Here is a 57,671-nt window from a genome sequence, read left to right on the forward strand (position 1 = left end):
CTTGGGCAAACATCATACTTCCTGCAGACAAAACAAAAAGTAATGATACCATTTTCGTATTTTTCATTACTATAAAAAGATTATTTATATTAATAGTCGTTAATATTAGAGATATGTTACAGCAGGAAAAGTTAAATTTAAAATGAAAGTTTTTTAAAAAAATGTTTAGCATGTTTCCAACCCGTTCGGAATTTCCGTCATTTATATTCATATAACTCCTGACTATGGAAAGAAAATTATGATGAGAATGTCAACGTAACGGCCGAAATACACAGCGGCAGGTTTACGAGAAAATGGCAGGCAGACTTTATACGGTCTGCAGACGTTATCTGAAAAAAGACGAAGATATCGAAGAAGTTTATAAATCCATCAAATAGCAATAAAAACGGGCCTTCGCAGAGAATGTCTGTTTTATTTTAAAATTAATTTTCAATAATTATTGAAAATTCAAAAAATATAATTAGATTTGTAAAAGAAAATTAAAAGAAAAGACGATGAAACTTTCAGAAGCCAAAGAAAAATACATTCAGACCTGGGGAACATTTGCTACCAACTGGGGAATCAACCGTACGATGGCACAGGTACATGCTTTGCTTCTGGCAAGTGGTAAGCCGCTTTCTACGGATGAGGTTATGGAGCAACTGGAAATTTCAAGAGGAAATGCCAATATGAATCTTCGGGCCCTGATCGATTGGGGGATTGTAAGAAAAGAATTTATTAAAGGCGATCGTAAAGAATATTTCGTAGCGGAAAAAGATGTCTGGTACCTTTTTAAGCAAATCACCAAAGAGCGTAGAAAAAGAGAAATAGAACCGGTTATTTCGTTTCTTGAAGAACTGAAAAATATTGAAGATAAAGATTCGGAGGAAGCAGAAGAATTTATCAGACTGATTAATGATTTCAGCTCTGTGACAGGAAAGATTAATAATATCATGGATCTGGCCATTAAAAGTGATGATCACTGGCTGGTAGGAAAGATTACTAACTTGTTGAAATAGTAAAGAAAGGATGGAAGTCCTTTTTTATTTCTGTCTTATTTTCAAAAATTACTGAAAGTTTTAAATAGATAATAATTATGAAAAATTTTATCATTCACCTATTCTTAATCATGTATTTCGGAAACAGAAGAAATGATAAGAAGCAATGGTTATAGAAGAATTTACAATAAAACCCTTAAAGATAATCCGTTATGAAAACGTTAAAAAATCACACCCTTATTTACGACGATGAATGCCCTATGTGTGCCATGTATTCCGGAGGTTTTATTAAAAGCGGAATGCTAGACGGACAGGGAAGAGAAGCTTTTACGGAAATATCTGTCAGAAATAAAAGTCTAATTGATTTCAATCGGGCAAAAAATGAAATTGCGCTGGTGGACCACAACAAAAATGAAGTTGTTTATGGATTGGACAGTCTTCTTCTGATCATTGGAAATTCGTTTCCATTATTAGAGAAAGGGGCAAGGGTAAAACCTTTCTATTGGTTTTTCAAAAAGTTATATTCTTTTGTTTCCTATAATCGAAAGCAGATTATTCCTTCGAAAAAAGACTATACTGAACAATCTTGTGTTCCTGATTTTAACAGAAAATACAGACTTGTCTATATTGCATTTGTGGCAATTTTCTCAGCCTATGTTTTAAGTGTTTTTTCCGGAAAACCAGGAGTAGGCCTGGATCGGAATTTTTTAAGAGAACTGGCAGTCTGTCTAGGACAGATTTTCTGGCAAGTTATTTTTCTGAGTACTTATTTAAAGCATAAAGCCTGGGATTATGTCGGCAATATGATGACTGTTTCTTTAATGGGAACATTACTGCTGATTCCGGCTTTGTTTACAGATTTTACTCCAGCTTTCTATATTATTTACTTTGGATTTGTAGTATTGATCATGTTTCTGGAACATATGCGAAGATGTAGAATATTAAAACTGGGTTATCTTCCTACAATTTCATGGATTCTGTTTAGAATAACAGCTTTGACAATCATTACTTTGACTATTCAATAAAAAAAACTTTGAAAATGGCACTTATTTATTTAGAAATATTGATCGATGCCCGGGCTCAGGATGTTTTTGATCTTGCCAGAGATATTGACCTGCATCAGAAATCCACTGCAAGATCTCACGAAACAGTTATCGGAGGACGAATGTCAGGATTGATTGAAGAAAATGAAACCGTTACCTGGAGGGCTAAACATCTGGGAATCTATCAGACCCTGACTACAAAAATTATCAGTATGGAAAAACCTCTCCAATTCACAGATATCATGTTGAAAGGTGCTTTCAAATCAATGCGACACCAACATATTTTTAAAGAAACAGAAGGAAAAACGAAGATGACGGATGTGTTTGAATTTGAATCTCCGCTGGGAATCATCGGGAAGCTTTTCAATGCGGTTTTCCTTACCCGTTATCTCAGAATCTTTCTTACGGAAAGAAATCAGCTTATAAAAATGACCGCAGAAGCATTGAAGAACAATGATGTAATCTGATAAAATGTTACGGTATCAATTCACTCAAAAAAAATAATATGAACTTTTTAAAAGCAGAATGGCGAAAGTTGGCCATCATCAATTATGAAATAAGCCCGGAAGTACTGACTAAATATTTACCTGAAGGGACAGAATTGGATTTTTACAAAGGAAAATGCTATGTGAGCTTAGTTGGCTTTATGTTTTTAAATACAAAATTATTAGGTCTTCCCATTCCTTTTCACCGGAATTTTGAAGAAGTAAACCTGAGATTCTATGTCAGGAAAAAAGAAAACAAAACCTGGAAAAGAGGAGTAGTCTTTATTAAGGAAATTGTTCCCAGGTCAGCTTTAAGTCTTGTAGCAAATGCCGTGTATAAAGAAAACTATCATACCATGCCGATGAAAAGCAAAATTCGTGAAACAGACACGGATGTAATGATTAAGTATTCCTGGAAAGACAAAAGCTGGCATTCCATCCAGATGACAGCAGAGAATACAATGCTGCCTATGGAAGCTGATTCTGAGTTTGAATTCATTACGGAACATTACTGGGGATTTACCAAAAAAGAGAAAAGAACTTCAGTATATGAAGTGTGTCATTCCCAATGGAAATATTACAGAGTGAAAGATCATAAACTGGATATTGATTTTAAATTAGTTTACGGGATTGATTTTGAATGTCTTCGTTATCAAAATCCTGTTTCTGTAATGCTTGCAGAGGGTTCTGAAATTGAAGTGAAAATGAAAAAATAAAGAATGTAACATTATAAGACCAACACTCAATTTTAAACTTAGAATTATGAAAATAATCATAGCCGGAGGAACCGGATTTCTTGGTGAAAATCTAGAAAAGTATTTTACGGAAAAAGAAAACCAGGTTTATATTCTCACCAGGAATCCAATGCGTAAAAATGAAATCTACTGGGATGCCCGAACCACAGGAGGCTGGAAGGATATCCTTGAAAGAGCGGATGTTTTAATTAATCTTACCGGAAAATCGGTGGACTGCAGATATCATGAAAAGAACAAACAGGAGATTTATGCTTCAAGAATAGACAGTACTAAAGTATTACAGGAAGCCGTTAATCACTGTTCTGATAAGCCTAAACTATGGCTGAATGCCAGTTCTGCAACCATTTATGTACATTCAGAACAACATCTGAATACAGAGGAGGACGGAATGATAGGGGATGATTTTTCTATGAATATCTGCAAGAGCTGGGAAAAAGAATTTTTTAAATCTGATGACCAGAAAATACGGAAAGTAGCACTTCGGACTTCTATTGTTTTAGGAACGGACGGAGGTGCTTTTCCAAAGTTAAAGACAATCACCCAATTGGGGTTGGGAGGTCAGCAGGGAAGGGGAACCCAGATGGTAAGCTGGATTCATATCGACGATTTTTGCAAAGCGGTTGAATGGATTATTATGCATGAAAATATTAAAGGAGCCATTAATGTAACTGCTCCCAATCCTTTGCCCAATGCAGAGTTGATGAAAAAGATAAGAAAACAGCTCAAAATCCCTTTTGGACTCAATGCTCCGGTATGGCAATTAGAAATAGCTGCTCTGTTTTTAAATACAGAAACCGAACTATTGCTTAAAAGCCGAAACGTATATCCGGAAAAACTGCTTAAAAGCGGATTCTTTTTTTGGTATCCGGACTTTGACAAAGCTGTATATGACCTGACTTAAAAGGAAAAAGAGCAGAAAGAATCTGCTCTTGTATCAAGTATAAGTTGTCCTGTTTTTAATATTTTCTGGCCAGTAAAAGGTTCAATAAAAATGTACCGGTCCAGTTACTGTTGTTGGTACCGTTCGTTCCTATAAAATCTACTCGGGCCACTGATACCGTAAGCCTTGTTCTTCCTGCAGTACCATTATTGGCAAGACTTACAAATGAAGCAGTAAAGACATCCGGGAAACTTGAGTTATTTCCTGCGGTAAGAATAGGATACATATTGGTGACATTGAAAGGAGCTCCCTGATATTCATACACAATCATCATCCTGCTGGTGTTTGAATAGGCTGCAGTATGAGCATTGGTTACTGAAGTTTTACTGATGATCCACCATACATCAGTTCCGGTTCCGGTATCATAAGAAGTATTGGCATGATTGGTCCAGTCTGCGACTCCCGGTGATCCGTTTCCATGAGGAGGAATGGAAACCTGAGCTCCGTAAATTTCCACATTACTAGGTTTTGGAAGTACGGTAAATGAAAGATCCCATGTTCCTCCACTCGTATTGCTATTGTTTACCACCTCGGCATATGCTCCTAGTGGGATGGTAAAGCTGGCAACAGGAGTATTGTCAATTCTTAATGTATTTCCACTGGATGCCTGAAGCGTAATATTGGAAGTGGATATATTTTTAATTTTATAGATCCTTCCCGTATAACTGGTAGTTCCGGTACCAATTACAGGAAGTGTAAAAGTAGCGTCCCCTGTTCCGTTATAAGTGAGGTAATGGTCTGTCGCCAGAATATTATACGTGTTAGCCGTTACCTGTTTATAACCTGCTCCGAGGGATCCGTTGATGGCTAAAGTACTGTTTGGTGTCATTGTGTTAATACCTACTTGTGCATTTAGGCTAAGGCACCCAAACAGAAGAACTGAGAAGTATTTTTTCATATTAATTGTTTTTAATGTTTCACAAAAATATGAAAAAAAATACTTCTAAATTAGCTGATGTTGCATATTTTATATGTTATTTATTTAATTCTCTTTTAAGTGAGTAATTGATTGTTTTAGAATGTTTTACACTAATCTGCACGGAACTTCCAGATCTTCGGTCAGGTAATAACTGCAGCATAAACGGTGATAACCATCAGCAATAATTAATTCATTTTCACCTCTTACGAGTAATATAGGAGAGAGTTTTTTATTTTTCTCTACTTTTCTGAGGTTCTCTTTCACATGGATATTCGTATCGGGAAGTAATGCTAGTTTGCTGGCTCTTAGAATATCTTTGGATTTTTTTGTAATCGTAGGTGCTTTTTTTAATTTTCCTACAATTTTTTGGGCCGCATCCGGTTCAAAAAGGAGCTCCAGATAATCTTGTGCTGCCGGAAAATCATGGTCTTCGGGTTCTTTTAGCCAGAGATTGTCTCTGGTCAGGGTATTTTTTTTCATAACGGATTGAATGTTTGGTTACTTCTTAATGGCTGAAAATTTTTCAAACCAAATAGAGTATTAAAGATAATGAAAAATAGAGTATGGCCGGTATTTTTAATATTGGTATGATATATGTACAGATACTCATAAACATGAATGATTTTAATTGGTAATTATTAATTTATTAAAAATATACATCATGAAAAAGTTATTTATTTCAACAATATTGTTGCTGGGTTTATCAATGAATGTTTCTGCCCAAAGACGTCCGCCTGCTCCTCCTCATCCTTCCAAAAATGAGCTGGTTAATATTAAAATGCAGGAGTTGACTAAGAAATATAATACAGAGAAAAAACTGATCTTAAATCATCCGCTTGCTACTAAACAGATGAAAAGAGATCAGATGAAGGCTTTAAATCAAAGGTTTGAAACTGAAAAACGATTACTTAGAGAAGCGAGATAGTAAGTTTTTTTTGTCATTAATAAAACATTAAGGGCTTATTTTTATCTTTTTTATTTTGAGAGTTTTTCAGGGTAAAATAAAATTTTTTGAAAGAGAATGCGTTTTGTATTCTCTTTTTTGTTTAAAATTAAATAAAATTAGCTTTATTGATGCATTTTCAGATCACTTCGTAGAAATATAAAACATCCAATATTTTTCCTTAAATTCGCATAAAAATTTTTAAAGTAATGAATTACGATATTATTGTCATTGGAAGTGGTCCTGGTGGATATGTTACTGCGATCAGAGCAGCACAGTTGGGTTTCAAAACCGCAATTATCGAAAAAGAAAACTTAGGAGGAATCTGCCTTAACTGGGGATGTATTCCAACTAAAGCTTTATTAAAATCTGCTCAGGTTTTTCATTATATTAACCATGCTGAAGATTATGGATTGAATAAAGTGGAAGCTAGTTTTGAGTTTCCGAACGTTATTCAGAGAAGCCGTGGTGTAGCCAGCAAAATGAGCAAAGGAATCGAATTCTTAATGAAAAAGAACAAGATTGACGTAATTCTTGGTACAGCTACCGTTAAAAAAGGTAAAAAAGTTTCTGTAACAGATAAAGAAGGTAAAGTAACTGAGTATTCAGGAAATCACATTATCATCGCTACAGGAGCACGTTCAAGAGAATTACCAAACTTACCACAGGATGGTAAAAAAGTAATCGGATACAGACAGGCATTATCTCTTCCTGAGCAGCCAAAATCTATGATCGTTGTAGGTTCCGGAGCTATCGGGGTAGAATTTGCTGATTTCTATAACACCATGGGAACTAAAGTAACTGTTGTTGAATTTATGCCTAACATCGTTCCTGTAGAAGATGAGGAAATTTCTAAACACTTAGAAAAATCTCTGAAAAAATCAGGAATTGAAATTATGACTAATGCTTCTGTAGAAAGCGTTGATACAAGTGGAGAAGGTGTAAAAGCTAATGTAAAAACAGCGAACGGAAACATTACCCTTGAAGCTGATATCTTATTATCTGCTGTAGGTATTGCTGCCAACATCGAAAACATCGGTTTAGAAGAAGTGGGAATTCAGACAGATAAAGGAAGAGTTTTAGTAAACGAGTGGTACGAAACTTCAGTACCTGGTTACTATGCGATCGGAGACCTTATCCCGACTCAGGCTTTAGCTCACGTGGCTTCTGCTGAAGGAATCACATGTGTTGAGAAAATCAAAGGATTACACGTTGAGAAAATTGATTACGGTAATATCCCGGGATGTACATACTGTCACCCTGAAGTAGCTTCCGTAGGTCTTACAGAAAAGCAGGCCAAAGAAAAAGGATATGAAATCAAAGTAGGTAAATTCCCTCTTTCCGCAAGTGGTAAAGCGACTGCAAACGGAAATACGGATGGTTTCATCAAAGTTATTTTTGATGCGAAATACGGTGAGTGGTTAGGATGCCACATGATCGGTGAAGGTGTAACGGATATGGTGGCTGAAGCTGTTGTAGCAAGAAAACTTGAAACTACAGGTCACGAAATCATCAAGTCTATCCACCCGCACCCTACAGTTTCTGAGGCTATCATGGAAGCAGCAGCTGCAGCTTACGGAGAAGTGATCCACATCTAATCAAAATACTGCATTTTATATAACAAAGCTCAGAGAAATCTGAGCTTTTTTAAATTCATTACCATGAAAGAAATAATCTTCCTGTTTTCTTTATTCTGTTTTACATTCATATTTTCCCAGAAGCCTTTCGAATATAAGGAAAACCATTTTCCTGTTAAATTTGTTTTGAAAAATTCTAAGGACACCATTACAACCAGAGTTCAGAATATCGGTTTTTTTACAAATAAAAAGTTCTCTCCGGTTACTTATATTAAAGAAATAAATGTTTTGGACCCGTCAGGAAATAAAACGACCATCAGCGAATTTGATATTGATTATATGGAAATTACAGATCCGCAGAATGTGGTAAGGAAATACACTTCTTCCACATCACTTCTTCTTGCCAAAAAAGATTTTGGTCTTATAGAAATATTATATAAAGGCAAACTAAGCTGGTACAGAGATTATTTTTTTGAAGGGATGGGTTACAAAATCAATAAAGTAGACTTCCTGATTGACCGCAAAGACGGAAAACTTACCAATGAATCCGGATTTTTTAAACCCAGCATTAAATATAACCTTAAAGAAAAACTGAAGGACTATCCGGACCTTTTGGCGCTTGTCGATAAAGCTAGAAAAGATGAGGATTTTATAAAGATTCTTGAATTGTATAATGATAAATAATACGGAAGGGCGACTTAGAAAACAAGCCTGATTTTCATTGAATATAAAAAGCACTGCAAAAAGATATTGCAGTGCTTTTTTAGAAATACTATCATTACAAAGAGGTCCAGCTTCTGATTATTTGTAAAACCTGGCAATAATCTCTTCTTCACTCTCTAAAAACTGAATTTTATCAATGATATCACTTTTGGTAATATTTTTTACGATCAAAAATCTATTTATTTTAAACGCTATTTCATAAGGATAATAATCAAAATATTTATCCTGTGATCGTTTATTTGTAGTTTCAATTAAATAATCCATTGTTGAATAGGTCCAGTAATATGACTTTTGACTTGCTTTTGAAACGGCTTCAAGCATAATAATCTCCAGGTCTTCTTTCTCAATCTGAAAATTGACATAAAACCAGAAATTTTCATTTTCTAATAATAAAAACTTATTTTTTATTTCAAAAAAGAAGAGTCCATTTTCATTAATTTCTGTAGGACTATATAAAATAATATTTTCATCCTCATATTCATAATAATGACCTTCTTCCTTATATTCCATTAGATCACATATAAACTGGTTCTTATATTGATAACCGCGTATTATTGAGTTTCCTTTTAAAAAACTTGTAAATTCATAAGGTTGAAATCCAAAAATTTCTTTATTTATACCTATTTCCATGTTGTAAAATTACTTTTTAATAATTATAAGGATGCAAGCTTCCTATACTTGTTTCCGTTTCATCCAGCCAGATTCTCACCTTGGTACTGGTTCCCGATTGGTTTATTGGTCTTCCAAAATCCAATATGATTTCTTTTGCACCTCTTGAAGAAGTTCCAAATACCCCTTCACCTTTACCAATACGCATCGTAGCTTCTGTTAATATATCTTCATATGATAATCCTTTTTGGAACATTTGTGATAAAGGCCTACCTCCAACATTAAATTCACCAGCAAAAAAATGTTCAGAAAGATGACTTGTGAAGCCCGATGATTTGTTTTTTAATGTAAATGCAATGGCCTTAGTCCATTCGCAATCATTATGCACTAATATTCCCTTTTCAGAAACATAGTAATTGTGATTGCCTTCCACTTCAAAATTATAGACTTCTACTTTCTTATCCAAAAGTTCAACGGATTCTACTGAAGAGATATGGCCATCCAGTGTGGTTAACAACATTCCTTTGGTAAGATGTTTGGCTTCTATCCAGCTTCCGTTTACATAGAAAGGGTGTTCCGGTGTACAGGTAATGGCTGTTCCGTTGACTATTATTTTGATGAGCGAAACGGAAGTGTTCCGGAATAAATCCAGGACTTTTCTAAGTTCTTTCTGACCGGTTTCTTCATTATAACTCCATACCAGATCACCTCTTTTAATGTTTTCTATCTTTTCAGTTCCATTCTCTACGGCAATAAGGGTTCCTTCCGTAAAGCAGATTTTCATTAATCCTTTGGTAAGTCTTCCTACCGGTGCACAAATAATGGATCTGGCCGTATTGAGGTATTTCGCAGGAATCAATTCCGGAAGAATGACAAAAGGCGCTTCCTGCATAGCAATCAAAGTGGTGTATGCTAATTGAGAAGACGGGTTGGCATACGGATTATCAGGAACAGGACCAACACTTGGGCCCCATGGATCTGCCTGTGGTGCCAGATAGGTGGTAATTACGTTTGACTGTTCATTTTTTCCCTCAATATCTCCAATTCTGACATATCTGCCCCATTCTTTATTGCTTTCCATTCCCTGTTTAGAGAATGTGGCTGTGTTTCCTCTTCCGTTTCCGTAATTGGTTTTTACTGACCAGTCTCCATCATCATGTTTATAAACCTGCACGGTATTATTTCCGTAGCGCATCGTATTGGCATAACGTTCTGCATTTCTTCGGGCTCTGGACCATACAAGTCTGTGCCAAAGGTTATCAGGATTGGTTGACCCCGGATCACCGGCCCTTTCTCCGATCATACCGGTAGGATCCGAATAGTTGACTGGATCATTCCAGGTGTAGGTATAAGGAGACATGGTAAGTTCCACCAGTGGATCTACCGATAACCAGAAACTTCGCTGAGGATCATAATATCTTGCTCCGTAGTAATATAATCCGGTCTCGGAGTCAAGTTCTTTTCCGTTATATCGATATGGATTTCCATAGTCGTGATTGGTAAGCTCCAGTAAAGATTCTCCGAATGGCATATATTCATACCAGTTGGTAATTTTGGCTCCGCTGTTTGTCAATACTGAAGAGCTGCCTAAATGATCAGGATGAATCCAGTACATTTCAGAATCTAAAATCTCCGGTGGCGTCTGTCCGTTCATACAGCCATAAGGATTGGTTTGAAGAATGGTATCCCACAATGCACAGAAGCTTCCGCCGGCTGTTAATACTTCATTATACATATTGAGATATGTTTTAAAGCATTTGGATTGATTCTGTGAGAGATTCCCAATTACCTGTTCTACAGCATAGCTGCAGTCTGCCTCATTGGTTAATGTATTGGACGGTGGGGTATATGCTCCCTGAGTATCTGCATTAGGAACCCATACCAGAGGCGGATATGTTGCTTGGGAATTGATGATTTCGATTTCTTTTTCCAATATTTTACGCAGCTCAACATATTGATCGTTTTCGTCAATTTTAAATCTATGAGTAGGAATATTGCTTACCCTTGTGGCAATCCTCTGGCCTCCGATATAATAATGTTTACTCATGTTCTTTTCTCCCAATACCATATATCCACTTGGATAATAAGTATAAGTTCCCATCTGAGTCGTTGTTTCCGGATCATTTCCGTTCACGTACATTTTTTTGGAAACGCCGTCACTTTTTAAGATACGTTCGCCTCCTGCATCGTATACATAATGACTAAGTACACCTCTCTGGCCAACAGCTTTTAAATTGTTTCTCTCCGACCAGAACAACTGTCTTCCTAAAGTTTTTCTAGGCCCTACGATATTATACAATTTCTCAAGATTTCCGTTGACATCATATTCAAATTCTTCAGCATTTTCAATAGGGAAAAAAAATCCGTTGCCACAATCCAGCGGTCCGGAAAACGGATTGTTGTGTTTATATTCAATTCTGGAAACTGCATTAGGATGGTCCGGAACATCATAAAAATATTTCGACTCTTTACCTGTGTTAATTGGATTTTGGCATGCAACGCTATTGTCATAAGATTTTAATCTGTCATTCTTAACCTGCATATTACCAATGCTGTTGTACCCCATATCCAATGCATAGTAATGGGAATAATTTTTGTCTTTGATATTGATCGTAGAAGATTGTAATCTGTTGAAGCCATCATAAGTATATTGTTTCTGGCTTGAAGCTGTTATAGGATCTAAGGGAAGATTTCCGGACATGGCCGTTGTACCTTCTACATTCAAGATATTCCCATTGCCGTCAAATGTGTATTTATTATTACGTATTTGCAGGCCTGTATTGGCATAGAATTGTGATAATTCAGCCAGTTTTCCCCAGGTATCATAATTATAGGTGCTTTTTGTTTCGTTTCCTGCTGTAAAAGAAATCATCTGATCTCTGTTATCGTAACCAATATTTTTTACGATAGGAACCAAAGGCTGGTTGACAGGACTTTTACTATAAATATTCTCTAATAATCCTGTTGTGCCGTAATTATAAAATACCTCTTCAGAATCAGGATAAGTTATTTTATTAATTCTGTTGTATACATCATAAACAAAAGATGTTTTAAATAATTTAGGAGCATTGTTCGGAGCTACAACCACTCTGGTATTTTCTCTAATCTGCCCTAAAGCATTATATTTGAATTTTTGCAACCCGACTTTATCAAGCTGGCTTATTACGCGTCCTCTGGAATAATCTGAAGCAGTAGAGGCTCCATATTCATACCTTACAAAATCAATAGAACCAAAATCAATTTGCATAAGCCTGTTATAATCATAGGTATACATTACTTTTTGTCCTGTCGACCGAAGCAAATTATTATCCGAGGCCGTCAATTTTCCCGTCAGGTCATAGGAGTAATCTATTTCTCCGGCATCAGGCTGTATAACCCTCGTTTCTCTTCCCCACTCATCATATTCATAGATCGTGGTATTGTTATCCTGGTCATTGGCCTCTGTAAGCTGGCTAAGAGAATTATATTTATTGCTGGTCCATATATTCTGATTTCCGTCTGTTTGTTTGGTAGAAGTGGTACGGCCTCTTTCGTCGGTATATACTACCGAAGTATTTCCCAACGGACTAATTGTCGTTGTTGAAAACTGCTGTGTAGCATGTCTGTCAGGGCCAACTCCATATATATATTTAGTGGTGAGGTTTTCCAGTCCGTTTTTAGTTTTGACGTTGTACCGTGTTACTTCCACAGGACGGTCCATATCATCATAGTCAGTAGCAAAGTATATTTTTGCCTGCTGATCTTCCGTACTTGTATAATTATCATACGTCCTTAAAGTAGGTACAATCATATTGGCACCCGATACGGCGGAAATATAATCTCTGAGAATTGTTTTGACAGGTCTTCCCAAATTATCTTTAAGCATAAATACATTACTGGCATAATAATGCTTGGTTCCTACAACTTTGTATAGTTTTTTTGTTGCCAGTTCCTGTCCCCAGGCATTGGTAAATAAACTGCTGAAATAATTTACAGTAGGGGTCACGTCATTTACTATAGGGGCTTTCCTCTCTGTAATAGCTACAGGAACAAAATCATTAGGATAATAATAGAATCTGATGGTCCAGTCAGTATCAACCGGAGATTTATATCGAGTGACTCTTCCGAATGTATCATAAGTATATTGAGTTGAAACTCCGTTTACATCTGTAATTAGGGTAGGAGCTCCGAATAAATAATTAGTATCGTATTGAACAGAACTTGATAAGTTGTATGAGTCTGTTGTTTTGATCATATACGTATGATATACAGGATCGTATACATATGATTTTGAAAATCTCTGACCGTTGTCTGATGAAGGTTCTGTTACTTTTGTTAAGTTTCCATAGGCATCATATTCCATATCCGTCTCTGCGGTCTGACCATTGAGTGTTCTTGAGATTTGGGTTATATTACGGTTATTATCTACTTTGGAGATTGATTTTCTTATAATCCCTCCTCCGGTAACGGTATGGGTTTTCGGCGTACCGGTGATATTTTTGGTTCCCGGATCATGATAAAGTATTTCTACACTTACGTCATCCGAAGTATTACCAAGATCAGTTGCCTTATCGATGTATAAAACAGGATTTCCGTATTTATCATATTGTTCAACCGTAGATATCAGTGTTTTACTGTGATTCGCGTTACTGCCATATTCAGTTATTGTATTTTCAGTTTTATACAATAACGGGATAATTCTGCCGATATCCTTATATTGAGGTTCTGCCTGGTTTTCAGATAACAGATATCCTGTTGCAATTTCTTTATCAAAATACCGGTACGTATACTTTGTTTCAGTACGCTTTCTGCCAGTGGCATCTAAAACATACATTGATCTTACAATCCCTTTTTTATAAAAATACTGTCTGACTTTTGTATTATCATAGTTTACAAAAAAATCATCGGAATCAAAATTCGTTTCATATTCTGTGACCTGAGTTTGGTAATGTGTGAATCCGGCACTTTCTCCACCGCCATATGACAAGGTTTTTATGATACCAAACCCTAAAAACTCTCTTTCTCTTCTGTCCTGAATTCCTCTTTCATATTCAAATGTCAACTGAGTTTTTGGTATTATTCTCGGTCTTCCCTGAACGATTGTATTTAATAAGGCACGGTCATGAACAACAACGCTGGTAAGAGCCATTTTTGAAAAAGGCATCTGGTAAGTTCCTCCGATAAGGCTTCCGTAGTTATTTTTTACATTATAAATATTATAATCGAGCTCAATAATCCCTTGATTGGAATTGGTGATACTTTTTAACAGATTGGCTTTACCCAGATTATTATGGTATACTTTTAAATCAGATTCATTTTCAGAAATTAAAAGGTCAGGGAGTCCGTCACCATCAAAATCTCTTAAGTCTACGGTCTGTTTGCTTACCGACTTATCTTTATTATATCCTAATCCGATACAGATTTTAACGCCGAAGCAAATACAGATGGTCCCGTAAAGATTGAATCCGGAAGAGTTTTGCTTATTTTCCAGCTCAAAATTTGTACTCATAGGGATGCTTACAAAAGTAGTCCCCGTATTGATCAGCATTTCATAGCTATTGCCCGATTTTATAATTTTATCCTCAAGTCCGTCTCCGTTAATATCCAGAAATGCAGTATTGATAAGAGATTTGGACTGAGCTAAACCGACTCCGAAAGACAGACTTCCGTTCGGCCAGCTAAAGCCGCCGCCGCCGGAAACGGAAGAAGAGCTGTTGTTGCCCAGATCAGAAACACTCCAGTTATGAGATTCGGTTACAAAATTTTTACCATTGTTGATGTACAATGTTCCATCCGATACAAAATCCATTAGCCCGTCACCGTTGATATCAAACCAGATGGCTTTGCTTTTTGATTGTGCTGATCCTAATTGTAAACTTAACCCGATACCTACGGCATTGGCAGAAGTTGTGGTGTGGGTGTTTTTCTCACCTCCTGTTTTAAAGCCGCCATTAGAAGTATTACTGAATTTAGTAGGAACCGGAACTCCTAAACCAAAACCGAAATTGGTGGTGGTATTGAACATTTCTCTTTCAAATGTGGTGCCCGGGCTTCCCAACTGGCCTAACAGATTGGTTTTCTGTATGGAATAACCAGATACTACATCAGGATAGCGGTCTCCGTTAAAGTCCACAAAATGATCTTTGGTATAATCTTTAGAGAAACCTGCGTTTCCACCAACGATAAAGGCATTTCCGTATACATTGACTCCCGTACCTTTATAATATTTAATGATTGCTCTCGGATTCGGTACGGCATAACCGGGGTATTGAGATTCTGTATCCGGTTGAGAAAATGTTCCTAACAATGCAGGTTGCAAATGATATTGGCTGAGCTCAGCAGACTCCAAAGGAGAGGTATAAGTTTCCGCATCGGCCTTCAAATCAAGAGGAGTGAAGTACCTTGTATTGACCATCTGCGTCACATAGTTGATGAGGCAGTCCTGATAAGCCTGTGTTGAAGGATCCCCGGAACATGGAAGCGTAGGGTTCTGCATGTTGACATTAAAGCTGCTTAAGCTGGAGTTAAACTCGCTTTCTCTTATGGTTTCTCCCGGATATTTGGATCCGTTGTACGAGAAGCCTCCCCAGCCCTGATAGACCAGGCCGGTATTAATATTGTAATGGGTATTATTGGCTCTGTAAGCGAAATGATCTGCCTTATGTCCTGTATTGGCCGGAATAAAAATGGTAGATCCGTTAGGCTGGCCGGAATAAATCCCGTTGGGTTCAAAGTTTGAGTTATAAATATCCGGGTTAATTTTTGCCAGGTATTTAGCAACATCATAATCTAAGGAGCTGATCTCAAAATAATGATCCATGAAATAGAGCTCCTGATCTCCTATCCCAAAGGTCTGATTTAGTTTCGTAGCGATTTCACAATAATTTAATGATGGCATAGGCATCTTATTGTTCACGACATCCACGATACTCTTAAAAGTATGGATTCTATCCTGATCATCTTTCAGTTTTAAAGAAAAGACAACTTTTGCATTATGTAACTGCGGCAGGTTTAAATAAATGACATCATTGATGCTGGAGCCATACTTGGGGTAAAGTAAAAATCTGCAACTGGAGGCATTAAGGGGCTTGTATACCGTAAAGTCTCTGGGAAAATTTTGGGTAAGCCTTTCTCCATACGGATTGTACTGTACAAATGCATTGAGTTGGATGACATCTGTATCCGTTGTTACTTCAAGTTGTGGTTTCCATTTTATTTTTTCCCACGATACGTTGGTATCTGAAGAAACATCAAAGTTGAAGAATGTCACCGTAGAATCAGACACTACCTGATTGACCATAAGATTACTCAGGTTAAATCCGGAAATAGAGTTGCTGTTGGTTGTTAAAGTATTAAGAGATTCCCCTTTTATGAGTTTATAATGATAGATCAGATGGGCAGGGGAAGGTTGAATGCTTCCCGTAGTATCAGATCTCGGAATAACTACTTTATAGATTTTAAAATCAACATCATCCGTAAACTTCTCATTACCCATATTCCCCCATGAGATATTGACTCTGGCTTTTTCTCCCACCATATTTCCTTTTTTACTTGATGCCAAATAAGAATATGAGGAATTAAATCCATAATAGTAATTTCCGTTTGCATCCTTAGGAATATTCGTAGAAGTATTTACAAAGTAAGAGATTTCCGTATTGGATACTATTCGGTCTTTGATCGGATTTTTTTTGGCACTGGCTACCACAAAAATTCGCTGTCCTTTTTTAATATCAACGGTTTCACTGATAGAATTAGGTTGTCCGGGGTTGGTAAGCGTTATCGGAGAACCAATCATAGTAGAATGGGGTGGAACATATGATGGATCATCTTCAAAATCTTTAGTCATTCCCCCTAATTCCATCCAGACATCCACCCCGTCATCAGAGTATTGTTCCAATTGGGCATTAGTAGTAACTCTTATTTTACCATCCATAGGAGCTTCCCACATTCTGACAATATTTCCCTGAAGCTGAGGTCCTGTCTGACCAGGCTCCAGAATTTGTACTGCCGGAAACCCGCTGAGTATAATATTAGGCGTTGTGGCTGTTACGTTAGGTCCGTTTTCCTGCTGTGGTTCAAATTCAGGAACACTGTTTCTGATTCGGCTGAAATAAACATCTCCATAACTTACTAAATCAGCAAGACCATCTCCGTTAACATCAGAAAAGTATACCGGAGTATTGCTATTGGTCCAGTTATAATTAACGCCTGCCGCATATTGTTTATAAACAAATTCAAGCCCCACAGATCCCACATAAGAGCTGGTTTTGGATATGGGAGTTCCGGTAGGCCAGTTGACAGAGTTATACACTCCTCCAAAATTGGACATATGGTTTTTTCTGTACCAGATATTCCCGTTGGATCCCAGGAATACCTTATCCGGTAAACCATCTCCATCTATATCCATTAGCTGGCTCTTACCATATGTTTTATTTTCACTGTAAGAACCATTGATTCCAAAGGTATTTTTTTTGTTGAAGCCTATGAAAAAGCATCCTGCTCCGCTTCCGAATGTAAGAGATCCCCTGAATTTATTGATATTATCACTAAAATCTCCGCTGATAGCAGATGGGCTCCCTCCGTTGAAGGGACCTACGCTACCGATGTCATTTCCCGTATTGTAGGATTTATAATTATCAAAAATTCTTGCAGTGTTATAGCTAAACTGATGTTTGTTAAACTGACTCCCGTTTCCATCTTTTTGAATAAGTGCTGTTAGAAGTCTTTTCCCGAATTGTCCTACCTGTGTATTGGTAAGTTCATATTCCCTGATCTTTGTATGGGCTCTGTAAACAGTAATTCTTTTCAGAATCTTTGCATCCGTCAGTTTTACACCATATTTATAACTAAAAGTTCTGTCTTCTCTGACACCAGGCTCATTCTCGAAGGAAATCGTCGTATCATTACTGTAGGTAATATTAGATAAATATTTACCTTTCCCTCCTCCTTCAAAAGAATCTGAATATTGATAAATGATTGTATTGTTATACCGATCTGTTACCTTTGTTAAATACCATTTAATTCTGTTTCCCGAAGAATTACCGGAAGCATCATCAGTGAGAACCTGAGTATATTCTTTTCTAATCCCGTTTCTATCCAGTATTTCCCAGGTATAGTCTGAAGGTGAATTTCCCTTTCTTGTAATATACAGCCCTTCGGTAACTCCGGTTCTGTAGTGAAACCTTTTATCTCCAGCGACTCTGTCTTCCTGGAACTGTACTTTATTCGGTAAATAGCTGTCTTTAAAAACCAGTTGTTCACCGCCGATCGTATAAATCTCACTTTCTTTTTTAATATCGAAAGCAGGAACTCCCCAACGGGTATCCACGGTAATTGTTTCTAATGGAATATCCCATCCGGTTCCCGCCCATCCTGATTTATTGTCGCTATCGTAACTAAGAGCTATATTAGGCTGAAGACCACTGGTCCCTTTAGGGATTTCAATCGGATAATTCACGACTGCTGATCCCTGCTGATTCGCAGTGGGAGGAGATATTAAATTCATTTTAGACGTCGGATTGGCAATCGGAACGTCATTGGTCGTTGTGGGGGTGAAAGAAGTGGTCTCCGGACTTTCAGGTTGTTTAACAACGCCGTTGATATAGTCGGTTTCATATCCGGCGAGTGCTTTGAAGACAATATATTTTTTCTTTACATTCACACTATCCACACCAACGGAGATCCATTTTTTCTGAGTATAGTCAAAAGCAAATGTGGTAATGTCTTTTTCATGATATCCGTTGGGAAGGTCTGCTTCATCATAAGGAAGGCGGATAAAATTTTCCTGTGAAGTTTTATTTTTATACCGGAATCCATAATAGCCGGAACTTACATTGCTTATTGACCGGTCCGTCGGCGGAAGATCTATATTTCTGAGTCCCCATAAAATTCCTGATTCATTTTTATAAATAAGGTTCTTACCGGACTCTTTATAGGAGTCAATTTCAAGGATATTCTGATTATTGTTTTTAGAAATAGTTTCTTCAAGAGTCGTATTATCTTTTTTTATAAATTTAATACGTACGGAAGGTTCTTTATTTCCGTCTAATGATAAATATTCAAATTCATTTCCGTGAAGTTCTACTTTATGGTTTCCGATTTCAAGAGCATTAATAGATGAATTGGGATGAATGAATCCGCGTACATATATTCCTTTATCATGAGCAATACCAGATGTAATCTGATAAGGTTTTTGATCTGGGGCTGTATTCTCGGTAATCCGTACATTCTTTATCATGTAATAATCTCCCTTATTTAGGGCGTTGAAAAGAACATGATTGTTTCCTTCTTTTAAGAGTTCAGGATCAATATTTTCGCTGATTTTCGTCCATCCTGATTTCTTAATCTTGATATATCCGCCCATTGCAAAGCTTCCATTGATACTTCTTGTGACAGAATTGACATCTGAATATCCATCTACATCATAGGTCAGGGTATAAGAGCTGTTCTTATGAATACCGGAAAGCTGAACATTAAAAATATTATCTGCCGGATTGGCATCTGAATATTGAGAATCTTTACTTCCTATTTCCCCTATATATCCTGAATTTACAAGAGCATTGTCATTATAGAATATATTTTGAGGTTGGGCAGGCAATGGATTTTTAATGCCTGTTTTATTCATTGTCAATAGAGAAGTGCTGCCCAAAGTTGGTTTTGCAGATGTTACATAGGCTTCTTTATTTTCATAATGACTGGGTTTAAGAAAGTCACAGTTGATTTTATAGGGATTAAAATAATGACTTGTAGTTCCGGCTTTCTTATTATTTTTATCATTCTTATGAGCAACTGTATAGAAAGTCCAGCTGCACAATGAAAGAATGATAGGTATGAAAACCGGCAACAAATCAATATTTTTAGTATTGAAGAATCTCTTTCTCATGGTTATTATGGTAGTTAGTTTTTAATAAATGATATAATTGATACCCTTACCTTCCTCAGGTGTAAATATTTTTATACTGTAATATCCTACATTAGGTTGTATTGACATAGGAATAGTAAATTCTGAAGCAGCATTATATTCCCCCTGCTTAATAAGTATACCAAGACTGTTGAAGATTTTAATGGTCAATGGTTTTGCCGTCTTTAACTGTACTTTTATTGTCATATTTCCATCGCGTGAAGGATTAGGAGAGACCTGAATATTCTTAAATAAAGAATTGTTCTGAAGGGTTGCATAGTCTGCTGTATTAAGCACTGCTAAACTTTTAGTAATCTCACATCCGGATTTGTTTTTTATGGTAAGCTGATAATTTCCTGTTCCGGTAAGGAAATATGGGGCTGTACTTGTGGTCTGACCATTAGGCCCTTTTAAAGTATACTGTAAAGCATTGGTATTTAGATCAAGCTCTATAGGAGCTCCCTGCCAGAGATAATTGGAATCTATATTCTGATTAATAATCCCTTGTAAATCAAACGTTCTTATAATATCACCATACCCCTGTTTTTTAATGGTCAGTTTATAATTATCCGCTTTTAAATTATTAAAAACAAGCTGAGTGCCGGAGTTTAATGTACCATTGATTGCGGATTGGTCTGTTGTCAGGCTTTGAAGCGAATACTCAAAGGGAGAAAGGCCTGCAGGTACGGAAATTTTCACCAGATTTTTCCCTAAATCTTCACAGGTGCTTACCAGCTGAATATTAGCATTGCTCTGAGAATCATCCAGACTAAATGTAAAATAATCAATACCATCACGATCAATATTCCATAGGATGTCTTTGAAAACATAAAGACTGTCATTTATCTTTTTTCCGGTTACATCCATGGATATATCATTTTGATAATTATTTTCATTTTGAAATATCCTTAACTTCATTACGCTGCCGGATGGCGGAACAGGTAAGGTCGCATACATATTTGTTTTTAAAACCTGGCCGTTTGTACTTTTGCTTTGAACTTTCCATATTCTTAGCATATCCCTTTTCGCATGCTGAGAAAGAAGATCAGCTTCTTTAAATTTCAAATCCTGATTGTTGTCTCCCCACAACAAAAAATTTTCATTTTCAATCACTCCCGAATTGGAGCTGTTCGTAGGTCTCAGACTATCCATGGCTATTGTGATAGTTCCTTTATTGGAATTTTTGGATTGTTTTTGATACAGCTCATAGGCATCATCTCTTCCGATTCCCGTAATTCTGAAATTATAATTTTTATTTTTTTTGGAGTCCCATAAAATATGATCACCTGAAGAAATATAGTTTTTCTCAGAAATATTGTTAATGGTTATTCCGTATTTTATGGATAAATAAGTTTCTACTTTTTGAATATCAATATCAGATAAACTATTATTAAAGACCAGTACTTCAGGAATAAGCAGTTTTTTATTACTGCTTTTATTGAAAAATACAATCGGATTAATTTTTCTGTTGACATCTTTCTTGGTGAAAGTGAGTATTTTGGCATTAAGCTCCCGATCTGTTATTTTTAATGTATCGCTGAAATCAATAATTCCTGAACTGCTTATAATGGAACTCCCGATTTTAGCATATACTTTTCTTTCTTTACCTCCGAATTCATTACCTACCATAAAAAAAGTAGGTTGATTTAAGCTCACATTAAGTTTTTTGAAAAAATGATCAGGATATTCATCTACCACGAGATGGAAATTCATAAGACGGTCTTTTAGAGTGTCTTTTGGTGATACAGACTGCTTTATACTGTTTTTTCTAAACGCCAGTCCCGGAACTCCTCCTAAAAGAGTGGTTTGTGAGGATAAGACGGCATGTAAGAAAACAAATAATAAGATAAATGTTTTTCTCATGAAAATTATATTTATTGGGTGTTAATAAAGGATGCGTTCTCCACGACTTTTTATAAGCGCAGAGGAAACAAATAGATAAAAGCTGAAAGCTATACCCTTCGATGCAGGGTATGAATGGAAATAATGAGTGTTAACATGGTTATAGTTTTAGTTTTTGCAAAGCTAATGAAATGATTATTTCCTGCAATGGTTTTGTTTTATTTTTTTTATTAAATATTGTTTAAGTTAATATTTAATATCTGTTTTATTTGATTTAAATGCTGATGTTTGCTGTATTTTTTATGAATATGTTAATTTTGGATGTATGGTTTTTTTTTGAATTTTTATTCAAAAAAAAACGGTATTCATAAACCGGAAATAGGTTGTATTTATTAAAATAATTTTAAAATCAACAGATTTATAAAAATTAATCTCATTATCTCATCCTGATTTCATACATTTATTCTATGAATTTTGAGAGAGTAGGACTTGTATTATCAGGCGGCGGTACCAAAGGGATCGCCCATGCAGGGGTATTAAAATTCTTGAATGAAAAAAATATAAATATCGATATACTGTCCTGCTGTAGCGCAGGATCTATTGTCGGTTGTCTTCATGCCATAGGAAAGAGTCCGGAAGAGATTCTGGAATTTTTTAATTCGGTGTATTTCTTCAACTGGAAACATTTTACTTTCAATCAGCCGGGATTGGTTTCCTCTGTTATTTTCAGAAATTATCTCAAACCTATTTTTCAGGATATGAAATTAAGGGATCTGGATATTGAAATAAAGATTGTAGCAACAGAGCTGGTCTCAGGTACTCAGAAGATTTTTGACGAAAATTTTGAGATCGTGGATGCCATTATTGCTTCATGTTCCATTCCGGGGATCACTACTCCTTATATTATTGATAATGAGATGTATTGTGATGGCGGTGTGCTGAACAATTTTCCCGCAGATATTATCAGAGATGAATGTGATAAGCTGATCGGTGTTTTTGTATCCCCACCGAATGATGCCAATATTAAGGATTTAAATTCCATTAAAGCAATTGTTTCCCGCTCTTACGATCTGCTCTCCTACAGAATTGAAAAAGTAAAATTCGATTATTGTGACTGGTTTATTTCCTCACAGAAATTATCTACTTACGGAACCTTTGAACGCAGAAAAGACCGGCTGGAACAGATTTTTAATATCGGATATAAAGCCGCAAAAGATAGTTATGAAACCAGCAGCTTCCCTACTGAATTAAGACATTCGGGATCTTAAAAAACCGGAAAAGAAAAAGTATTTTTCCCTCCTCCGGTATATTTCTTAATTCTTAACGACCTGTCCGTCTTCACGCAGAACCTCGTTACCACTTGGGTCATTAACAGTCAGTGTATAAGGGGCTTTTTGGGCAGAATCTGTCAGGTAATTTCTCCAAACCTGATAGCTGTATCCTTTGTTACTGAAAGAGAAATAATAATTACCTCCGGATCCGTCAGGAATCAGCTCGCCATCACTGATAATCATTCCCGGCTTAGTGGTGATTTTTGCATTGGCATTCCAGGACTGATAAAGATATTTGCCGTTGGGCTGCTTGTCGATTCTTATTTTAAACTTTTTAGTTTTAATAATGACCGTTTTAGGTATTTTTTGAAAAGCAGAGCGGGAGACTGTCGTATTGTTTTTTGAATCATGCGGAATGTCTTTTGCCGAAATAAAAGAAATCTGCGTCAGGCAGAAAATTCCTAATAAAATACTTTTGATCATATCATTAAGGGTATTGGTTAACGATCAAAGTTGATCAAATATAACGCCATTATCAATCAGAATTGAAAGATATTTAGGGAATTATAATCGGGTATAAGCGTATTCTTCCGGACTATATGCCAGATAGGTAATCGTTGAAGATTCTTAATGATCTCAAAGCATTATTTTGAAACCGCAGTATAACTTGCAAAAGCTTCCTCCAGACTGTCGAATCTGCCTTTAAACTCTTCGATAGGGCAATCCTGAAGAATATTTCCTTTATGAATAAGGATTACTCTTGAACAAAGCGCTTCCACTTCCTGCATAATATGAGTGGAAAGCAAAACCGTTTTTTGCTGGCCAATCTCTTTCACTACATTTCTGATTTCAATGATCTGATTAGGATCCAGCCCGTTCGTCGGCTCATCCAGAATCAGAAGATCAGGCTGATGCATAATAGCCTGTGCAAGCCCTACACGTTGCTTATATCCTTTGGAAAGCTGGGCTATTTTCTTTGATTTTTCAGGGGTTATTCCTACCAGTTCGATTACTTCATCAACCCTTGACTCAGAGATCTTGTGAATGTTGGCTACAAACTGAAGATATTCTCTGACATACATTTCCAGATAAAGCGGATTGTTTTCAGGAAGAAATCCGATTTTTTTCTTGCTTTCAATTTCGTGTTCAGCAATATTCTGACCGTTAAAAATAATCTCTCCCTGATCAATTTTCAAAGCCCCTACGATAGATTTCATCAACGTGGATTTTCCGGCACCATTCGGACCAAGAAGACCAATGATTTCATTTTTATCGATAGAAATATTAATATTGTCAAGAGCTGTCTGCTCTCCAAATTTTTTGGTCAAACTGATTATCTGAAGCGGCATAATAATGAATGTCTTTTTGCAAAAATAAAATAAAAAAACTCATCCGATAGAATGAGTTTTGCAATATTTTTAAAATATATTTATTTTTTTGATTTTTTTCCTCCATTACCGGATGACGGAGATGCAGCAGAAGCTGTATTTGAACCTGATTTTGAATTGGAATGAGCTCCGGGAGCAGGCCTGTCATATAGCGCATATTTTCCATTGGTACGCCCGAAAACTTTCTCAACCTGTTTTTGAGTTAAAAACTGAGATTTTCCAATGTATTTACGGTTTTTGTTGATAATCTGAATAAACTGAACCGTCTGTTGGCCATAGTTTTTTTCATAATGAAGTTCAATGATATCATTAGGAAGTTCCAGGATTATATTCTCCTCAGGAATAGCCGTTACAAAGCCATCCATAATAAGCTTATATAGACCTAATACATCTCCATTCAGGTTTTGAAACGAAAAAGATCTGATCGTGTTCAGATTGCTGGTGTTCAGATCCTGATAATTGATTGTAAATTTATCTTCCTTTTTATATAGACCTACGGAATTATCTTTACCAATTTCCACTAAACTTTCATTTTTCAGCACTTTAATCTGTGAGAAAACTGAAATACTGAACATACATGTAATAAGTAGAATTATTTTTCTCATGGAATAAATTTTAATGTTTTATAAATTGGTGCACATAAACTTACTAATAAAAACGCGAAAAAGCAATTTTTATTAGTGAAACAAAAGTAAGACTTTTTTTTGATATTCATAAAGAAGAGTCCGGTAGAGTTATGGAATAGAAACAATGGGTAATGAATTGTAAATCATTTGCTTATTTATTTTTAATGAAAGAAGTTTTCTTCTAAATCTCAAAAAAAATAAAAAAAAATAAAAGTGTAATAGGTTGAGAAACAGATTGGAAATTATTAAGGAAGACCACTTCAGGGAAAAATATTAAAAAAAATATTAAGATTCCCGGTTCGTCAACATGAATCAACACAAAATATTTTTATTTCTGCCGTAAGTTGCTGAAATACAGATTATATAAGTTTGTTTTTTGAAACAGAAGAAAGGTAAGTGTCTAGCTCCTGTTTGTAGCTCCTGCCTATAGGAATCTGGTGATTTCCGAGAAGAATTTCATCATGATTAAAAGCCGTTATGAAGTTCGTATTGATCATAAAAGATCTGTGGATTCTGACGAAACCTTTTGATGATAGAATCATCTGAAGATCTGTCATTTTAGTCTTTGTTAGCAAAGTTTCTTTTGTGGACAAAACAATTTTGATATCGTTGCCCTGACTTTCAAAATAAATGATCTGTGAAAGAAATACTTTACGATGCATCCCTTCCGTTTTGATGACTATAAAATCGTGTTTGGAATCCGGAACAGTTCTCAGTATACGTTCTACAGACTTAAAAAAGCGTTCGAAAGTGACAGGTTTCAGAATATAATCCACGGCTTCCAGTTCAAATCCTTCAATGGCAAAATCACGATAAGCCGTAGTGAAAATGGTCTTAGGTTTTTGAGTAAGGGATTTTAAAAAATCAATTCCATTCAGATGAGGCATCTGAATATCTAAAAACATAAGATCTATATTTTGCTGTTGAAGGAGACTATAGGCGCTGAGGGCGTTTTCAGCTTTTCCGACCAGGTTTAAATGATCAATTTTGGAAATATGATTTTCCAGTAATGTTGCCGCTAACGGCTCGTCGTCTACAATAATACAGTTAATCATATTGTGAAGGAGTAATGATTTCTACTGTAAAAATATTCTTTTCCCGGGAAATGGTGAATATACCCTTATCATGGTAATAATGCTGCAGTTGTTTTCTGATATTGGCCAGTCCGATTCCTGTTTCATGATCTGTCTGACCGGTAGTGTAGGTATTTTCAATTTTAAAAACGGATTGCTGATCATTGGTCTCGGCCTCTATTTTGATTTCCGTCTGTTCTATACTCTTTCCGGCCCCATGTTTAAAAGCATTTTCCACTAATGTAAGATAGATAAGCGGGGGAATTGTATTAGAAGAATTTAATAGGATTTTCCTGCTGATTTTTAATCTTTCCGGACGGTAGCGAAGGCTTTCCAAAGCAATATAATCTTCAATAATATCCATTTCATCAGAAACGGAAACCCATTTTTTCTGTCCTTTATACAGAATAAAGTCCAGTATATCGGAAAGCTGTCTTATGGACTGGGATGTTTTTTCAGAACTGGTAAGGGAGAGCGAATACATATTGTTCAGAGTATTAAACAGAAAATGAGGGTTAAGCTGGGATTTCAGAGATTTTAATTCCAGTTCTGTTTTCTCCTTCTGAAGTTCCGTGGCCCATTCTTTTTCATCTCTGTACCGGATAAAAAAACAGATGGCAATAAAAATAAATGCTCCGCTGATAATTGGAAATGTATAATGAACCAGGAGATATCCGATGTCTGTAAGAATGTTGAAAATAGAGTCTTTGGTTTCATTGATGAAAAGAGGTTCGGCAATATAAACGATGAAGAATCTGTTCAGTACAGAAATACAATAGAGACTGATGATCAGATATACCGAGAATTCAAAATATCTTTTCCGGTCAAAGAAATTCCGGATCAGGAAGAAGTAGATACAATTGGCACCCATGATCTGAAAAATCCAGTGACAGAAGTTGTAAATAATCACCTCTTTAAATGCTCCTCCGTCATATTCTCCATAGTTTCTTGCAGTGCCAAACAGAAATAAAGCTGTCCAAAAGAAGAGCTGAAAGTATATATTCTGTCTGAATTGCCGGTTAACACCATTTTTCATAAGCCTCAAAAATATGAAATCTTACCTCATGATGAACAAAAGTGCAGATAAAGAGTGTTAATGAAGGGTGAACGGCCTTATTTTGTATTCAGACTACCTTTTTCGCAGTTGAAATCAGATTGACCGTCGTCTGCACCTCAGGCTTCAGAGTATTCCGGAATTGGATAATATTTGCCACAAAAAAAGTAATGACAGAACATTCAGAAAGATTTTATGGGTTGGATCATTTAAGAGCTTTAGCAATAGTATTGGTTATCATGTACCATTACCGGGCATTCAAACATCCCGTCTGGATTGAAACGGTGGGAAAGTTCGGATGGACAGGGGTTGATCTCTTTTTTGTGCTCAGCGGATTTTTGATATCGGGACCATTGTTGAAAGAAATAGAAAATAAAGGAAGTATGGATCCGAAAATCTTTTACATTAAACGGTTTTTCAGAATTATTCCATCTTATACTTTTACGCTTGTTGTATATTTTACGTTACCTTTTTTCAGGGAACGCGAGGCATTGCCTCCTTTATGGAAGCTGATCACTTTTACCCAGAATTTTGGTTTGGATGTCATTAATCGGGGAACCTTTTCACATGCATGGTCGTTGTGTATTGAAGAACAGTTCTACCTTTTTCTTCCCCTGTTACTTTTGGGGATCACACGGCTAAAAAAACTCAAGTATCTGCCTTATCTGCTTATTTCGGTTGTTATTTTTTCAATGATACTCAGACTTGTTATGTGGAACAAATTGGTAGTGACGGCAGATAATAACCCGACAGACTTCTGGCGTGAATGGTATATGAACATATACTATCCTACATATACCCGACTGGATGGCTTGGGAATAGGCGTTCTCATCGGCTATTTGATGCAGTATTCTTCAGAATGCAAAAAGATGGTTCATCACCATGGAAATAAATTAGGGCTTACGGGAATTTTAATGTTAGCGGTTTCATGTTGGATGTGTAATGAGCAGGCTTCTGAAACGGCTTCTGTATTTGGTTTCACAATGGTAGCTGTAAGCTATGGACTGATTGTTCTGGCCGCTGTTTCCGGGGCTTCCCGTCTTGCCCGTTCAAAGTTCTATGTGACTACGGAACTCGCTGCATTATCTTACTCTATTTATTTATCTCATAAAGGAATCATTCATATGGCTCAGAATGGTCTTGAGCATTTCGGATATCAGACGTCAGATACGGTAAGTCTTTTTATTTGTCTGGCAGCTTGTGTTTTAGGTGGGATATTCTACAGGGTTTTAATAGAAAAGCCTTTTGCAGGAATTAAATACCGAGTTTTGAATGCAAGATATAAATAAGGAGTAATTTATCTTTTCGGGAAATTATTTCAATAAAAAAGCACCATTTGAAACAAATGGTGCCCTTCTTAAAATATATTAAAATAGTAAAACCTGTGCAGAGGTTGTATTTAATGATTCTGTTTAATCTGCGGGTTATTGTTGATTTCCTTGTTGGGAATCTGAAATCTGAATTGATCAGGAGTCAGATTGAACCTTCCAAACGTATGATTGGTTCCCGGATATATCCTTTCCAGAGGAATATTCAGTCTTTTCATATCAAACCATGCATAGCCTTCACCCCAGAGTTCAATTCTTTTTTGCAGAATAATTTCGTTGAGGAGGTCATTTCCTGTTTTTGAAGAAAGCGAATAGGCTTTATCTCTTTTGGAAGCAATTTCATATAATACCTGTTTCGCTTCAGTTTCTCTTCCTTGTCTGGCAAGAGCTTCAGCTTCAATATAATAAAGAGAAGAAGCTCTGATGTAAATATAATCACCTTCAAAAAGGCTAGGGTCCTTGAATTTCCAGCTTACATACGGCGGATAATTTTTGGTTTTTCCGTTAAAGGTATATGGGGCATTCTGACTGCCGTTAAATACCTTTTTACGATAGTCGGTTTCCGGAATGGCTTCGTAAAGACGCTTGTCTATCAGCTTACGGATTTGGGCAGCACCGGCATATCCTTCATTGGTATTATCAAACATGGAGAAAAAAGAGGCGTAGTAGTTTCCGATACTCATCGTTGAAATGGTGTTATGGAAACCCCATATAACTTCAGGGTTGTTGATGTTGGAAAATCCGGTAGTCGTATATTCGTTCTCTGTCATCAGCGCAACACCTTCCTTACTTTCTCGGGCATACTGACCGGCTTTTGCATAATTTTCTGTCTGTAAAAATATATCTGCGGCAATGGCTTTGGCTGCTCTTTGGTCAATCTGGGCTCTCGATGGTCTGGCGTAGCTGTCTAAAAGAACGATAGATTCTTCGATATCTTTCGTGATCTGAGTGTATACTTCCGATACCGTAGATCTTGGAAGTCCCTGATTAGGATTACCACTGGTAAGAACCAGAGGAAGGCCAGGGTCCGACGCATGATCTTTATAATCATGGGCATAAAAACGGATCAGATTAAAATAAGAATAGGCTCTTAAAGCAAGCAGTTGTCCTTTGATTGCTCTGTTTTTGGAACCGGTATCTTTCTGTAAATCATCAAGTAATTTATTAATGACAAATATCCGGGCATAAAAAGTTGTCCATACAATTTCGGAAGCGGCATTGCTGGCATTTGTCGCTTCATAATTATAGAACATTCCCAAATGCTGGTTGGTCGACTGGATCACATCGTTAGACATCAGATCGGCCCCTGCCTTTATAGCCATAATTCCGAAATCGGAATGCAAAGTGGTACCTCCGGCTCCGTTGCTGCGAAGGTCGAGATAGATTCCGCCCAGAATCTTTTCCGGGCTTGACGGGTCGTTATTCAGCTGTTCTCCGGAAATATCTCCGTCCGGTAACGTATTCAGATCACTGGAGCAGCTATTGGAAACGAAGGTAAAGACTGCTGCTGCGATAAAATATTTTATTGTTTTCATATTTTTTAAAAAGATAGTTTAAACCCTACAGAAACACTGGAAAGCAAAGAATATTTGTAAGCATCAGAAACTCCAGTTAATGAGGCCCTTGGGTCGTATCCTTTTCTTTGGGACCATAGGTAAAGATTATTTCCTGTCAGATAAATTTTTAAACCTGACAGACCTGCCTGTTGTGCAAAACCGTCAGGGAGCTGATAAGACAGGGTCACATCCTGTAAACTGATATAATCAGACTTTATCAGATAAAGCGTTGAATTTCCATTCTGATTGGTAGCGGTCAGGTCTACTCTTGGCAATGTAGCGTTTGGATTTTCGGGAGTCCATGTTTTACTTAAATCAGTAGAATAATTTGATCCGTAGGTATCCGAATGGAATAAACTTCTGTAGATATCATCATATCCATATCCGCCGAACTGATACGCAAAATTGACAGACAGATTGAATCTCTTATAGGTGACATCTGTTCCGAAACCACCATAGACCTTTGGAATAGCCGATTTACCGGTATTATAGTCTGTAGCTTCCTTGTAATTATTGGTAATCGTTCTTTCTTCTTTCTGAGTTGCCGGATTGAATGCTGTGCGGTACCACAGTGCATCACCGTTATTCTTATCTACCCCTGCAAACTCTTTAAGGTAATAAGTATATCTGTCTCCGCCTTCTGTCAGAATAAACAGCCCGGTGACAAGTCCGGTAGTTCTTTGTTCAGCAGGTAGTTTGGTAATTTTATTCTTATAATGAGTCGCATTGGCATATAAACTCCATTGAAACTGATCTGAACGAAGAATGTCAATATTGATATTCGCCTGCACTCCCCGGTTGATCATATCTCCTATATTACCGTATTTTACATAAGAACCTGCATTAGAAGGAGGAAGAGGCAGGGTATAGATCATATCTGATACCTTTCTTTCAAAATAATCCGCATTCAGGGTAATTCTGTTTTGTAAGAGAGAGAGTTCAAAACCGGCATTCAGGTTTTTGGAAGTTTCCCATTTCAGATCTTTATTTCCTTGTTTTTTAAGAGATAAAACCGGTTTGTCATCCCCAAAATTATTGATCCCGTAAATATCCTGATACGCATAATAATCTCTTGTGGAATTATTCAAAAGGATGTTATCATTTCCCTGTTGACCATAAGATCCCTTTAATTTTAAGGAATTAATCACGGTATTATCTTTAAGAAAATTTTCCTTAGCTATATTCCATGCCAGTCCCAGTCCATAAAAATTCCCCCATCGGCTTTCCGGAGAAAAAACGGAAGAGCCATCTCTTCTGACATTTGCATTAAAGAAATATTTCCCATCATAATTATAAAGTAATCTTGAGAAATATCCTTCCACAGCGTATTCATAACCGTTTCCGGACAGGTCGGTGATTTTTACGGCATTATCAAATGACAAAGAATTAGGAAGTAGAAGCTGCTGTTTTGTTCCGGAGAACTGGTCATTTTTTATTTTATTAAATTCATGACCAATAAGGATGTTGAAGTTGTGCTTATCTATTTTTTTTTGATACGTTAATAATTGCTGATGGTTCAGTGTATATTTAAATAAAGAACTTTTGGTAAGAATACCTCCTACAGAAGACGAGGTACCCCCTTCCGTATTTCCGAACTGAAGATTGGTGATATTTTCAAGATAAGCTCCGAAATTATAAGTAAAATCCAGGCCTTTGAAAATTTCATAATGTAATCCAAGGTTGATGTTGGTAAGATTACTGGTGGTTTGGGATTTATTCTTTTGAAGATTTCCTACCGGATTTTCAAAAACGGCATAAGATCTTGTTGCTCCGTTTGGTCCCTGTCCGTCTCCGTAATCGTATAATGCCTTTCCGTACTGATCATATAATACCTGATAATTGTTGTCCCTCAGGAATACAGGATAAAAAGGAGATATATTTCTGGCAAACTGGAAAGGGTTTGAGAACCCTGAACTTTCTCCAAAGTCCTGTTTGCTGTATGTGTAAGATAAAGCACCGGTTAATTTTAGTTTAGACGTAATGGAATAATCCAGATTGGATCTGATTCCCAGTCTTTCAAATCCGGAACCGATAAGATAGCCTTTGTCATCCAGATAGTTAAGAGAAGTGTAAGACTTTACCTGGTCACCACTGGCATTAATACCTACCGTAGCCTCTCTTCGTAATGCAGGTTTAAAAAGCAGTTTTCTCCAATTATCCTGATACAACAGTTTAGCGTCAGGATTAAAAGAACCATCCGGTAAAATAAGCTTGTTAAAAGGAATATTGTAAGCATCATATCCCAGTTTGTTAAGTGCTGCAAGGCCTACATCATGTGGAGTAGGGCCGGAAGGAACAGCTCCCGGTTGTTTTAACCTTGCAATTTCCCCGATTCTTCCTCTGTTGTAAAATGCCGTATAATAATCCTGCGGAGAAGTATACACCGAATAATCCTCAATAGATCTGAAATTTACTCCGGTTCTTACATCTGCTTCTACATGCAGGCCTTTTGTTTTCCCTCTTTTGGTATTCACAATGATCACTCCGTTGGCTCCTCTCGAACCATAGAGTGCATTGGATGAAGCATCTTCAAGAAAAGAAATACTTTCAATATCGGATGCTGCAATACTGTTCAGGTTTCCGCTGTAAGGAATGCCATCCAGTACGATCAGCGGATCACTGGATGCATTGATGGAACCAATACCTCTCATTCTTATCGTAGGCTGTGAACCCGGCTGACCGGAAGAAATAACCTGTACTCCCGCTACTTTTCCTCCAATTCCCTGAAGGATATTTCCGTTTTGAAGATTAGACAGATCTTTGGCTTTTAAAGACTGTACCGATCCGGTGATTTCCTCTTTCTTCTGCTTTCCGAAAGCCACTACCACAACTTCTTTTATGGCGTTCTCCTGAGAAAGACTGTCTTTAGTTTGGGCAAAGCCATATTCCGCGAATAGGAGTAAAGCCAATACACCAATTTTGCATTGTTTCTTTTTCATTATATTAATCTAGGTTTAAAGTTGAACTGTGTATTACTGCAATCTCTCAGTAAAAAATGTAGCTTTCTGCCTCCTTTTGCAGGGAGGATATAAAAACGAAAGATTAAAATTTACAGGAGAGGTACCCGGATGAAAGAAGCTTTTTTTGGGGGCTTTAATTCCTACAGTAATGAATGTATCTCTTAGAAAGTTATGACATCATCATTGTGCACATCATATCAAAGCACATGTTCTGAGAAATACAATTGTGCTGTGAAAAACCGGATCCTGCTGAACATTGATGTTGTGCAGCTGCTATTGCCGGAATGGTGCATTGGTAAGAATCAAAGAAGTTCTTATTCATGAGAATAAAGTTTATGTTTTTTTTAACTGGGTCAAAATTATCTAATAATTCATAAACCTTGGTACAAGCAATGCATGAGATAAATCATATTAACCTACTAAATTAGTAGACTAATTAAAAATCACAAGGTGGTTTTATTGTTTTGTATTGAAAATGAATGCTTTGAGTCCGTTTTTAAAATGTTAAAAAATGATAAAAAATTTGTATTTTAAGCTGTGAATTAAACTTAACAATATTAGTCTATTGTTTTTATAGACTTTTTGATTATTTTATACCAAAAGATATATCAGGAGCCTGATCCCGCTATTCACTCATACTCCTCACTCCAAAACTTTCCGTTGCCCAATTCCTCCTTCTTTCCAGACTATGTTGCGGGGTAACCGTTGCTATCGGGGCTAGTGTAAGACAGTGGATCTGCTTGGAAATATTGTTTTGATGTATTCAGATCATGCATCAAAAAAAGGAGCTTACCTTTCGATAAGCCCCCTTCAGATAGAAAATGAATGATAATGTTTAATTTTTAGAAATGTCGGGTGGTGTCAGAGGTTGCTGATCCCATCCGCCACCTAATGCTCTGTATACGGCGACACTTGCTTTTAGCTGATTGACTTTCTTTTCAACCAGTTCAAACCTGGATTCCAGTGCATCGCGTTGCGTCAGCAACACTTCCATATAATCAGCACGGGCATATTTGAATAAATCATTGGAAATATCAATGGATCTCGTTAAAGCATCCACTTCCTTAGATTTAATGTTGACACTGCTTTCAAGATTATGAATTTTGGACAACTGATTGGCCACTTCTATATAAGCTCCCAAAACAGTCTGTTCATAGTGATACACCGCCTGAATCTGTTTGGCATTGGCATTGGCATAAGAAGCCTTGATTGCTCTTCTGTTGATCAGGGGAGCAGTCAGTTCTCCCGCAAGATTGAAAAGGAGAGACTGAGGCTTGATGATGTAAAGCGGATTAAAGGCCTGTAATCCTATTCCCGCTGAAAGATCAAGAGAAGGGTAGAACCTTGCTTTGGCTACTTTGATATCCAGTTTTGAGGCAGCCAGTTCATATTCAGCCTGTTTAATATCAGGCCTGTTTTCCAGCAATTCCGAAGGAATTCCGCCATAGACGGCCTGAGGTACAACAGAGTCAAAGGAATCCTGGTTTCTCTCCACAGGTTGCGGAAACCTTCCCACAAGATAATTGATCCTGTTTTCAGCTTCCACGATTTTTTGCTGGATGTCGTACTGCATACCCTGAGTTTTCAAAACCTGCGCTTCAAATCGCTGTACTGCCAGTTCATTAGAACGTGCATTCTTTTTTAAATCCTTGATGATCTCCAGTGCATCACTCTGGATTTTGATATTTTGATTCAAAATAACCAGTTCATTATCCAGCGCCAATAGCTCATAATAAGAATCTGCAATTTCTGAAATCAGATGGGTTACCATGAAGTTTTTCCCTTCAATGCTGGCAAGGTACCGTTGGGCCTGAGCTCTTGTGGCATTATGAAGTTTTCCCCAGATATCAGTTTCCCATTTAGCTTCAGCACCTACTCCGAAGTCAAATAAAGGTTCAGGCATTTCTCTGCCGGGCTCTATTTCCGTATTGGCTTCCATGGCTCCGATATTAGTATAACGGCTTACCTTATCTACTCCGGCTCCGGCTTTTAAACCAACCGAAGGAAGATATTCGCCTTTGCGGGCCCTGATTTCATTTTTAGAAATTTCAATTTCCTGGAGAACAATATTCAGCTCCTGATTATTCTGAAGCGCCTGATTGATCAGTCCCTGGAGTTTCGGATCACTGAAATATTCATCCCATTTTAGTTTTCCCGTATTAATAGTATCATTAGTTGCCGAACTGTATTTCTCAGGAACAGCTTTATTTTCAGCACGCTGTTCTATTTCTATAGGTTTACAGGCAGTAAAACTTAATAAGAAGACTGCCACACCTGCATATTGATATATTCTAGTTTTATTCATAATGGATCATGTCTTCGCTTAATGGAGATTCATCTTCGTCTTTAATCATTTTTTTACCGTCAGACCACTTGGCAAATATGTAATACAGCCCCGGAATAACAATAACACCAAATAAGGTTCCTATAAGCATTCCTCCTAATGAGGATGCTCCGATCGTATGATTTCCGATCGCTCCTGCACCCCTTGCAAATACCAAGGGTACCAATCCTGCTATAAATGCAAATGAAGTCATCAGGATAGGTCTGAAACGGGCTTTGGAGCCTTCCACAGCCGCTTCCAGAATAGAATCTCCTGCCTGACGCCTTTTTACGGCAAATTCTACAATAAGTACCGCATTTTTACCCAATAATCCTATAATCATGATCAGTCCCACCTGAGCATAGATATCATTTTCAAGTCCCATTGCTTTTAACAGTAAGAAAGATCCGAATACCCCTACCGGTAACGAGCAAAGTACCGCAAACGGAATAAGGAAACTTTCATATTGTGCAGCCAGTACCAGATATACGAATACAAGAACAACAAGGAAAACATAAATAGCCTCATTACCACGCTGTGCTTCATCATAAGACAAGCCTTCCCAAGCTACTTTATAGCCGTGAGGAAGAGTTTTGGCAGCCGTTTCATTAATCGCCTGAATAGCATCTGCCGTAGTATACCCTGCCGCAGGAAGTCCGCGGATTGCTGCGGAATTGTACATATTGTAACGGGTGATCTCATTAGGGCCCTGTGTCTTTTTCATCGTCATGAATGCAGAATAAGGAACCATTTCGTCACGGTCGTTTTTTACATACAGATTCATAATATCCGTAGGAAGCCTTCTGAACTCCGGAGAGGACTGTACATACACTTTGAAAAACTGTCCGAAACGAATAAAACCCTGTTCATAGGTACTCCCGATCAGAATATTGAGGTTTTCCATAGCTTTTCCAATGGATACCCCTTTCTGCATTGCGGCATTATTATCAAATACTAGTTCATATTGAGGATAATTAGCTGCAAAGAACGTGAAGACCCCTGTAAGCTCTTTACGTTTTTTCAGCTGGGCGATAAAGTCTTTGTTCACCTTATCAAAATCCTGATAATTCGTGGTTCTGTTAAGGTCAAGCAATCTCATAGAGAACCCTCCGGAAGATCCAAATCCAGGAACAGCAGGCGGTTCAAAAAATTCAATAGTTGCTCCCAGATCTTTTGATTTATTCTCCAGCTCTTCCATCACGTCCTTTACAGAATGATCACGGTCATTCCAGCTTTTAAGGTTGATCAGGCAGGTTCCTGCATTAGAGCCACGTCCTTCTGTCATAATTTCATACCCTGCCAGAGAAGATACAGATTCTACACCATCTACCCCCATTGCTATTTTCTGCAAAGCTCTGGAAACTTTATTGGTCTGTTCCAGGGTAGAACCCGGAGGAGTCTGAATAATAGCATAGATAGTTCCCTGATCCTCATTAGGAATGAAACCGCCGGGAAGTACTTTATTGATCACAAAAATCCCGGCACAAAAAGCAGCCAGAATTCCCCAGGTTATTACTTTTCTGTTGACAATCTTTCTAAGGAATGATGCATATTTACCGGTGATTTTATCAAATCCGCTGTTAAACGCATCTAAAGATTTCGTGAAAATATTGGACTTTTTAGGTTTTCCATGGTTGTTTTTCAATAACATTGCGGCCAATACCGGCGTTAAAGTAAGAGCTACCACGGCTGAAATTACAATAGAACTTGCCATCGTAATGGAAAACTGACGGTAGAACGTTCCTACCGGACCTGTCATAAATGAAATCGGAATAAATACCGCTACCATTACGGCAGTGATGGCAATAATAGCTCCTGCAATCTCACCCATTACTTCTTTCACAGCTTTATAAGGCGAAATATTGCTTTCCTCCATCTTGGCATGAACAGCTTCAATAACAACAATAGCATTATCAACCACAATTCCGATGGCCAGCACCAGGGCAAACAGGGTAACGAGGTTAATGGTTAATCCAAAAAGCTGAATCACGAAGAAAGTACCAATCAAAGAAACCGGAACGGCTATGATTGGAATCAGCGTAGAACGCCAGTCACCAAGGAAAATGAAAACCACAATGGCTACGAGAATAAATGCATCCCTCAAGGTATGTATTACCTGCTCAATAGAAGCATCAAGGAACTGCGAAACGTCATAACTGATTTTATAATCTACGCCGGGAGGGAAGTTTCCTTTCATTTCGGCAAGCTTTGCCTTCACATCTTTGATCACATCATTGGCATTACTTCCGTAGTTTTGTTTTAAAACGATAGAAGCAGACGGGTGCCCGTCAAGATTGGAATAAATATCAAAAAACTCACTGCCCAGTTCTATTTTGGCAATATCTTTTAACTTAACATTTTCTCCTTCTGCATTGGAACGGACGATGATATTTTCGTATTCTTCAGGTTTGTTATACTGCCCCTTATAAGTCAATACATACTCAAGAGACTGTGCCGCAATACCGGAACTCTGTCCGATCCTTCCCGGCCGGCCGATAATACTTTGCTCGCTAATTGCCTTCATCACTTCATCTACAGAAATATCATAAGCACGCATACGGTCAGGGTTTAGCCAGATACGCATCGCATATCTTCGGCTTCCCAGGATCTGGGATCTTGCAATACCATGAATACGGTTGATTTCCGGAATAATATTCACCATGGAATAGTTGTACAGGAATTTTTCATCCATACTTTTATTCGTACTGTAAAGGTTTACATACATCAGCATACTTGGCTGTATCGGGTTTACTACAACCCCTTCTTTCTGTACCAGTTCGGGTAATAAAGGCATTACCTGGTCAACTCTCGTTTTTACAAGAACTACAGCCTCATTCGGATCTGTCCCGGGATCAAATACCACGTTGACAGTTGCCTCTCCGGCACTGGTGGCATCTGTAGTGATATAACGCATTCCCTGAACCCCGTTAATGGCATTTTCAATTGTAATCAGGGAAGATTTTACCAATACATCTGCACTTGCTCCGGGATACGCAATAGAAACGGCAACCGTTGTCGGTGCAATTTTAGGAAACTGTTCGGTAGGAAGCTGCTTCATGGCAAGGCCTCCTATGAACAGGATGACAACCGATATCACAATAGCGAAAACCGGTCGGTGTATTACTTTTTTAAACATAATGCTGCTTTTGGGTTACTCTGCATACAGATCGAGGTTCGACATCACTTTCTCAGGCTTTTGGTATTTTGAACTGATCTTTTGATTCTCCTGAACCATTCGAAGACCATCCAGAAGGATTCTTTCATCCTTTCCAAGCCCTGAAGCCACTACATAAATATGCGGTAATTCAGCAGCAATTTTTATTTCTCTTGCTTTTACTTTATTGTCTTTGGTAATCACGTAGACATATTTCTTTTCCAGTTCCTCAAAGGTGGCTTTCTGAGGAATCATCATGGCATTGGCATAAGGAGAGGTAATAACAATATTTCCTGTTTCACCGTATCGTAAAAGACCTTTTGGATTTGGGAAAGTAGCCCTGTATGCGATATTTCCGGTTTCGTTATTAAAGTCGGATTCTATCGTTTCTACGATACCATCTTGTGTAAATTCTTTTCCGTTAGCCATCATCAGACGTACGTGCAGCGGATTATTGTCTTTTCTGTTGCTCATATGATTCAGATATTCCGCTTCCGGAACATTGAAATAAACCCACATCTTACTGTTATCAGAAAGTTCTGTTACAAGCTCTCCGTCTCCTACAAGACTTCCTTTTCGGACATGCAGTTTTCCTATGATCCCGGAGAAAGGAGCTCTGATTTCAGTGAATCTCAAATGAGTATTCATAGAAGACAGCTCAGCCTGGGCTTTTTCATATTTGGCTTTAGCCATTGCCATTTCCTGAGGCGCAACAATGTTTTTATCAGAAAGATTTTTAGTATTCTGATATTCAATTTCTGCATATCTGGATTCCGCTTTAGCACGGTTAACATCAGATTCGTAAAGGTTAGGCATAATTTTAAACAGCAATTGTCCCTTCTGAACAAACTGTCCTTCATCAACAAAAATAGACTGAATATATCCTTTTTCCTGAGCACGAAGCTCAATATGATTAATAGATCGGACCTGGGCTACATAATCTTTATTAACGAGAGTATCTTTTACAAGAGGGCTTGTTACGTTGAATGATGCAGTTTCTGTCTTTTCTTTTTTTTCAGACTGACAGCCTACAAACAGGAGAATAAGGCACAAGTTGATATACATGAGACTTTTCTTGACCATGATAATATTGTTTTATAATAATTTATAATTGAAAAATAAGGGTACTTACTTTCAAAAACAGATGATGAAAGCAGGTAAGGTTTTCGAAAAAATTATGATAAAATCACAGGCGGATGACCCTGTACTGAATATACAGATCATCATGTAAAGGTGTTAAATGCTCATGCTGAGCCAGTGAAACAGCGATTTGTTGATCGTGAAATATAGTGACGAAGTCTGAGATCAAATGCCAGAAGCCGTCTTTGAAAAGTGCCAGAAGCTCAGTAGAATCCGGATGGTCTACATTATCATCATTTTCCGAATCATTTTCGGAAAGATTCGCTCTGATTTTATTGTAACGGGGATGGCTGATGTTATAAGTGTCATTAGTCTCATGGGTTTTAATAAAGGCAAAAGACTTCTGAATGCTTTTTTTCTGCTGGGTCAGAATATCAGTGGTAAAGTGAAAATCAGATGGAGTATCAGTAGAAATATACTGTTGAATCTGCCCATAATACCAACCCAGAACGGTGAGTAACGCAAACAACAAGCTGTATAAATATTGATAAAATCTTTTCTGCATCCCAGAGACAAAGGTAATTAAACTTCAAAATCAGAGCAAACCATAAAGATTAAAAAAGTGTTAAAAAGTATCATTTTTAGAACCAGGTCTTTTTTGACTAACAAAAAGACGGATCCGGTTACACGGATCTGTGATGATAACCGGAATTTTACAGCAACAAAAACAGATAAAAAATGAATATTGTTTTAACAGGTTCCATAGGGAACATAGGAAAACCGCTCACAAGGCAGCTTATTAAAAACGGTCATTCAGTAACGGTCATCAGCAGTACTGCAGAAAGAACGGCTGCGATTGAGACTCTTGGCGCCAAAGCAGCAACTGGCAGTATGTTTGATGTAGATTTTTTGACAAAAACTTTCAAAGGAGCTGATGTGGTATATTTAATGGAAACCATGGAAGCCGCAGGAGATCTATTTGATAAAAGTGTTGATTTTATCGGAAGTATCTGTACAATCGGACTTCATTACAAAACGGCTGTAGAAAGATCCGGGGTAAAAAAGATTGTCCATCTCAGCAGTATTGGTGCACATACGGATCAGCATACAGGTATTATTGTTTTCCATCATCATGTAGAAAATATTCTGAATGAATTGCCGGAAGAGATTTCAGTTAAATTTATCCGCCCTGTCGGGATTTATTTCAATCTTCTTTCCTTTATTCCCGTGATTAAAAATAAAGGAGCTATAATTTCCAATTGGGGCGGAGACCGGAAAGAGCCTTGGGTTTCTCCGTTAGATATTGCAGAGGTGGTTGCAGAAGAAATAGAAAGACCGTTTGAAGGCAGAATGATCAGATATGTGGCAAGTGATGAAATTTCTCCTGATGAAATTGCAAAGGCTTTAGGCAGCGCAATTGGAATGCCGGATCTGAAATGGAATGTGACTTCAGATGACGAAATCCTGAACAGCTGGCTGAATATTGGTTTTAACGAGCAGGTAGCGAGAGGTTTCGTAGAAACGCAGGCTGCTCAGGGAAGCGGTCTGTTATATGAAGATTATTACAATAGAAAACCGGTCTTAGGAAAAATAAAGCTGGCAGATTTTGCTAAAGAATTTGCCGCCGCTTATCATTATGATCAGTTGACAGAATAAATTTTTAATTCAAAAATAAATCAGGCTGTTTTCAAATTTTAAAAAGCTTCTTGTACCTTTATCATCATGGAAAAACGGATTACTAAAAAGATAGAGTCTATTACTGACTTTCATCGTTCAAGAGGATTGCCGCCGCCGGAACATCCGTTGATCAGTGTGATTGATTACAGTCAGCTGAAACGGCCGGCCGATATCGGTGATGTCAACTGGACGCTCGGTTTTTATCAGATTTCCCTGAAAACGGGAATGAACGGGAAACTGAAATACGGCCAGCAGGAATATGATTTTGATGAAGGAACGATGTTTTTTATTTCTCCTCAGCAGATTTTCAGAATCGAGACAGATCCTGTTCTGAACGAAAAACAATCCGGCTGGATGCTGTTGATTCATCCTGATTTTTTATGGGGTACATCTCTTGCCAAAGGAATAAAACAATATGACTTTTTTAATTATTCCGTGAACGAGGCCTTGTTTCTTTCGAAAAAAGAAGAGACCATTATCGATGGAATAATAAAAAATATTGAACTGGAATACCATTCCAATATCGATAAGTTCAGTCAGAATATTATTATTTCACATTTTGAAACTTTATTGAATTATTCGGAAAGATTCTATGAGCGGCAGTTTATTACAAGAAAAGCCGCCCATCATCAGATTCTTGACCAGCTGGAAGAAATTCTGAGTACATATATGAATGATGAAAATCTGATGTCAAAGGGTCTTCTCACTGTACAGCAGATAGCAGATGCGCTTCATATGTCCCCGAATTATTTAAGCAGGCTTCTTAAAATGCTTACAGGTCAAAGTACCCAACAGCATATTCATGGGCAACTGATTAATAAAGCTAAAGAGATGCTTTCCACTACGGATCTGTCTGTCAGTGAAATTGCTTATGAGCTTGGATTTGAGTATCCCCAGTCTCTGACAAAACTATTTAAAAATAAGACCGGAATTTCTCCGCTGGAATTCAGAACCTCTTTTCAATAAATAAATTTCCAAATATTCTGCTGACATCATTTAAGAAAATAATGTCAGTGGTCTTTAAGAGGCCTAAATTCCAGCAGCATCAATCAATTCAATAATACCGATAGAAAAAAGCGTAAACATTAAATAGACAATATTGTCTATTTAATGTTTACATTTGTTGCATGAAACAGAGAGGACAGGTTGTCATTGACAAAATATTAGATACTGCAGAACGGTTGTTCTATGAACAAGGCTACAGTAATACCGGGATTAATCAGATTATCAGTGAATCTGATATTGCCAAAGGATCTTTATACAAGCATTTCGAAACAAAGGTTGATTTATTGGTTGCATATATTCAGCGCATGCATCAGCTTTGGTTCAGCAGGCTGGAAGCTGGTGTTAATGCAGTGAGTGATCCGAAAGAAAAATTATTGGCTGTTTTCGACCATCATACGAAACGTCAGGAAATTCGTCAATATGGAGGATGTCCGTTTGTCAAAGCAAATGATGAAGCGGGAACAGATGATCCGAGAGTATTGGCTGAAATTCAAGCCACGAAAGTTCACAGTAAAGATTTCATAAAAAAACTGGTGATGAATTCAGGTCACAGACAAATACTGACTGACGGTGAACTTACGGAAACTATTTACATGATGCTGGAAGGTTCAATCGTTACAGCTTCGGTTTTCAAAAAACCGGATACCATACAAGCTGCAAAAAAAATCATTCAAAAGCTGATTTAAAATGAAAACCACAAAAAATAAATGGCTGGAACTGATTATTGTATTATCGGCTCCTTTACTTTCTGTGATCGATGTATTTATTATTAACATCGCAATACCTACCATTAAAAAAGGTATTCATGCTACAGACGGTGAGATGCAGTTCGTTATTGCAGGATACCTGCTCGGTTATGCTGCTTTTCTGATCACAGGTGGAAGAGCCGGAGATCATTTCGGGCGGAAAAAAGTGTTCTTTTGGGGGATGTTTGCCTTTACCGTAGCATCATGTCTGTGTGGATTATCACAATCAGCATTGCAGCTGAATGTCACAAGATTTTTCCAGGGACTAAGTGCTTCATTTATGGTTCCCCAGACTATAGCATTTATTCAGATTCTTTTTACTGATACCAGAGAAAGGGCAAAAGCATTCGGGTTGTATGGAATTACCCTTGGAACGGCTGCCGCGATAGGTCAGGTATTAGGCGGGTATTTATCCGACACCCACTGGATTATAGAAGGATGGAGGCTGGTTTTCTTTATCAACCTTCCGATAGGAATTGTAACACTTTGGGCAACATATCAATACGTAAATGAAACAGAGAAACATGAAAATACCCAATTTGATTATACCGGAGTTCTGATTCTGACCCTGGCTTTATTTTCCCTTATTTATCCTCTTATTCAGGGACGCGAAGCCGGATGGCCATTGTGGAGTTTTGGACTGCTGGGCTTATCTTTTATTTTGTTTGTTTTTTTCATTTACAATCAAAAGCAGAAACTGACTAACAACCAAAACCCTTTAATAGATGTTAGGCTGTTTGGTATCAAAGACTTTAATATCGGACTGATTGCTGTATTGTTCCACTTTATGCTGCATACTGCCTACTTATTATTAAGCGCTGTGTATCTTCAGAACGGACTTGGCATTTCAGCACTGGATTCCGGATTATACTTTATCGTTCCGGGAATTCTGTTTGTTATTTCTTCCGTAATGGCTTCCCGTCTGATTGTAACCTATGGAAAAAGAGTATTACAGATAGGTGTTGCTATTTTAGCAGTTGCATTCTATTTTCAGATGACACTCTGGAAACCGGGAATCAGCATAGGGCTGGTAATCGGATTAATGGGGATGTGGGGATTCGGAAACGGTCTCGTTTTGCCGTCATTATTGAATATTGCTCTTAAAAATGTACCTTCTCAATATGCCGGAGGAGCGGCGGGAATCTATTCAACCTTTCAGCAAACCGCTTCAGCATTGGGCGTAAGTCTAATTGGGGGTGTATTTTTCTATTTTTCAAAAGAAAGCTGGCAGGTTGCATATCATTTTGGGATTATTGGTATATTGGTTTGTCTGCTGATGGTTGGGGTGATGCTGCAATTATTACCGGTTAAACAATCAGGAGTTGACAGGTGATTGTTTATTTTGTGCAAAAAATGAAGAAAATCCGGTTCTTTACAGACATAATGAGCTGTATTTTAATACACATAAGAATGTTATTACTTTTAATCGGGCTGAAGTTCTTTTATCAGAAAAATTAATTATATTTTTGAGTATCGCTTTATTTACGGAGTTTTTACTCAGGTAATCCGATACGCACTATCGATTGTGCAAAAGAAAAAACCTAATATTATGATGAGAAAATATTTTACGTATGCTCTGCTTTTCGGGTTTCCTTTGTTTGGATGCCAGAATACAATAACGGGTCAGACCGCTTATGAGCAGAACTGGATGGAATTGGAAAAAGAAAATAAAGCCAGGTCTTTTGATTCAGATATACAATTAACAGCCGATGAGCTGTCGCTTGATAAAAAACTGTTTCAGCTGAGAAATCAGTTTTTCGCGGAAACGGAAAAACAAAAAATACCGATATACAATAGCTCTTTTAATGAAATAAAACCTCTTATAGAAAAGACTAAAATATTCAGTATTCTTCAGTCTATGCCTAAAGGCGGATTGCTGCATACCCACAGCGGCGGAGTGACGGATGTGAAGTGGGTGATTACAGCAGCAAGGAAATATAAAGAATGCTATGTGTATGATCAGAAAGATAATGATCCGTTTATCTTCGGACAGCTGGCTTTTTTTGAAAATGGAAAAGTGCCGAAAGGATTTGTGAATCTGGACAAGAAATTAAATTCAGACGCTAATTTTGAAAAAAAGCTGCAGGAGCTTTTAATCTTAAAACGGGATAATCTTTGTTCTTACACCAATTACTGGATTGAATTTGAAAAACGTTTTAAACGAATAAGCCTGCTACTGCCTTATCGTCCTTTCTTTAAAGAATATTATATGAAAGGTTTCCGTGATCTGATGAAAGATAAAGTACAGCATGTGGAAATCAGATTTATTTTTGATGAACTCTACGATTTTCAACATGGGAAATATCCTTTGAAAACCTCAATATCAGATTTGCAGGATATTGTTAAAGAAATACATCACTCGGATCCGCAGTTTAGTTTGAAATTAATTTATTCAAGCTTTAAATTTTTAGACCCTAAAAGTATTGAAAAACAACTTGAAACGGCTTTTGAACTGAAGAAGGAATTTCCGGATATGATCTCAGGATTTGATCTTGTTGCGGACGAAGCTGCTGGTAACCGTATTCATTCTTTTCAGCAAAACTGGGAAAAGCTCAATGAGCTTTCAAAAAAATACGGGGTGGATATGCCTCTTTTTCTTCACGCCGGTGAAAGTACTTCAGTCTTTAATAAAAATGTTTTAGATATTTCATTACTGGACAACCGGAGAATCGGGCACGGTCTTAATCTGATCTATTTTCCCAAAACAATGGAGCTGATTAAAAGCCAAAACAAGTTGGTAGAGGTGAGTCCTATCAGTAACCAGGTTCTGGGATACGTAAGCGATATGAGAAACCATCCTGCAAGAGTTTTGCTTAGCAACGGGATACAATGCTCCATCAATAGTGATGATCCGTCAGTATATGGATATGAAGGGCTTAGTTATGATTTCTGGGTTGCTTTTATGTACTGGGAACTGGATGTAAAGGCACTCAAAAAGCTTGTTTTTAATTCAGTTAATTATTCCTCTCTAAATAAAGACGAGCAAAAGAAAGCGACAGAATATCTTAATAAACAATGGGCTGATTTCGTTCAAAAAACAAACTCCACATTGTAAAATAAAGTACTGTCTTATGAAAAAACAACAGCATCATGGATTCATGGTGCTGTTGTTTTAAGACTGAAGATCAGGAAAGAGATTTTGTCTCTTTTTCCGGATTTAAATACGCTGGTGTCTATTTATTATGGGTTCATAAATGATTGTATTGATTGATCTTTTAAAACAGAGATTCTGTTACAACTTTCCTTAATTGGGATACTCAGTTTGTTTTCGTTCTTCTGAACTTTGTCCTGTTAATAATTACAAAGCAATTTATGAGTACAGATAAAAGGGGACAGGCCATTTTATACTGTTTCTAGCTTTAAAAAATAAAAAATGCAAACAATATTAGGAGCCAACGGGCAGATTGGCGAAGAACTGGCAAGAGAGCTGAAAAGGAATTTTACTTCTGATATCCGTATTGTCAGCAGAGACGCAAAAAAGGTAAATGATACTGATAAGGTATTTTCAGCAGACTTATCTGTTCGTGAAAAAGCAATTGAAGCTGTTAAAGGAAGTGAAATTGCGTATTTCACCTTGGGTTTACCCATAAGTTCAGATCTTTGGGAAAAGCAGTTTCCACTGATTCTTCAAAATGTAATTGATGCCTGTAAAATCAACGGAACAAAGCTTGTGTTCTTTGATAATACCTATATGTATCCGCAGGATGACAGGATTTTAACCGAAGAAACAGTATTTGCTCCGATAGGAAGAAAAGGCGTTGTGAGAAGAAAAATGGCTGAAATACTGCTGGAGGAGATACAATCGGGGGCCCTTGAAGCTGTGATCTGTCGTGCCCCTGAATTTTATGGTCCCGGTAAAACACAGAGTATTACCAATACATTGGTTTTTGATAACATTAAAGAAGACAAAAAACTGAAAGTCCCATTGAGTGCAGGTAAGAAAAGGAGTCTGATATGGACCCCTGATGCAAGTCGTGCCACTGCATTGATTGGAAATACCCCGGATGCATTCGGCCAGACCTGGCATCTTCCGGTAGATAAAAGCCATCCGACTTATCAGGAGTTGATTGGCATGGCTTCAGGAATTTATGCTAAGGATCTGAAATATTCGGTAATTCCGAAATGGATATTCAGGATCGGATCAGTATTCAATCAAAAAATAAAGGAATTGCTGGAATTGCTTCCGAGGTATGAACATGATAATATATTTGATGATTCGAAATTCCGAAACAGATTTCCGGATTTTCAGGTGACTTCATATAAACAGGGAATTGAACAGATTAAAAATGAACAGTTTCCGGGAAAATAATAAAACCGTACATTAGAGTGGATTAAAAAATAGTATTTGTTTTTAAGCCACCTCGATAATGAGAGAGGGAAAAATGACACAGGAACCGGTCACCAATAATAATGATATATACATCTGAAAATCAACTTATGAAAACACCAAAGAAAGTTTCATCAATCAGTGCGCTGCATCAGGTTGTAGGATTGAAGAAGCCCTCAAATCCACTGATCAGTGTTTTTAGCTTTGATGAGGTAAAACTGGAACCTGAAACGATTCTCAGTGCTGTCGTTACAGATTTTTACGTCATTGCTTTAAAGAAAGATTGTGCAGGCGGAAAATGTAAATACGGACAGCAGTACTATGATTTTGATGAGGGAATCATGTATTTTATCGCACCGCATCAGGTTTTACAGTTTGAAGACGTCTTGCTGAACAGTGTGAAAGGATTTGTTTTGGTCGTGCATCCTGATTTTCTTCATAGTTATCCCTTAGCATCGAAGATCAAAGATTATGGCTTTTTCTCATATGTTACCAACGAGGCCTTACATCTTTCTGAAAAGGAAGAAAAATCTATCATGGATATCATGGGCAATATCGGACAGGAAATCGATGCCAATATCGACTCCTTTACTCAGGATCTTCTGGTTTCCAATCTTGATCTGTTATTAAAATATTGTGACCGTTTTTATAACCGTCAGTTCCTGACCAGAAAAAAAGTGAATCATGATCTGCTTTCAAAGCTGGAAAATTTACTGGATGATTATTTCAGGAATGATCAGCTGGTAATCCATGGTATTCCTTCAGTGCATTTTATTGCTAATCAACTGAATCTAAGCGCTAATTATCTCAGCGATATGCTGCGGGTACAGACTGGGCAAACCACCCAACAACATATCCAGAACAGGCTGATTGAAAAAGCAAAAGAATTGTTATCTGCCACCGACATGTCAGTTTCCGAGATCGCCTATCATCTGGGATTTGAGCATCCGCAGTCTTTTCACCGTTTATTTAAAAACCGTACCTCTATGTCTCCTCTGGAATTCAGAACTTCATTTAACTAATGGTCCTTTATAATTCCAAAGGATTTACTGCATGGCAAAGGGCAAAAAATTATCTTTTATACAAATCCCTTATTTACGGATGCAGCTGAAAAATAAGAATAAAAATTCGGAGATTAGGTTACAAATTTTCTGAATTACACGACTCCTTACTCGAGATTTCTTCCGAAATTTGTTGTATAAAACAGCAGAACGATGAGTACATTAAATATCTTAATCATTGCTACCAATGTCAATATATATGCCAGCCGCCATCTGAAAACCGGCTTGTGGCTGAGTGAGCTTACCCATATGTATCATGCTGCAAAAGAAAAAGGCTATACCATTACTATTGCAAGCCCGAAAGGAGGAAATGTGCCTGTAGATCCGGAAAGTCTTAAACCTTTGGTATTTGATAAGATTTCCACAGCGTACTGGAATGATATTTCTTTTCGCGAATTACTGAATAATAGTCTGCGTTTATCTGAAGTAACCAATGAGGTATATGATATGGTATATTTAGCCGGCGGCCATGGAACAATGTATGATTTTCCTGATGATGCCACCTTGCAGTCTGTGGTTAAAAAGCAGTACGAAAGCGGTAAAATACTAGCAGCTATTTGTCATGGAGTTGGAGGGCTCCTGAATGTCAGACTTTCCAATGGCGAATACCTGATCAAAGGAAAATCAATGACAGGCTTCGACTGGTTTGAAGAAACGATTGCAAGACGGAAAAAAGAAGTACCCTTTAATCTGGAAGCAGCCCTTAAAGAACGGGGTGCAGTTATGAAGAAAGCATTTATTCCTATGACTTCCCATGTGGAAACAGACGGTCACCTTATTACAGGACAAAACCCGTTTAGCTCAAAGGAAATGGCTAAAGTGGTTATGAGGCAACTTGAAAAATAAAAAAAATCATAATGTGTTATAGTATAGTGTTTTAGTTTGTAAATTGGCCAGACTTGTTTGATCCGCGATATGTTGAGAAAACATCAGGAAACTTTTGATAAGGTAGTCAGAATGAAGAAGAAAGAACCACTTGTGGTGCATTAATATTTTTCAGAGGCATTTATTATCAATAATGTTGTGCCCCCATTTATTAATTTCATCCAGCAGAGGAATGAATGACTGTCCTAACGGAGAAAGGTTGTAGATGGTTTTTAAAGGGGGTTTATTTCCAATAACTGTTTTGGTGATCAGGCGATCTTCTTCCAGCTGTTTCAGCTGGATGCTTAAGGTGGTTTCAGTGATAAAATGGAGCTCTTTCTGAAGTTCTCCAAACCGTTTGTCTCCATTTCTTAAAAAACACAGGAGCACGGCTTTCCATCTCCCGCCAATAAGATCCATGACAAAACTTACAGAGCATGGATAGGATTTATTATTGATATTAATGTACGAACTGTTGCATTCTTTTTTCATACTATCTGTTTAGGTAGTTATTTCAGGGCTATAGAAAATAGCATAGTTTTGAATCATAACAAATCTAAGATAAAAATTAATGTATCAGTTAGCACAGATTAATATTGCAAAAATGAAGGGGGTTAATATTGAAGATCCCGTAATGAAAGAGTTTGTTGAAAATATGGTGTACGTCAATCAGTTGGCGGATAACAGCAGCGGTTTTGTATGGCGTTTAAAAGACGAGGATAATCATGCTGCCACTCTGAATCCCATGAATGATATGCAGACTATTATTAATCTTTCGGTTTGGGAAGATATCGAATCATTACAGCATTATACTTACAAGACCTTTCATTCTTACTTTTTGAAAAGAAGAAAAGACTGGTTTCATCAGTATGGTAAAAGCCATTATGCCCTTTGGTGGATTAAAAAAGGGGAGTATCCGGGTATTGAAGAATCACTGGAACGGCTCCGGCATTTACAGGAAAATGGTGCTTCCTCCTATGCATTTACGTTTCAAAAGACTTTTCAGGAATACAGCTGATGAATGGTTATTTTCCATTCATCTTTTTCATGGTGCTTGGAATTACATTATATTTTCTCTTAAATGCTGCAGAAAAATGCCTTGGATTTTTATAGCCGATCAAATCGGAAATTTCATTGATGTTAAGATCGCCTTCAAGAAGCAGCTTCTGCGCCTGTTCCATTTTCAGGTTATTCCAGAAATTGAAAACCGTAGTTCCGAATAATTCCCTGAATCCTTTTTTTAAAGTAAATTCATTTGTTCCGGCCTGATGTGCCAGATCAATCAGGGAAGTATTTTTATGGAGATTATTAATAATGAAATCCCTTACAGCGTATATTTTTTCTTTATCTTTTCTGGGAATAGACCGTTCTAAAGGATTATTTTTAAAAAGCTGCTCGAGTTGTAAAAGAAGAAGTTCTGCTACTTTGGCTTCAAGGTAAATTCTTTTAAAAACACCTTTCCGGTTACAGGTCATAATGTCATTGAGGATCTGATACATCTCCAGACTGATCGGGCGATGATCCGGATGGATTAGGCAGGAGTACTTTTTTTCAATAGCATTTCTGAAAATATTGAATAGTTCAGAATTTTCAGGAAGGAATTTTTTGAAAAAATCAGGCGCCAGATTAATTTCAAGCATCTGTAACTCGCGGCCGTCAAATTCCATCTGACCACACATCTGATGGGCATATATAATATTATGCTGATCGCTTTCAAAACTTATCTTTTGATCAAAATTCTGAGAAACTGCCGAGCTTTTACCCTTTAAAGAAAAATGCATTTCAACACTGTCAAAATCTGCTTCAAAATAAAGTGATATTTTATTTTTTAAAGAAATGTCTCCAAAGCCGATATGAACATTCTCAAAACAAATCTCATGGTAGAAGCCATTTCCATAAGGAGGTTTCAGATGAGTAATACACTCTTTGATGTCACCATCTGTGATGAAATAGGTGTTGGGATATTGTCTTTCAATGAGTGTTCCTCCCGCTTTGTCGTCATAGAGTCGTAATGTCATTTTATTTTCTTTTAATTAGAATTCTCCTTTTCACGGACTTTTTACTCCCTTTTGCGTACCTACATTCTTTACTATATCAGTTACATTTGCACAAAGATAATAATTATTTAGAATGATTCTTAATAATAGTCGCTTTCATATAAAAATGGATAGAAAAATAACAGAAAAGAATTTACAATGAAAGACTTTAAGACAATACAAGGAGAGTTTAGAGTGGTCAGAAAAGAATATGTTACTCCTCATTATATCAGGATTTTTCTTACAGGAGAAAAAGTTCCTTTAATAGCTAACACCACAATTGGGGTTAATAATAAAATTCTTGTTCCCCCAAAAGGAATAAATAGAATTTACTTTCCGGAATTTGATGATGAGAAAATGCAGTGGAAGCCACAGCCGGTAGAAATTAGACCGTATATCAGAACCTATACTCATCGAGGAGTTGATCTTGATAAAAATGAAATCTGGATCGATTTTGTAGCTCATGGAGATGAAGGTCCGGCTTCAGCGTGGGCGATCCATGCGAAGAAGGGGGATCTTTTGGGTGTTTTAATGAAAGAGGGAAAAACAGAATTGTATGCAAAAGCAGACAACTATTTTTTAGTAGCAGATGCCACAGGAATTCCAGTAATTGCTTCTATTTTGGAGGATTTGCCTCCTTCTGCAAAAGGAATTTGTATTCTCGAAGTGGATGGCAAAGCTGATGAACAGGAATTACATACCCTGGCAGATATTGAGTTTATTTGGCTGCATAACGAAAATCCTCAATGCGGTAGCTATCTGGCAGAAGTAGTAAAACAACAGGCATTACCTGAAGAGTCACGTTCAGGATATGTGGCGGCAGAATTTTCTTCCGTTAAGAAAATCCGTAATTACCTCCGAAAAGAAAAGCAATGGAAGCAGGAAGAGTTATATGCATATTCTTATTGGAAGTCGGGAGTGTCCGAAGATAAATCAGCCATGGAAAGACATACCGAAAATGCAGCAAAATAAGATACAGCTAAGCCATGTCCTCTACCGTGTTGAGGAATTGCACCTTGCCGTTAGAAAGCTTCGTGATGCGGGGTTTATTATAGAATATGGAACAGACCCTGTCAACGCTTATAATGCATTTATATGGTTTGAAAATGGTGTTTTTATAGAGATTTATCATAATTCCGGGCTTCCGTTCTATACTAAATGGATGATGAAAGTGTTGGGTTATCAACCTATTTTAGAGAGAATGAAAGAATGGGAAAAAGTGGGGCAGGGCTGGTGTGAATGGGCTTTGGAGTCTACTATGGAAAATTTACATTCAGAAAAAGAGTTTTTCAAAAAGAGGAATATTCCTTTTCGATTTCATAAAGCCAAGAGGAAAGATGTTGATGGAAATATCCTGAAATGGGATCTCCTGATGCCGGATGATATTGATTTTCCCTTTTTTATGTCTGCGTATGTTCCGAATCCAAAACCTAAAGAGATTAACCATCCCAACGGAATTACAGGAGTGAAAAATATTTTGGTAGGAGCTGATAGTTTGGATACTCATCTGCTGGATCAATTACTTCCAGCTCAAGGAGGGCTGCAGCTTATTCCCGGAAAAGGTTTACAGACTGTTGAATTGATAGAGTCTGATCTTAGGATTGAAGATATTTTGAAACGCTGACTTTTTACCCTTAAAAATTATATGAAAACTTAATTATATAAAGAAAAAGAATGAAATATTCAAATAAAATAAACTGGTCTTTTGTAGCGGCCATAACGGTATCGATATGTTGGCTGATTGGTGATGTTTTTGTAGCGGGATTTGATCCGGATCCGGCAGAGTATCCATTGTTTTCAAAAATGTATGCCGATAAGGTGAATGTGGAGTTTGCCACTTTGATGCTGGAAGGTTCAACTCTGCGGCTGATGTTCGGAGCTTTAATAGGAGCGCTTACAGGGCCTCTGCTGCTGCCGGCAACATGGCTGGTGTATCAGTTTTTTAAAGATACTCAAAAATGGTATGCTGTTTTTGTTTATTGGGTTTTATTAGCGGGCGCTGTTTTGTCTCCTTTAGGACATGCCGGATTCTTTTATGTCGGAGAGATCTATAAAGCAATTTACCATACACAGGCTGATTGTCATCCATATCTTTTAGAGACGGGAAGAGGATTTATGAAAATGCTTAATATCGCATGGGGAGCAGCGATTGGAGTCCTAGCGATTGGCTGGATTTCATTGGCGGTATGTATTATTTTAAAGAAAACTCTGCTTCCCCAATGGATGGCTTTATTAACACCATTTGCGCTGACCTTGATGATTATTCCCGTAAAAGGATTTTTACCGCTACCTTATTCAGGATGGGTTGGGGGAGCGATATTCAATATTGCTTATCTGGTGTTCTTCAGCGTACTGCTGTTTTTCAGAAAGAAACTGAGCAAAAAACAGAACTAATAACAATCTCTATATAGTACATTTGAAACTGAGCACCGACAAAGTGCTCAGTTTTTTTATACTGAGATTCTTAATCTTTAAGATTTCCTGTCAGAACGATGTTATCGGATTGCTTTTTACAATGACAATACAATTTTACCGAACAAAGGTCTGCTGCGTTTTGCATCCTCTATTCTGTAATGGGCATTCTGAACATCTTCAATCGGATAAATACTGTCAATCACCGGTTTTACTTTACCGCTTTCAATTAAACGGGTAATATGATGCAGCTCATCTCTGCTTTGACGGGTAAAAACAAAATGATATGTCGCATTTTTTTCCCACGCATGGATAAGATTTTGCGGTCGGGATATGTCAACCAGACTTATAATTTTGCCGTAATCAGCCAATGCAAGCGGACTTTCAGAAAGGGTGCTGCCTCCTACAGTATCAATAATGATATCCACTCCTTTTCCTTTTGTATGAGCTTGTATTTCTTCAATATAGTTTTTTGTATGATGATCAATGATGACATCCGCTCCGAGTTTCCGGAGCTCTTCATGTAAAATATGTTGTCCTGTAGTATATACAAAAGCTCCCAGTGATTTGGCAACCTGTATGGCCAGTGTTCCAACACCACCGGCGCCGCCGAGGATGAGAATAGTATCTCCCTTCTTTAACTGTCCCCGCACTACAAGCATTTCCCATACTGTTCCTCCGATGAGAGGAATTGCAGCCGCTTCTTCATAGCTAAGATGATCCGGCATTCTCGATAACGAAGATTCTTCAGTAAGATGATATTCAGCATAACTGCCCTGACTGCCGAAACGTGGAGGATAATAGACTTTATCACCGGGTTTCCAGTTTTTTACGGCTTCACCTACAGCTATAATTTCACCTGCAACATCATGACCGGTTACAATGGGGGTCTCAAACAATGAAGCGTAATCTCCGCGTCTCACCTGAAAATCAAGTGGATTGACTGAGGTAGCCTTTACTTTTACCAGTACATGCAATGGTTCTGTAATGAGAGGAGCAGGCATTTCTTTTAATTGAAGGACTTCCGGTCCGCCATAATTTTTAATGGTAATTGTTTTCATAATTCTATATTATTATTTCGGTAAGGTTCCCATAAATTCAAGGATTTCAGTACCGATTTCATCAGCGTTCGTTTCCAGTGCAAAGTGACCGGTATCATAAAACTTTAACCGTGCAGCCGGCAGATCCTTTTGATATGCTTCAGCTCCTTGGGGCAGGAAGTACGGATCTTTATTTCCCCATACCAACAATAACTTAGGCTGATATTTTCTGAAATATTCATGGAATTTGGGATACAGGGCTACATTGGTTCTGTAATCTTTTACCAAATCCAGCTGGATTTCTATATTGCCCGGTCTGTCAAGAAATTTCTGATCCAGTGTATAGGTTTCCGGTGCAATTAAAGACGGATCGGAGACCCCATGATGGTATTGAAAGTAGGTCGCTTCCCGGGAAACAAAATCTTTTAGGGAAAGGCGGTTGGCTTCCGACGGATCTCTCCAGTATTTCTGTATCGGATTCCACTCATTGCTTAGCCCTTCTTCGTAAGCATTTCCGTTTTGTGAAATAATACCTGTGATTTTTTCAGGATTGTTCATGGCCACGCGTAAACCTACCGGTGCTCCATAGTCAAAGATATAAATGGCAAAACGTTTCATCTTCAGCTGCTCCGTAAATGCCTGTACTGTACGAGCGAGATGGTCAAATGTGTAAGCAAACTCCTTATGATCCGGAGCATCCGAATATCCGAATCCCGGTAGATCCGGAGCTATGACGTGGTATTTTTTACTCAGTATCGGAATCAGGTTCCTGAACATATGAGAAGAGGTAGGGTATCCGTGCAAAAGAAGTATTGTAGGAGCCGAGGCGGAGCCGGATTCCCTGTAAAATAAATGAAGTCCGTTGACTTTAATGTTGCGGTAATGAATAGTCTGGTTTTCCATAATGTGATGATTTAGATTGGATTTCTGATTAGACTGAGCCTGTGCTACAGGAGCTGTGAACAAGCCAAAAGATAGCACTGCAATGAATGGTCTGAATATTATTTTCATTTATTTTTTTTTGATTTTCAAAATTAATACGGATATTTGATTATTGAAAACGATTAATTTTAATTGCAGTAATCACATTTAATGATTGATTGAAATGAATATAAATGATCTGAAAATATTTGAAGCCGTAGCAGAAAGCGGGAGTTTTACAAAAGCAGCATCTATGATGTTTACAGTACAGTCTAATGTTACAGCAAGAATAAAAAGCCTTGAAGATGAATTTGATACTCAGCTTTTTGCCCGTACATCCCGAAAGGTGGAGCTTACTTCTGAAGGAATGATCCTGATGCAGTATTGTAAACAGATTCAGCATCTTATTGAAGAAGCAAAATACAATATCCGAAGTGGTGACAGTATCAGAGGAAACCTGAAAATAGGTTGTATCGAAACAACAATGGTATTAAAAGCCCCTGAAATCCTCAAAACCTTTGAAGAAAAATATCCGGATATTGAGCTGGAATTCAAATCGGATACCAGAAGTTCACTGATATCCGGTGTTTTAGACTACAGCCTTGATGCGGCGTTTGTTTCGGCTCCCATTCATATGACCGGACTGGAAAAAATCAATATAAAAGAAGAGCAGCTCGTTATAGTAACCTCTTCAAAAGGTCCGCAATTGCAGACCTTGCTTACAAAATCACCTTTAAAAATTGTTGTGTTTGATGACGGGTGTATTTTTAGAGAAAGGTTTGAATCTTGGCTGAGCCATAAAGGCGTGCTTAATTATAAAAGTACTGTCCTGAATTCTTTCGAAGGAATTATTAATTTTGTAGAAGCAGGTCTGGGAATCAGTATACTGCCGGAAGAAATTGTTTCCAGATATTATTCAGGAAGAGAGATCAGAACCTATACTTTAAATAAGCAGCTTGGAACCATGAATACGGTTCTTGTTTTTAGAAAAGACGGGCCAAAATCCAAAGCCTTACAATGTTTTATCGATATGCATGCACAAACATAAAAGACTATGGCAAAAACAACCGAAACGCTTGAAGAATTTTACAGAAATAAATACGGTATGCTATCCGGGGATTATCCCAACAATGACGGTCAGTTTAACATCTTCAGAATTGAAGACAGCATAAATACCGGTACCTCTTCACCCACTTTTATCCGAAGGGACTTTTATAAAATTATGCTGTTTCAGGGAAATAATGTATTTCATTATGGAGACCGGAGTATTCCGATAACCGGAAATACTTTGCTTTTCTTTACTCCTCATGTACCGTATACTTATGAGTCTTTAGAAGCAGGTACTACAGGCTGTTTCTGCGTTTTCAAAGACGAGTTTTTTAAAGCAAATTTTCGTTTAAACCTCTTTGAACTTCCTTTATTCATAGCAGGAACACATCCTGTTTTTAGTTTACAGGAAGAAGAAGCCTCAGAAATAAAGATAATATTTGAAAAAATAATCAGAGAGGTGGATTCTGACTTTGTTTATAAATATGAGCTCATTAAAAATTATGTTAGTGAATTAATCTATTACGGAATGAAATTACAACCTGTCCATATTTCTGCCGAACATAATAACGCGGCTTCAAGAGTTACCTCCGTATTTATGGAACTGCTGGAACGTCAGTTTCCTATTGAATCTACAGCACAACGTTTTGAACTGCGTTCACCGAAAGCTTTTGCCGACAGAATGTCTATTCATGTCAATTATCTTAATCGGGCGATAAAAAAACGGACAGGACGGACTACTACACAGCACATCTTTGAACGGCTGATCTCCGAAGCAAAAATTCTTTTAAAATATACCGACTGGAATATTTCCGAAATCAGTCATGTACTCGGCTTTGAAGATCAGGCTCATTTTAATAATTTTTTTAAGAAACATACTGACACGACTCCTACAAGTATAAGACAGGTTTGAATCTGACAAATTCCGGTTTGTATCTGACAAAATATCCATGGACGGATGCTATAATTTTGTATGAAATAAAAGTTATGAATCATACAAAAATCTGGTATATTACCGGAGCATCTAAAG

The 57,671-nt window shown here is 37.4% G+C and carries 46 protein-coding genes (2 of these 46 only partly in view); 25 read left to right on the forward strand and 21 right to left on the reverse strand.

Going from position 1 to position 57,671, the window contains the following annotated elements; all coding sequences use genetic code 11:
• A protein-coding gene (locus JO178_RS02265; protein WP_291931004.1) for a C1 family peptidase crosses the window boundary here: on the reverse strand, positions 1 to 67 show its 5' end (the start). It extends 1,136 nt beyond the left edge of the window; only the first 67 of its 1,203 coding nucleotides appear in the window; it begins with the start codon at positions 65 to 67; its stop codon lies off the left edge, out of view.
• A 427-nt stretch (positions 68 to 494) separates the two neighbouring features.
• Between JO178_RS02265 and JO178_RS02270 the strand changes: the two genes are divergently transcribed.
• The 5 genes from JO178_RS02270 to JO178_RS02290 all read left to right on the forward strand — a co-directional run bounded on the left by JO178_RS02270 (position 495) and on the right by JO178_RS02290 (position 4,161).
• Complete coding sequence (locus JO178_RS02270) at positions 495 to 998, forward strand: transcriptional regulator (protein WP_291931006.1); 504 nt, start codon at positions 495 to 497, stop codon at positions 996 to 998.
• A 191-nt stretch (positions 999 to 1,189) separates the two neighbouring features.
• A complete protein-coding gene (locus JO178_RS02275; protein ID WP_291931008.1) occupies positions 1,190 to 2,002 on the forward strand; it encodes a hypothetical protein in 813 nt (270 codons plus the stop codon).
• Positions 2,003 to 2,016: 14 nt separating this feature from the next.
• Entirely contained in the window at positions 2,017 to 2,487 is a 471-nt protein-coding gene (locus JO178_RS02280) for an SRPBCC family protein (protein ID WP_291931010.1), read from the forward strand.
• 38 nt (positions 2,488 to 2,525) lie between these two features.
• Positions 2,526 to 3,221 carry a DUF2071 domain-containing protein gene (locus JO178_RS02285; RefSeq protein WP_291931012.1) on the forward strand — a complete coding sequence of 232 codons (696 nt, stop codon included), beginning with the start codon at positions 2,526 to 2,528 and terminating at the stop codon, positions 3,219 to 3,221.
• A 46-nt stretch (positions 3,222 to 3,267) separates the two neighbouring features.
• Positions 3,268 to 4,161: a TIGR01777 family oxidoreductase gene (locus tag JO178_RS02290; protein WP_291931014.1), complete on the forward strand. Its 894-nt coding sequence runs from the start codon at positions 3,268 to 3,270 to the stop codon at positions 4,159 to 4,161.
• A gap of 55 nt (positions 4,162 to 4,216) precedes the next feature.
• Here the strand turns inward: JO178_RS02290 and JO178_RS02295 are convergent, their stop codons facing one another.
• Both JO178_RS02295 and JO178_RS02300 read right to left on the reverse strand, forming a co-directional pair.
• Positions 4,217 to 5,098 carry a hypothetical protein gene (locus tag JO178_RS02295; protein WP_291931016.1) on the reverse strand — a complete coding sequence of 294 codons (882 nt, stop codon included), beginning with the start codon at positions 5,096 to 5,098 and terminating at the stop codon, positions 4,217 to 4,219.
• A gap of 126 nt (positions 5,099 to 5,224) precedes the next feature.
• Positions 5,225 to 5,599, reverse strand: coding sequence for a hypothetical protein (locus JO178_RS02300; protein ID WP_291931018.1), 375 nt, complete (start codon positions 5,597 to 5,599; stop codon positions 5,225 to 5,227).
• Between the two features lie 181 nt (positions 5,600 to 5,780).
• Between JO178_RS02300 and JO178_RS02305 the strand changes: the two genes are divergently transcribed.
• The 3 genes from JO178_RS02305 to JO178_RS02315 all read left to right on the forward strand — a co-directional run bounded on the left by JO178_RS02305 (position 5,781) and on the right by JO178_RS02315 (position 8,323).
• The gene (locus JO178_RS02305) at positions 5,781 to 6,044 is read left to right on the forward strand and encodes a hypothetical protein (protein ID WP_291931020.1); all 264 of its coding nucleotides are present in this window, start codon (positions 5,781 to 5,783) and stop codon (positions 6,042 to 6,044) included.
• A gap of 227 nt (positions 6,045 to 6,271) precedes the next feature.
• Complete coding sequence (lpdA, locus tag JO178_RS02310; protein WP_291931022.1) at positions 6,272 to 7,660, forward strand: dihydrolipoyl dehydrogenase; 1,389 nt, start codon at positions 6,272 to 6,274, stop codon at positions 7,658 to 7,660.
• A gap of 63 nt (positions 7,661 to 7,723) precedes the next feature.
• Complete coding sequence (locus JO178_RS02315; RefSeq protein WP_291931024.1) at positions 7,724 to 8,323, forward strand: hypothetical protein; 600 nt, start codon at positions 7,724 to 7,726, stop codon at positions 8,321 to 8,323.
• Positions 8,324 to 8,440: 117 nt separating this feature from the next.
• Here JO178_RS02315 and JO178_RS02320 read toward each other — a convergent pair whose 3' ends face one another.
• Genes JO178_RS02320 through JO178_RS02330 form a run of 3 tightly spaced genes read right to left on the reverse strand, consistent with a single transcriptional unit; the run spans position 8,441 to position 21,713 of the window.
• A complete protein-coding gene (locus JO178_RS02320; protein ID WP_291931026.1) occupies positions 8,441 to 8,992 on the reverse strand; it encodes a hypothetical protein in 552 nt (183 codons plus the stop codon).
• Between the two features lie 16 nt (positions 8,993 to 9,008).
• The gene (locus JO178_RS02325; protein WP_291931028.1) at positions 9,009 to 19,832 is read right to left on the reverse strand and encodes a polymorphic toxin-type HINT domain-containing protein; all 10,824 of its coding nucleotides are present in this window, start codon (positions 19,830 to 19,832) and stop codon (positions 9,009 to 9,011) included.
• A gap of 21 nt (positions 19,833 to 19,853) precedes the next feature.
• Positions 19,854 to 21,713, reverse strand: coding sequence for a hypothetical protein (locus tag JO178_RS02330; protein ID WP_291931031.1), 1,860 nt, complete (start codon positions 21,711 to 21,713; stop codon positions 19,854 to 19,856).
• A gap of 446 nt (positions 21,714 to 22,159) precedes the next feature.
• On the opposite strand from JO178_RS02330, the gene JO178_RS02335 reads away from it, so the two are divergent.
• Positions 22,160 to 22,960 carry a patatin-like phospholipase family protein gene (locus JO178_RS02335; protein ID WP_291931032.1) on the forward strand — a complete coding sequence of 267 codons (801 nt, stop codon included), beginning with the start codon at positions 22,160 to 22,162 and terminating at the stop codon, positions 22,958 to 22,960.
• 45 nt (positions 22,961 to 23,005) lie between these two features.
• Here the strand turns inward: JO178_RS02335 and JO178_RS02340 are convergent, their stop codons facing one another.
• The 5 genes from JO178_RS02340 to JO178_RS02360 form a co-directional block, all read right to left on the reverse strand.
• Positions 23,006 to 23,446, reverse strand: a complete 441-nt coding sequence (locus tag JO178_RS02340; protein ID WP_291931036.1) for a hypothetical protein — start codon at positions 23,444 to 23,446, stop codon at positions 23,006 to 23,008.
• 161 nt (positions 23,447 to 23,607) lie between these two features.
• Positions 23,608 to 24,312, reverse strand: coding sequence for an ATP-binding cassette domain-containing protein (locus JO178_RS02345; RefSeq protein WP_291931038.1), 705 nt, complete (start codon positions 24,310 to 24,312; stop codon positions 23,608 to 23,610).
• 80 nt (positions 24,313 to 24,392) lie between these two features.
• Complete coding sequence (locus JO178_RS02350; protein ID WP_291931040.1) at positions 24,393 to 24,956, reverse strand: hypothetical protein; 564 nt, start codon at positions 24,954 to 24,956, stop codon at positions 24,393 to 24,395.
• A 380-nt stretch (positions 24,957 to 25,336) separates the two neighbouring features.
• The gene (locus tag JO178_RS02355; RefSeq protein ID WP_291931042.1) at positions 25,337 to 26,032 is read right to left on the reverse strand and encodes a LytTR family DNA-binding domain-containing protein; all 696 of its coding nucleotides are present in this window, start codon (positions 26,030 to 26,032) and stop codon (positions 25,337 to 25,339) included.
• Entirely contained in the window at positions 26,025 to 27,086 is a 1,062-nt protein-coding gene (locus JO178_RS02360) for a histidine kinase (protein ID WP_291931043.1), read from the reverse strand. The genes JO178_RS02355 and JO178_RS02360 overlap by 8 nt, the downstream gene beginning before the upstream one ends.
• A 188-nt stretch (positions 27,087 to 27,274) precedes the next feature.
• Between JO178_RS02360 and JO178_RS02365 the strand changes: the two genes are divergently transcribed.
• Complete coding sequence (locus tag JO178_RS02365; protein ID WP_291931045.1) at positions 27,275 to 28,393, forward strand: acyltransferase; 1,119 nt, start codon at positions 27,275 to 27,277, stop codon at positions 28,391 to 28,393.
• A 110-nt stretch (positions 28,394 to 28,503) separates the two neighbouring features.
• Here JO178_RS02365 and JO178_RS02370 read toward each other — a convergent pair whose 3' ends face one another.
• The 6 genes from JO178_RS02370 to JO178_RS02395 all read right to left on the reverse strand — a co-directional run bounded on the left by JO178_RS02370 (position 28,504) and on the right by JO178_RS02395 (position 40,070).
• Positions 28,504 to 29,967 (reverse strand): RagB/SusD family nutrient uptake outer membrane protein, encoded by a 1,464-nt coding sequence (locus JO178_RS02370; RefSeq protein ID WP_291931047.1) that lies wholly within the window; start codon positions 29,965 to 29,967, stop codon positions 28,504 to 28,506.
• A 5-nt stretch (positions 29,968 to 29,972) separates the two neighbouring features.
• The gene (locus JO178_RS02375; protein WP_291931049.1) at positions 29,973 to 32,927 is read right to left on the reverse strand and encodes a SusC/RagA family TonB-linked outer membrane protein; all 2,955 of its coding nucleotides are present in this window, start codon (positions 32,925 to 32,927) and stop codon (positions 29,973 to 29,975) included.
• Between the two features lie 856 nt (positions 32,928 to 33,783).
• Positions 33,784 to 35,253: a TolC family protein gene (locus JO178_RS02380; protein ID WP_291931051.1), complete on the reverse strand. Its 1,470-nt coding sequence runs from the start codon at positions 35,251 to 35,253 to the stop codon at positions 33,784 to 33,786.
• Entirely contained in the window at positions 35,246 to 38,407 is a 3,162-nt protein-coding gene (locus tag JO178_RS02385; protein WP_291931053.1) for an efflux RND transporter permease subunit, read from the reverse strand. The genes JO178_RS02380 and JO178_RS02385 overlap by 8 nt, the downstream gene beginning before the upstream one ends.
• 15 nt (positions 38,408 to 38,422) lie before the next feature.
• Entirely contained in the window at positions 38,423 to 39,508 is a 1,086-nt protein-coding gene (locus JO178_RS02390; protein WP_291931055.1) for an efflux RND transporter periplasmic adaptor subunit, read from the reverse strand.
• Between the two features lie 103 nt (positions 39,509 to 39,611).
• Complete coding sequence (locus tag JO178_RS02395) at positions 39,612 to 40,070, reverse strand: hypothetical protein (protein ID WP_291931057.1); 459 nt, start codon at positions 40,068 to 40,070, stop codon at positions 39,612 to 39,614.
• A 173-nt stretch (positions 40,071 to 40,243) separates the two neighbouring features.
• On the opposite strand from JO178_RS02395, the gene JO178_RS02400 reads away from it, so the two are divergent.
• The 8 genes from JO178_RS02400 to JO178_RS02435 all read left to right on the forward strand — a co-directional run bounded on the left by JO178_RS02400 (position 40,244) and on the right by JO178_RS02435 (position 49,167).
• Complete coding sequence (locus JO178_RS02400; RefSeq protein WP_291931059.1) at positions 40,244 to 41,161, forward strand: NAD(P)H-binding protein; 918 nt, start codon at positions 40,244 to 40,246, stop codon at positions 41,159 to 41,161.
• A gap of 66 nt (positions 41,162 to 41,227) precedes the next feature.
• Complete coding sequence (locus tag JO178_RS02405) at positions 41,228 to 42,148, forward strand: AraC family transcriptional regulator (protein WP_291931061.1); 921 nt, start codon at positions 41,228 to 41,230, stop codon at positions 42,146 to 42,148.
• A 161-nt stretch (positions 42,149 to 42,309) separates the two neighbouring features.
• Positions 42,310 to 42,873: a TetR/AcrR family transcriptional regulator gene (locus JO178_RS02410; RefSeq protein WP_291931063.1), complete on the forward strand. Its 564-nt coding sequence runs from the start codon at positions 42,310 to 42,312 to the stop codon at positions 42,871 to 42,873.
• 1 nt (position 42,874) lies between these two features.
• A complete protein-coding gene (locus JO178_RS02415) occupies positions 42,875 to 44,266 on the forward strand; it encodes an MFS transporter (RefSeq protein ID WP_291931065.1) in 1,392 nt (463 codons plus the stop codon).
• Between the two features lie 216 nt (positions 44,267 to 44,482).
• Positions 44,483 to 45,988, forward strand: a complete 1,506-nt coding sequence (locus JO178_RS02420; RefSeq protein ID WP_291931067.1) for an adenosine kinase — start codon at positions 44,483 to 44,485, stop codon at positions 45,986 to 45,988.
• A 318-nt stretch (positions 45,989 to 46,306) separates the two neighbouring features.
• Positions 46,307 to 47,242, forward strand: coding sequence for an NAD-dependent epimerase/dehydratase family protein (locus tag JO178_RS02425; protein ID WP_291931069.1), 936 nt, complete (start codon positions 46,307 to 46,309; stop codon positions 47,240 to 47,242).
• Between the two features lie 128 nt (positions 47,243 to 47,370).
• Entirely contained in the window at positions 47,371 to 48,282 is a 912-nt protein-coding gene (locus JO178_RS02430; RefSeq protein ID WP_291931071.1) for a helix-turn-helix transcriptional regulator, read from the forward strand.
• Positions 48,283 to 48,474: 192 nt separating this feature from the next.
• Positions 48,475 to 49,167, forward strand: a complete 693-nt coding sequence (locus JO178_RS02435) for a type 1 glutamine amidotransferase domain-containing protein (RefSeq protein WP_291931073.1) — start codon at positions 48,475 to 48,477, stop codon at positions 49,165 to 49,167.
• A 150-nt stretch (positions 49,168 to 49,317) separates the two neighbouring features.
• On the opposite strand, the gene JO178_RS02440 is transcribed toward JO178_RS02435, so the two are convergent.
• Positions 49,318 to 49,677 carry a helix-turn-helix domain-containing protein gene (locus tag JO178_RS02440; RefSeq protein ID WP_291931075.1) on the reverse strand — a complete coding sequence of 120 codons (360 nt, stop codon included), beginning with the start codon at positions 49,675 to 49,677 and terminating at the stop codon, positions 49,318 to 49,320.
• 79 nt (positions 49,678 to 49,756) lie between these two features.
• Between JO178_RS02440 and JO178_RS02445 the strand changes: the two genes are divergently transcribed.
• Positions 49,757 to 50,203: a DUF3291 domain-containing protein gene (locus JO178_RS02445; protein WP_291931077.1), complete on the forward strand. Its 447-nt coding sequence runs from the start codon at positions 49,757 to 49,759 to the stop codon at positions 50,201 to 50,203.
• A 7-nt stretch (positions 50,204 to 50,210) separates the two neighbouring features.
• Here the strand turns inward: JO178_RS02445 and JO178_RS02450 are convergent, their stop codons facing one another.
• Positions 50,211 to 51,203, reverse strand: a complete 993-nt coding sequence (locus JO178_RS02450; protein WP_291931079.1) for an AraC family transcriptional regulator — start codon at positions 51,201 to 51,203, stop codon at positions 50,211 to 50,213.
• A gap of 177 nt (positions 51,204 to 51,380) precedes the next feature.
• Here JO178_RS02450 and JO178_RS02455 point away from each other — a divergent pair, with 177 nt between their 5' ends.
• Genes JO178_RS02455 through JO178_RS02465 form a run of 3 tightly spaced genes read left to right on the forward strand, consistent with a single transcriptional unit; the run spans position 51,381 to position 53,615 of the window.
• Complete coding sequence (locus tag JO178_RS02455; RefSeq protein WP_291931080.1) at positions 51,381 to 52,193, forward strand: siderophore-interacting protein; 813 nt, start codon at positions 51,381 to 51,383, stop codon at positions 52,191 to 52,193.
• On the forward strand, positions 52,180 to 52,845 hold the full coding sequence (locus JO178_RS02460; RefSeq protein WP_291931082.1) for a VOC family protein: 666 nt from the start codon (positions 52,180 to 52,182) through the stop codon (positions 52,843 to 52,845). The genes JO178_RS02455 and JO178_RS02460 overlap by 14 nt, the downstream gene beginning before the upstream one ends.
• 50 nt (positions 52,846 to 52,895) lie before the next feature.
• On the forward strand, positions 52,896 to 53,615 hold the full coding sequence (locus JO178_RS02465) for a DUF6796 family protein (RefSeq protein WP_291931084.1): 720 nt from the start codon (positions 52,896 to 52,898) through the stop codon (positions 53,613 to 53,615).
• A 116-nt stretch (positions 53,616 to 53,731) separates the two neighbouring features.
• Here the strand turns inward: JO178_RS02465 and JO178_RS02470 are convergent, their stop codons facing one another.
• Entirely contained in the window at positions 53,732 to 54,694 is a 963-nt protein-coding gene (locus JO178_RS02470) for a zinc-binding dehydrogenase (RefSeq protein WP_291931086.1), read from the reverse strand.
• Between the two features lie 12 nt (positions 54,695 to 54,706).
• Positions 54,707 to 55,684 (reverse strand): alpha/beta hydrolase, encoded by a 978-nt coding sequence (locus JO178_RS02475; RefSeq protein ID WP_291931088.1) that lies wholly within the window; start codon positions 55,682 to 55,684, stop codon positions 54,707 to 54,709.
• Between the two features lie 94 nt (positions 55,685 to 55,778).
• Between JO178_RS02475 and JO178_RS02480 the strand changes: the two genes are divergently transcribed.
• The 3 genes from JO178_RS02480 to JO178_RS02490 form a co-directional block, all read left to right on the forward strand.
• Positions 55,779 to 56,642, forward strand: a complete 864-nt coding sequence (locus tag JO178_RS02480; RefSeq protein WP_291931092.1) for a LysR family transcriptional regulator — start codon at positions 55,779 to 55,781, stop codon at positions 56,640 to 56,642.
• A gap of 6 nt (positions 56,643 to 56,648) precedes the next feature.
• The gene (locus tag JO178_RS02485) at positions 56,649 to 57,554 is read left to right on the forward strand and encodes an AraC family transcriptional regulator (RefSeq protein WP_291931095.1); all 906 of its coding nucleotides are present in this window, start codon (positions 56,649 to 56,651) and stop codon (positions 57,552 to 57,554) included.
• Between the two features lie 74 nt (positions 57,555 to 57,628).
• Positions 57,629 to 57,671, forward strand: the beginning of a protein-coding gene (locus JO178_RS02490) for an SDR family oxidoreductase (RefSeq protein ID WP_291931098.1). Its footprint extends 791 nt past the window's final position; the window shows 43 of its 834 coding nt (coding positions 1–43); its start codon is at positions 57,629 to 57,631; its stop codon lies beyond the right edge, outside the window.

This window comes from Chryseobacterium sp. (assembly GCF_019236175.1).
Taxonomy (GTDB): Bacteria; Bacteroidota; Bacteroidia; order Flavobacteriales; family Weeksellaceae; genus Chryseobacterium.

Excerpts from the sequence above, each read along its gene's own strand:
- JO178_RS02295 (WP_291931016.1), bottom strand. The coding sequence starts at position 5,098 with ATGAAAAAATACTTCTCAGTTCTTCTGTTTGGGTGCCTTAGCCTAAAT.
- JO178_RS02280 (WP_291931010.1), top strand. The coding sequence starts at position 2,017 with ATGGCACTTATTTATTTAGAAATATTGATCGATGCCCGGGCTCAGGAT.
- JO178_RS02450 (WP_291931079.1), bottom strand. The coding sequence starts at position 51,203 with ATGACATTACGACTCTATGACGACAAAGCGGGAGGAACACTCATTGAA.
- JO178_RS02410 (WP_291931063.1), top strand. The coding sequence starts at position 42,310 with ATGAAACAGAGAGGACAGGTTGTCATTGACAAAATATTAGATACTGCA.
- JO178_RS02345 (WP_291931038.1), bottom strand. The coding sequence starts at position 24,312 with ATGCCGCTTCAGATAATCAGTTTGACCAAAAAATTTGGAGAGCAGACA.
- JO178_RS02395 (WP_291931057.1), bottom strand. The coding sequence starts at position 40,070 with ATGCAGAAAAGATTTTATCAATATTTATACAGCTTGTTGTTTGCGTTA.
- JO178_RS02350 (WP_291931040.1), bottom strand. The coding sequence starts at position 24,956 with ATGAGAAAAATAATTCTACTTATTACATGTATGTTCAGTATTTCAGTT.
- JO178_RS02465 (WP_291931084.1), top strand. The coding sequence starts at position 52,896 with ATGAAATATTCAAATAAAATAAACTGGTCTTTTGTAGCGGCCATAACG.
- JO178_RS02390 (WP_291931055.1), bottom strand. The coding sequence starts at position 39,508 with ATGGTCAAGAAAAGTCTCATGTATATCAACTTGTGCCTTATTCTCCTG.
- JO178_RS02380 (WP_291931051.1), bottom strand. The coding sequence starts at position 35,253 with ATGAATAAAACTAGAATATATCAATATGCAGGTGTGGCAGTCTTCTTA.
- JO178_RS02340 (WP_291931036.1), bottom strand. The coding sequence starts at position 23,446 with ATGATCAAAAGTATTTTATTAGGAATTTTCTGCCTGACGCAGATTTCT.
- JO178_RS02270 (WP_291931006.1), top strand. The coding sequence starts at position 495 with ATGAAACTTTCAGAAGCCAAAGAAAAATACATTCAGACCTGGGGAACA.
- JO178_RS02455 (WP_291931080.1), top strand. The coding sequence starts at position 51,381 with ATGAAAGACTTTAAGACAATACAAGGAGAGTTTAGAGTGGTCAGAAAA.
- JO178_RS02365 (WP_291931045.1), top strand. The coding sequence starts at position 27,275 with ATGACAGAACATTCAGAAAGATTTTATGGGTTGGATCATTTAAGAGCT.
- JO178_RS02275 (WP_291931008.1), top strand. The coding sequence starts at position 1,190 with ATGAAAACGTTAAAAAATCACACCCTTATTTACGACGATGAATGCCCT.
- JO178_RS02320 (WP_291931026.1), bottom strand. The coding sequence starts at position 8,992 with ATGGAAATAGGTATAAATAAAGAAATTTTTGGATTTCAACCTTATGAA.
- JO178_RS02330 (WP_291931031.1), bottom strand. The coding sequence starts at position 21,713 with ATGAGAAAAACATTTATCTTATTATTTGTTTTCTTACATGCCGTCTTA.
- JO178_RS02475 (WP_291931088.1), bottom strand. The coding sequence starts at position 55,684 with ATGAAAATAATATTCAGACCATTCATTGCAGTGCTATCTTTTGGCTTG.
- JO178_RS02435 (WP_291931073.1), top strand. The coding sequence starts at position 48,475 with ATGAGTACATTAAATATCTTAATCATTGCTACCAATGTCAATATATAT.
- JO178_RS02315 (WP_291931024.1), top strand. The coding sequence starts at position 7,724 with ATGAAAGAAATAATCTTCCTGTTTTCTTTATTCTGTTTTACATTCATA.
- JO178_RS02485 (WP_291931095.1), top strand. The coding sequence starts at position 56,649 with ATGGCAAAAACAACCGAAACGCTTGAAGAATTTTACAGAAATAAATAC.
- JO178_RS02355 (WP_291931042.1), bottom strand. The coding sequence starts at position 26,032 with ATGATTAACTGTATTATTGTAGACGACGAGCCGTTAGCGGCAACATTA.
- JO178_RS02300 (WP_291931018.1), bottom strand. The coding sequence starts at position 5,599 with ATGAAAAAAAATACCCTGACCAGAGACAATCTCTGGCTAAAAGAACCC.
- JO178_RS02370 (WP_291931047.1), bottom strand. The coding sequence starts at position 29,967 with ATGAAAACAATAAAATATTTTATCGCAGCAGCAGTCTTTACCTTCGTT.
- JO178_RS02385 (WP_291931053.1), bottom strand. The coding sequence starts at position 38,407 with ATGTTTAAAAAAGTAATACACCGACCGGTTTTCGCTATTGTGATATCG.
- JO178_RS02325 (WP_291931028.1), bottom strand. The coding sequence starts at position 19,832 with ATGAGAAAGAGATTCTTCAATACTAAAAATATTGATTTGTTGCCGGTT.
- JO178_RS02445 (WP_291931077.1), top strand. The coding sequence starts at position 49,757 with ATGTATCAGTTAGCACAGATTAATATTGCAAAAATGAAGGGGGTTAAT.
- JO178_RS02375 (WP_291931049.1), bottom strand. The coding sequence starts at position 32,927 with ATGAAAAAGAAACAATGCAAAATTGGTGTATTGGCTTTACTCCTATTC.
- JO178_RS02440 (WP_291931075.1), bottom strand. The coding sequence starts at position 49,677 with ATGAAAAAAGAATGCAACAGTTCGTACATTAATATCAATAATAAATCC.
- JO178_RS02335 (WP_291931032.1), top strand. The coding sequence starts at position 22,160 with ATGAATTTTGAGAGAGTAGGACTTGTATTATCAGGCGGCGGTACCAAA.
- JO178_RS02360 (WP_291931043.1), bottom strand. The coding sequence starts at position 27,086 with ATGAAAAATGGTGTTAACCGGCAATTCAGACAGAATATATACTTTCAG.
- JO178_RS02305 (WP_291931020.1), top strand. The coding sequence starts at position 5,781 with ATGAAAAAGTTATTTATTTCAACAATATTGTTGCTGGGTTTATCAATG.
- JO178_RS02460 (WP_291931082.1), top strand. The coding sequence starts at position 52,180 with ATGCAGCAAAATAAGATACAGCTAAGCCATGTCCTCTACCGTGTTGAG.
- JO178_RS02480 (WP_291931092.1), top strand. The coding sequence starts at position 55,779 with ATGAATATAAATGATCTGAAAATATTTGAAGCCGTAGCAGAAAGCGGG.
- JO178_RS02425 (WP_291931069.1), top strand. The coding sequence starts at position 46,307 with ATGCAAACAATATTAGGAGCCAACGGGCAGATTGGCGAAGAACTGGCA.
- JO178_RS02415 (WP_291931065.1), top strand. The coding sequence starts at position 42,875 with ATGAAAACCACAAAAAATAAATGGCTGGAACTGATTATTGTATTATCG.
- lpdA (WP_291931022.1), top strand. The coding sequence starts at position 6,272 with ATGAATTACGATATTATTGTCATTGGAAGTGGTCCTGGTGGATATGTT.
- JO178_RS02285 (WP_291931012.1), top strand. The coding sequence starts at position 2,526 with ATGAACTTTTTAAAAGCAGAATGGCGAAAGTTGGCCATCATCAATTAT.
- JO178_RS02470 (WP_291931086.1), bottom strand. The coding sequence starts at position 54,694 with ATGAAAACAATTACCATTAAAAATTATGGCGGACCGGAAGTCCTTCAA.
- JO178_RS02420 (WP_291931067.1), top strand. The coding sequence starts at position 44,483 with ATGATGAGAAAATATTTTACGTATGCTCTGCTTTTCGGGTTTCCTTTG.
- JO178_RS02430 (WP_291931071.1), top strand. The coding sequence starts at position 47,371 with ATGAAAACACCAAAGAAAGTTTCATCAATCAGTGCGCTGCATCAGGTT.
- JO178_RS02400 (WP_291931059.1), top strand. The coding sequence starts at position 40,244 with ATGAATATTGTTTTAACAGGTTCCATAGGGAACATAGGAAAACCGCTC.
- JO178_RS02290 (WP_291931014.1), top strand. The coding sequence starts at position 3,268 with ATGAAAATAATCATAGCCGGAGGAACCGGATTTCTTGGTGAAAATCTA.
- JO178_RS02405 (WP_291931061.1), top strand. The coding sequence starts at position 41,228 with ATGGAAAAACGGATTACTAAAAAGATAGAGTCTATTACTGACTTTCAT.